The 57671-nt window shown below is 46.9% G+C and carries 47 protein-coding genes, 1 tRNA gene, 1 other RNA gene and 6 pseudogenes; 29 read left to right on the plus strand and 26 right to left on the minus strand.

The features are described from left to right. Positions 1-13: 13 nt before the first annotated feature. Positions 14-154 (minus strand): hypothetical protein, encoded by a 141-nt coding sequence (locus tag MiSe_RS15515; protein WP_226581186.1) that lies wholly within the window; start codon positions 152-154, stop codon positions 14-16. A 34-nt stretch (positions 155-188) separates the two neighbouring features. Between MiSe_RS15515 and MiSe_RS50950 the strand changes: the two genes are divergently transcribed. Continuing rightward, complete coding sequence (locus MiSe_RS50950) at positions 189-323, plus strand: hypothetical protein (protein ID WP_264196505.1); 135 nt, start codon at positions 189-191, stop codon at positions 321-323. On the opposite strand, the gene MiSe_RS15520 is transcribed toward MiSe_RS50950, so the two are convergent. The 4 genes from MiSe_RS15520 to MiSe_RS15535 form a co-directional block, all read right to left on the minus strand. Continuing rightward, complete coding sequence (locus MiSe_RS15520; RefSeq protein ID WP_226581187.1) at positions 312-797, minus strand: glutathione peroxidase; 486 nt, start codon at positions 795-797, stop codon at positions 312-314. The genes MiSe_RS50950 and MiSe_RS15520 overlap by 12 nt on opposite strands. A 105-nt stretch (positions 798-902) precedes the next feature. Beyond that, positions 903-1730, minus strand: coding sequence for a slipin family protein (locus tag MiSe_RS15525; RefSeq protein WP_226581189.1), 828 nt, complete (start codon positions 1728-1730; stop codon positions 903-905). A 149-nt stretch (positions 1731-1879) separates the two neighbouring features. Continuing rightward, positions 1880-2902, minus strand: coding sequence for a hypothetical protein (locus MiSe_RS15530; RefSeq protein ID WP_226581191.1), 1023 nt, complete (start codon positions 2900-2902; stop codon positions 1880-1882). Between the two features lie 99 nt (positions 2903-3001). Beyond that, the gene (locus tag MiSe_RS15535; RefSeq protein ID WP_226581192.1) at positions 3002-6466 is read right to left on the minus strand and encodes an ATP-binding protein; all 3465 of its coding nucleotides are present in this window, start codon (positions 6464-6466) and stop codon (positions 3002-3004) included. Positions 6467-6806: 340 nt separating this feature from the next. Between MiSe_RS15535 and MiSe_RS15540 the strand changes: the two genes are divergently transcribed. The 5 genes from MiSe_RS15540 (at position 6807) to MiSe_RS15560 (ending at position 12560) form a co-directional block, all read left to right on the plus strand. Next, positions 6807-7730, plus strand: a complete 924-nt coding sequence (locus MiSe_RS15540) for a circadian clock protein KaiA (protein ID WP_226581194.1) — start codon at positions 6807-6809, stop codon at positions 7728-7730. 88 nt (positions 7731-7818) lie between these two features. Then, on the plus strand, positions 7819-8139 hold the full coding sequence (kaiB, locus tag MiSe_RS15545) for a circadian clock protein KaiB (protein ID WP_226581197.1): 321 nt from the start codon (positions 7819-7821) through the stop codon (positions 8137-8139). Between the two features lie 101 nt (positions 8140-8240). Beyond that, complete coding sequence (gene kaiC, locus MiSe_RS15550) at positions 8241-9806, plus strand: circadian clock protein KaiC (RefSeq protein ID WP_226581200.1); 1566 nt, start codon at positions 8241-8243, stop codon at positions 9804-9806. A 460-nt stretch (positions 9807-10266) separates the two neighbouring features. Beyond that, positions 10267-10785 (plus strand): hypothetical protein, encoded by a 519-nt coding sequence (locus tag MiSe_RS15555; RefSeq protein WP_226581203.1) that lies wholly within the window; start codon positions 10267-10269, stop codon positions 10783-10785. Positions 10786-11522: 737 nt separating this feature from the next. Continuing rightward, positions 11523-12560, plus strand: a complete 1038-nt coding sequence (locus MiSe_RS15560) for a bis-aminopropyl spermidine synthase family protein (RefSeq protein ID WP_226581206.1) — start codon at positions 11523-11525, stop codon at positions 12558-12560. Positions 12561-12856: 296 nt separating this feature from the next. Here the strand turns inward: MiSe_RS15560 and MiSe_RS15565 are convergent. The 3 genes from MiSe_RS15565 to MiSe_RS15575 all read right to left on the minus strand — a co-directional run bounded on the left by MiSe_RS15565 (position 12857) and on the right by MiSe_RS15575 (position 17186). Next, positions 12857-12927, minus strand: a tRNA-Gly gene (locus MiSe_RS15565). Positions 12928-12991: 64 nt separating this feature from the next. Beyond that, entirely contained in the window at positions 12992-16414 is a 3423-nt protein-coding gene (locus MiSe_RS15570; RefSeq protein WP_226581210.1) for a response regulator, read from the minus strand. A 580-nt stretch (positions 16415-16994) separates the two neighbouring features. Next, a complete protein-coding gene (locus MiSe_RS15575; RefSeq protein WP_226581213.1) occupies positions 16995-17186 on the minus strand; it encodes a hypothetical protein in 192 nt (63 codons plus the stop codon). 527 nt (positions 17187-17713) lie between these two features. Between MiSe_RS15575 and MiSe_RS15580 the strand changes: the two genes are divergently transcribed. Beyond that, positions 17714-18298 (plus strand): GNAT family N-acetyltransferase, encoded by a 585-nt coding sequence (locus MiSe_RS15580; RefSeq protein ID WP_444980506.1) that lies wholly within the window; start codon positions 17714-17716, stop codon positions 18296-18298. A gap of 33 nt (positions 18299-18331) precedes the next feature. On the opposite strand, the pseudogene MiSe_RS53815 reads toward MiSe_RS15580, so the two are convergent. Beyond that, positions 18332-19714 (minus strand): annotated as a pseudogene (locus MiSe_RS53815) (RNA-guided endonuclease InsQ/TnpB family protein); the annotation flags it as partial. Positions 19715-19792: 78 nt separating this feature from the next. Between MiSe_RS53815 and tnpA (MiSe_RS15595) the strand changes: the two are divergent. Beyond that, positions 19793-20198 (plus strand): annotated as a pseudogene (tnpA, locus tag MiSe_RS15595) (IS200/IS605 family transposase); the annotation flags it as partial. Positions 20199-20372: 174 nt separating this feature from the next. After that, on the plus strand, positions 20373-20840 hold the full coding sequence (locus MiSe_RS15600; protein ID WP_226581225.1) for a hypothetical protein: 468 nt from the start codon (positions 20373-20375) through the stop codon (positions 20838-20840). Here the strand turns inward: MiSe_RS15600 and MiSe_RS15605 are convergent. The 7 genes and pseudogenes from MiSe_RS15605 to tnpA (MiSe_RS15635) all read right to left on the minus strand — a co-directional run bounded on the left by MiSe_RS15605 (position 20820) and on the right by tnpA (MiSe_RS15635) (position 26291). Next, on the minus strand, positions 20820-21962 hold the full coding sequence (locus MiSe_RS15605) for a histidinol-phosphate transaminase (protein WP_226581228.1): 1143 nt from the start codon (positions 21960-21962) through the stop codon (positions 20820-20822). The genes MiSe_RS15600 and MiSe_RS15605 overlap by 21 nt on opposite strands. A 5-nt stretch (positions 21963-21967) precedes the next feature. Then, positions 21968-22615: a YqiA/YcfP family alpha/beta fold hydrolase gene (locus MiSe_RS15610; protein WP_226581231.1), complete on the minus strand. Its 648-nt coding sequence runs from the start codon at positions 22613-22615 to the stop codon at positions 21968-21970. Between the two features lie 174 nt (positions 22616-22789). Then, complete coding sequence (locus tag MiSe_RS15615) at positions 22790-23260, minus strand: Spy/CpxP family protein refolding chaperone (RefSeq protein WP_226581233.1); 471 nt, start codon at positions 23258-23260, stop codon at positions 22790-22792. Positions 23261-23282: 22 nt separating this feature from the next. Further along, entirely contained in the window at positions 23283-24521 is a 1239-nt protein-coding gene (locus MiSe_RS15620; RefSeq protein ID WP_226581235.1) for an RNA-guided endonuclease InsQ/TnpB family protein, read from the minus strand. 229 nt (positions 24522-24750) lie between these two features. Beyond that, entirely contained in the window at positions 24751-25137 is a 387-nt protein-coding gene (locus MiSe_RS15625) for a hypothetical protein (protein ID WP_226581237.1), read from the minus strand. After that, positions 25134-25709, minus strand: coding sequence for a sigma-70 family RNA polymerase sigma factor (locus MiSe_RS15630; RefSeq protein ID WP_226581239.1), 576 nt, complete (start codon positions 25707-25709; stop codon positions 25134-25136). Before MiSe_RS15630 ends, MiSe_RS15625 begins: the two co-directional genes overlap by 4 nt. Before the next feature lie 225 nt (positions 25710-25934). Further along, positions 25935-26291: pseudogene (tnpA, locus tag MiSe_RS15635) on the minus strand (IS200/IS605 family transposase). 298 nt (positions 26292-26589) lie between these two features. On the opposite strand from tnpA (MiSe_RS15635), the pseudogene MiSe_RS15640 reads away from it, so the two are divergent. The 16 genes and pseudogenes from MiSe_RS15640 to MiSe_RS15715 form a co-directional block, all read left to right on the plus strand. Then, positions 26590-27086, plus strand: a pseudogene (locus MiSe_RS15640) (RNA-guided endonuclease TnpB family protein); the annotation flags it as partial. A 69-nt stretch (positions 27087-27155) separates the two neighbouring features. Continuing rightward, a pseudogene (locus tag MiSe_RS52680) lies at positions 27156-28025 on the plus strand (RNA-guided endonuclease InsQ/TnpB family protein); the annotation flags it as partial. 605 nt (positions 28026-28630) lie between these two features. Beyond that, on the plus strand, positions 28631-29428 hold the full coding sequence (locus MiSe_RS15660) for a hypothetical protein (protein WP_226581243.1): 798 nt from the start codon (positions 28631-28633) through the stop codon (positions 29426-29428). Between the two features lie 584 nt (positions 29429-30012). Then, positions 30013-30756: a hypothetical protein gene (locus MiSe_RS15665; protein ID WP_226581245.1), complete on the plus strand. Its 744-nt coding sequence runs from the start codon at positions 30013-30015 to the stop codon at positions 30754-30756. 421 nt (positions 30757-31177) lie between these two features. Continuing rightward, a complete protein-coding gene (locus MiSe_RS15670; RefSeq protein ID WP_226581246.1) occupies positions 31178-31519 on the plus strand; it encodes a hypothetical protein in 342 nt (113 codons plus the stop codon). Continuing rightward, positions 31503-31664: a hypothetical protein gene (locus tag MiSe_RS15675; RefSeq protein WP_226581248.1), complete on the plus strand. Its 162-nt coding sequence runs from the start codon at positions 31503-31505 to the stop codon at positions 31662-31664. The genes MiSe_RS15670 and MiSe_RS15675 overlap by 17 nt, the downstream gene beginning before the upstream one ends. An 831-nt stretch (positions 31665-32495) precedes the next feature. After that, complete coding sequence (locus MiSe_RS15680; protein WP_226581250.1) at positions 32496-33131, plus strand: hypothetical protein; 636 nt, start codon at positions 32496-32498, stop codon at positions 33129-33131. A 101-nt stretch (positions 33132-33232) separates the two neighbouring features. Further along, positions 33233-33361 carry a hypothetical protein gene (locus tag MiSe_RS50955; protein WP_264196508.1) on the plus strand — a complete coding sequence of 43 codons (129 nt, stop codon included), beginning with the start codon at positions 33233-33235 and terminating at the stop codon, positions 33359-33361. 1180 nt (positions 33362-34541) lie between these two features. Next, positions 34542-35351 (plus strand): NIDO-like domain-containing protein, encoded by an 810-nt coding sequence (locus MiSe_RS15685; protein ID WP_226581252.1) that lies wholly within the window; start codon positions 34542-34544, stop codon positions 35349-35351. Positions 35352-35377: 26 nt separating this feature from the next. Further along, a complete protein-coding gene (locus MiSe_RS50960; protein WP_264196509.1) occupies positions 35378-35506 on the plus strand; it encodes a hypothetical protein in 129 nt (42 codons plus the stop codon). A gap of 539 nt (positions 35507-36045) precedes the next feature. Next, complete coding sequence (atpD, locus tag MiSe_RS15690; protein ID WP_226581254.1) at positions 36046-37494, plus strand: F0F1 ATP synthase subunit beta; 1449 nt, start codon at positions 36046-36048, stop codon at positions 37492-37494. Between the two features lie 86 nt (positions 37495-37580). Beyond that, a complete protein-coding gene (gene atpC / locus MiSe_RS15695) occupies positions 37581-37997 on the plus strand; it encodes an ATP synthase F1 subunit epsilon (RefSeq protein ID WP_226581258.1) in 417 nt (138 codons plus the stop codon). Between the two features lie 569 nt (positions 37998-38566). Further along, on the plus strand, positions 38567-40675 hold the full coding sequence (locus MiSe_RS15700) for an SPFH domain-containing protein (RefSeq protein ID WP_226581261.1): 2109 nt from the start codon (positions 38567-38569) through the stop codon (positions 40673-40675). A gap of 331 nt (positions 40676-41006) precedes the next feature. Then, positions 41007-41237 (plus strand): type II toxin-antitoxin system Phd/YefM family antitoxin, encoded by a 231-nt coding sequence (locus tag MiSe_RS15705; RefSeq protein WP_226581264.1) that lies wholly within the window; start codon positions 41007-41009, stop codon positions 41235-41237. Continuing rightward, positions 41237-41518, plus strand: coding sequence for a type II toxin-antitoxin system VapC family toxin (locus MiSe_RS15710; RefSeq protein WP_226581267.1), 282 nt, complete (start codon positions 41237-41239; stop codon positions 41516-41518). Before MiSe_RS15705 ends, MiSe_RS15710 begins: the two co-directional genes overlap by 1 nt. Continuing rightward, the gene (locus tag MiSe_RS15715) at positions 41487-43205 is read left to right on the plus strand and encodes a serine/threonine-protein kinase (RefSeq protein ID WP_226581270.1); all 1719 of its coding nucleotides are present in this window, start codon (positions 41487-41489) and stop codon (positions 43203-43205) included. Before MiSe_RS15710 ends, MiSe_RS15715 begins: the two co-directional genes overlap by 32 nt. Here the strand turns inward: MiSe_RS15715 and MiSe_RS15720 are convergent. Beyond that, positions 43202-43519, minus strand: coding sequence for a 30S ribosomal protein PSRP-3 (locus tag MiSe_RS15720; protein WP_226581317.1), 318 nt, complete (start codon positions 43517-43519; stop codon positions 43202-43204). The two genes, MiSe_RS15715 and MiSe_RS15720, sit on opposite strands and share 4 nt — an antisense overlap. A 78-nt stretch (positions 43520-43597) precedes the next feature. Here MiSe_RS15720 and MiSe_RS53820 point away from each other — a divergent pair, with 78 nt between their 5' ends. Beyond that, a complete protein-coding gene (locus tag MiSe_RS53820; RefSeq protein WP_226581278.1) occupies positions 43598-44611 on the plus strand; it encodes a TIGR01548 family HAD-type hydrolase in 1014 nt (337 codons plus the stop codon). Positions 44612-44998: 387 nt separating this feature from the next. After that, a pseudogene (locus tag MiSe_RS15730) lies at positions 44999-45457 on the plus strand (serine/threonine protein kinase); the annotation flags it as partial. A 210-nt stretch (positions 45458-45667) separates the two neighbouring features. Here the strand turns inward: MiSe_RS15730 and MiSe_RS15735 are convergent. From MiSe_RS15735 to groL, 8 genes are all read right to left on the minus strand, one after another. Continuing rightward, entirely contained in the window at positions 45668-46474 is an 807-nt protein-coding gene (locus MiSe_RS15735) for a tetratricopeptide repeat protein (RefSeq protein WP_226581281.1), read from the minus strand. A 247-nt stretch (positions 46475-46721) separates the two neighbouring features. After that, positions 46722-47759, minus strand: coding sequence for a Gfo/Idh/MocA family protein (locus tag MiSe_RS15740; RefSeq protein WP_226581284.1), 1038 nt, complete (start codon positions 47757-47759; stop codon positions 46722-46724). Between the two features lie 147 nt (positions 47760-47906). Continuing rightward, positions 47907-48626, minus strand: a complete 720-nt coding sequence (gene rnc, locus MiSe_RS15745) for a ribonuclease III (protein ID WP_226581299.1) — start codon at positions 48624-48626, stop codon at positions 47907-47909. Beyond that, positions 48559-49896, minus strand: coding sequence for a GAF domain-containing protein (locus MiSe_RS15750; RefSeq protein ID WP_226581301.1), 1338 nt, complete (start codon positions 49894-49896; stop codon positions 48559-48561). The genes rnc and MiSe_RS15750 overlap by 68 nt, the downstream gene beginning before the upstream one ends. Before the next feature lie 530 nt (positions 49897-50426). Beyond that, positions 50427-50883, minus strand: an RNA gene (gene rnpB, locus MiSe_RS15755) — RNase P RNA component class A. A 31-nt stretch (positions 50884-50914) separates the two neighbouring features. Beyond that, complete coding sequence (corA, locus tag MiSe_RS15760; protein ID WP_226581303.1) at positions 50915-52093, minus strand: magnesium/cobalt transporter CorA; 1179 nt, start codon at positions 52091-52093, stop codon at positions 50915-50917. A gap of 47 nt (positions 52094-52140) precedes the next feature. After that, positions 52141-53334: a hypothetical protein gene (locus tag MiSe_RS15765; RefSeq protein ID WP_226581304.1), complete on the minus strand. Its 1194-nt coding sequence runs from the start codon at positions 53332-53334 to the stop codon at positions 52141-52143. 337 nt (positions 53335-53671) lie between these two features. Next, the gene (groL, locus tag MiSe_RS15770) at positions 53672-55327 is read right to left on the minus strand and encodes a chaperonin GroEL (protein ID WP_226581306.1); all 1656 of its coding nucleotides are present in this window, start codon (positions 55325-55327) and stop codon (positions 53672-53674) included. Positions 55328-55973: 646 nt separating this feature from the next. Here groL and MiSe_RS15775 point away from each other — a divergent pair. Beyond that, on the plus strand, positions 55974-56303 hold the full coding sequence (locus MiSe_RS15775) for a hypothetical protein (protein WP_226581308.1): 330 nt from the start codon (positions 55974-55976) through the stop codon (positions 56301-56303). Between the two features lie 65 nt (positions 56304-56368). Here the strand turns inward: MiSe_RS15775 and fabG are convergent, their stop codons facing one another. After that, entirely contained in the window at positions 56369-57133 is a 765-nt protein-coding gene (fabG, locus tag MiSe_RS15780) for a 3-oxoacyl-[acyl-carrier-protein] reductase (protein WP_226581310.1), read from the minus strand. Positions 57134-57277: 144 nt separating this feature from the next. On the opposite strand from fabG, the gene trxA reads away from it, so the two are divergent. Next, on the plus strand, positions 57278-57595 hold the full coding sequence (trxA, locus tag MiSe_RS15785; protein WP_226581312.1) for a thioredoxin: 318 nt from the start codon (positions 57278-57280) through the stop codon (positions 57593-57595). The last annotated feature ends 76 nt before the right edge of the window (positions 57596-57671 follow it).

The raw sequence follows: 57671 nt of genomic DNA on the forward strand, positions 1-57671 counted from the left end.
ATTGATTCCAGATTCATTGATGTCGGGGCACGGCAATACATATACCTCGGTTTAAAGTTGAAGATTGAGCGTGCCGTGCCCCTACCCTGTATTGATTGATTCCAGATTCATTGATGTCGGGGCGATGGGTACAGGTAATGTAGGGGCACGGCAATACAGATAGATCGGTTTAAGATTTAAGATTGAGCGTGCCGTGCCCCTACCTCGTATTGATTGATTCCAGATTCATTGATGTCGGGGCACGGCAATACATATACCTCGGTTTAAAGTTGAAGATTGAGCGTGCCGTGCTACTACCTCGTGGTACAGACTTACTTTGCTAACTCGCGCTCAATTGCAGCAATTAACTCCGGGGAATCTGGAGACACGCTGCTCTTAAAATGAGCTACAATTTCGCCTTGTTTGCTAATCAAAAATTTCTCAAAGTTCCAGGACACCTCGCCTTTTGACTCAGTTGCTTTGGTCAGCGTTGCATAAAGCGGGTGCTGCTGGGGACCCCTGGCATGAACCTTATCAAACAGTTCAAAACTGACACCGTATTTACGAGTGCAAAACTGTTGAATTTCTGCATTGCTTCCCGGTTCTTGTGCGCCGTAGTCGTTGCAGGGAAACGCTAGAATTCGCAACCCTGCATCTTGATACTTTTGGTTTAACTTTTCTAGTCCAGCGTATTGGGGCGTGTAGCCGCATTCAGAAGCCACGTTGACGATCAAGAGTACTTTCCCCCCATACTCGGATAGTTGCTTATCCTCGCCGCCTATGGTCTTGACAGCGATGTCAAAAACTGCACTGCTCATTGGAAATGTTATTTTTAGCTGCTAGGTTCTTGAATCATTTTGCTACAAAACGTCAAGAAATTCAACACTTAGGCAGAAACCCGGTTTCTGAACCCGCGTGGTTATTTATTCTTTAGGATTGTTTTCTGGTTGAAGTGGCTGCACTTGTGAATTATAGACATTCCGCTTGCTGCCATTTTCCAGCGCCTCTGTCCAAGTCTTGGCTAAACTGATAAAATCAGAAGGCATCATAATCAGCGTGGTGGTGTTATTTTCCGCGCCAATTTCCGTCAGCATTTGCAGGCGTCTTAGTTCTAATGCGGCTGGATTTTCGACAATTTTTTGCGAGGCTTCGGCTAATTTAATCGAGGCTTCTTGTTCCGCAGCGGCTTTAATTAAACGGGCGCGTTTTTCCCGAATGGCTTCGGCTTCTTTTGCCATTGCGCGTTGCATACTGGTTGGAATTTCTACATCTTTCATTTCCACCCTTTCGATGATAATCCCCCAAGGTTCAGTAATTTCATCTACGATTTCTTGGACTTTGGTATTAATTTTATCCCGGTTTTGCAGCACGTCATCCAAGATGTTTTGACCGACGACATTGCGTAAACTTGTTAAAGCGGTTTGATAGACAGCCAATTGGTAATTTTCGACTTTATTGATCGCTTTGGATGGATCGAGAATGCGGTAGTAAAGAACTGCGTTGACTTTGATCGTGACGCTATCAGCGGTAACGGTTTCTTGGGGTTCGATGTTGACGGTTTTGGTGCGGATATCGATTTGGGTTTTTTGGTCAATTACGGGTATCGTCCAGTACAAACCAGGTCCCATTACGCCTTTGATCCGACCCAGGCGAAAAATGACGCCGCGCTGATATTCCCGGTCTAGTTTTAAACCCGAAATCACCAATACAATCAAGACACCTAAAACAGTTCCTAGTAGAGAGTTTGGCATATCTAGCTAGTCTTGAACTCAGCTAAGTCTATTTTAGCTATTTCAGCCAGAGGCAGGGGACAATTTTACGGCTACTAAGTATGGCGTTCTGCAACTTCCGTTTAAACTGGTAGCCAAAGTTATAAAATTTATATTTAGTTATTAAATCTTTATTCTCGGTTGTAGAGTTCCATCATATTTGAATTATCCAGATCGATCTGGAGCGGTTTTGTACTTTCTATCTCCACAGGAACCATCCAATAAGCTTTGGCAACTGAAGTTTCATAAGGTGCATAGAGAAAGTAAGAGCCAAAAGGAACATTAGGAATTGTATACTTTCCCTCTATTCCCGTTCTAACGACTTGAAAACAACCTGTATGGGAAGAAACTTTTGCGTTCATGGCTTCGATATTTAAGTGCCAGTAACCGATGGGCGTTTTATTTTTATATATACTTTCACGCCATTTATTATCCCTGACGCGCTTAATTTCTGGTTTAATGCTGGCTTTGCATAAGGCGATTTCCAACCCTCTGAGAATATCTGAGTTTCCTGCTTCTTTGGTTACCCATGCTCCTCCTGAAATAGTCGCAGTGCGCTGGTTAACCAGGCTTAACCAGGAGTTTAAAAGACTGCTCAATTCTGAGGGGTAATTTAGAGGTTTGAAAAATCCCCATCTGTCCCAAAGTATCGTTGTTACCATAAAGGTAATAAATACCAGTAAAGTTCTTTCTAAATTGCGCCAGATATGAGATGAAGATTTTTTAGGTTTTTTGGGCGCTATTTTAGGTGCTGAACCATTGTTTCCCTGAGATGATAATTCATTTTGAACAGAGTCGTGGGAATTACCATTGGAATTAAAATTAGAGTAAGAAACCGTGGGCAATGGGGTTTCAGATTTTTGTTCCAAGTTAAATTCTTGAGTCCAAGCTGCAACTTGATCTTCTAACTGACGCGCGTAAATTTTAACACTTTTGATCGACTCAACCTGCCAAGTCATCATCGCTTGACGGATTGTGGTCACGACAGCTTTTTGATCGGGTACTTGTAATGATTCGACAAAAACGTACAAGCGATCGCCGATCGCTTTGACCGTACAACTGCTGCCCAAAGGTTGTAGCAATTGATTCATCACTTCGGCGATCGCATTGCTATTGCCCAGCTTTGCCAGTTCTAAAATACTCTTTTCTCCCATGCAGTGCTAATTGCTAATTGCTAATTGCTAATTGCCAGTTTTCTCTGGGAATTACCTTTTGTGTCAGTTGATCAACTTGCGAAGTATACTATACCAGAACTAATCCCCAGTCCCCAATCCTTGGCGAATTTGCTCTAACAATTCTTTCATCGACACCGCAGCAGGTATTATTTGCGTCGCCACCTCCTGTACCAGTTCCACTAGCGCCGGAGTCAGAAACTCTGGCGTCGCTTCACTTTGTTTTATGTATTGACAATCCTCGCATTCTGAAGTATAATCCAATCCCTTCGCTCGTCGAACCAGCACCAAGGTTGGAGGTCTGGAGTTAAACTGTCTCAAAGCATGGAAAACCTTGATCGCTGCTGGATGGGGGGCTGACTGTTCCAACTCGATCAGCAGTAAGTCAACGCTGCGGTGTTGAATTTGTCGCAAAACTTCATCCCAAGTGCGAGGGATCGCTGCTTTAAACCCAGCGGTTTGTAGGTACTGAATCAGGGCTTGCAGCCACTCCATCCGCTTTTTACCCTGGTTATTGGGTGCATCCGCAGCAGGGACAAGGGATGGTGCGGGAGCAACAGAGCAGTTTAAGTCAGGCAGCATCGAGATATTGACGACTAAAATATTCGGCTTCCAACTCATTCCGGCGGCGACTTGAATTGCCTGCAATACGGCAGAAGTTTCGCTTGGGGAACCGGGGGGTTCCAAACAAGGAAAGACCGACAAACCCTTGACTTGATTCGCCGCCAGAGCGAGCGATCGATCCAGCGTCACCAAGGGCAGAATTGCTAAAGCTTGGTGCTGACTTAGCCGTTGTAGGTAGTTTAAAGGATCGGCAATTTCTCGCTCGAGCAAAACAACGCGGGGTTGCCAAATTCTCGCTAAAAGTTCCGCTTGCTCTAGGTCATCTGCTTCTAGGACTCGGTAATGATGGCGATGCAAAACCTGACTCAGATGGGTGTCCCCGGCGCCGGTGCCATCGCTCCGGGTTAGGTATAAAATCGTCAGCTTGGTGGCGGGAAGTTGCGGTTGATTTTCTGCCGTCGGGACTGTTGTCAATTGCTCCAAGCAGTTTCGCAGCGCCTCCAATTCTACCGGCAGGCTTAAAAAATCATCGGCTCGGTTGCTCAAAGCATGTTTTTTTTCTACCATTGTTGCCGTCACGATCGCCGGAATGTGACAAGTTTGAGGATCGGATTTTAGTAGGGTTAGCAGATCCCACCCCGACAGCAGCGGCAGCACCGGATTGAGCAATATCGCCAGAGGCTGTAACGCCCTCGCCTTTGCCAACGCTTCGGTGCCAGAGCGAGCGATCGCGACTCTATACCCCAAACTCGTCAGCTTTTGAGTCAAATCTTCGATAAACCGCGAGCTTCCCTCCACAATTAACACCAATCTCGATCTGGTATCGGTCATGGCAAATTGCGTGGTTGTTCTCCCATTCTCCTCTGCTCTCACAGGCGAGACGCCTGTGCTACGCTGCTCTTGAGCTCCCCCTGGCGGGCAAGGAGGTAAAAGCAGAGTAAACTGACTGCCAGCGCCTTCAGAAGAAATAAAGCTGACATCGCCACCGTGCAGGTGCGCCAAGCGCTGGGTTAAAACCAGCCCCAAGCCGGTACCCTGGAACTGACGGGTGAGGGGGCTTTCCAGTTGCTGAAATTTTTGAAAGATTAAGTGCTGCTTCTCTTCTGGGATGCCAATGCCGGTATCCCAGACGCAAAAAGCAAAAAAGCCTTCCCAACGACTCACCCGCAAACCGATCTCGCCTGTGGGGTCTGTAAATTTTAAGGCATTGGACAACAGGTGAACCAACATCTGGCGCAGGCGCAACTCATCGGCGACAAAGCCGTTTAAACCCGGTTCGATTTCTAGAGTAAAGCGAGGTTCTATCGCCTCGCTATCGGTTTGTTCGGAGTCTGAGTTATTTTGCATTGCATACACCTGTCGGGCTTGCTCGTAGGCGCGATCGCATACCGTTGGGATATCCACAGCAGTTAGCATCAGCTCGACTTGCCCGGTTTCGATCCGAGTCAGATCCAAAATATCGTTGACCACCGCCATCAGATGGCGTCCGCTTTGGTGAATCAGTCGAGCATAGCGAATTTGGCGATCGTTTAGTTCTCCCAGCAACCGATCTTTGAGCAAGCTGGATAACCCCAAAACGGCGGTGAGGGGCGTTTTCAGTTCGTGACTGATACAAGCTAAAAATTCATCCTTGAGCCGATTTAGCTGAATTAAATCGGCATTTTTAGCTGCCAGTTCCTTGGCGACTTGCTGCTGTTCGGTCACGTCCTGAGCCAGCACCAGCCACAAATCGCTCCCTGGTAATGCCTGCCCCACATCCAGCAGGACATCCCTCGCGGTGGCACCTTGGGCGCTAGCTTGAATGTTGGCCAGGCGAAACGACGCCGAGTCGAGCAACGGTGACTCTGGGATCGCCGTGACTCGTTTTACCTCCTCGTTCGATAAAATATTGCCCAGAGGAATTTTGACAAATTGCCAGACTCGATCCGCACCATTTGCCATCGGGCAGACACAAACGCAGCTATCTGGATCTGGGCCAATTTGACACAGGTGAGGCAAATTGGCTGCCTCTGTTGTTGGTAAAGTAGGCCAAAGCGAGACGCTCGCATCCCGATGCGGTTGAGCGCCAGCTGCTGGCGCTTGCCCTTTAACGTCTTTCGCTTTACTTTTTCCTTTTTTCTGGCTCAACGGGGTAGGATTGTCCTTGGTCAGGGTTGCCAACCTCAAAACCTGCCCATTCGTATCTTTTGGTGTTGACACCGGGCGCGGATTTGTTCTGCCTTGTAAAGATGGTACGTGGCTTCGTTTTGGGGAACTGGCAGCGCTCAGATGCGCTGCTTGGGTTGGTCTTGCTTCTAGGAGCGTAGCGGCTTCTCGTCTCAGCCAGTCCGGATCTTGCAAGGCGCTGAAGTGTCCCCGCCAAGCCAAATTTTGCTGAAGCACCATGCCGCCACTGGTTTGCAACATTACTGGTATTGGCAGTCGCTCTAAAAGTTGCAGCAGGGGATTGAGCGTAAGAGCAGCATCCAGGGAATTTTCCTCGACAATGGCGGCGCTACCCCGTCGTGGCGTTTCCTCACGGGCTAATTCAGCCTGGGGATGAGCGAGCAAAAATTGCAACAGGCGCCCAGTATCGAGCATTCCCAAAAACTTGCCGCTGTGGTCAACAATCGCCCAGTCAGGGCGCTCTTGGAAGCGAGGCCAAAATTGCTGTAAAGTCAAATCGGCGCTTAAGGTTGCCACTGGCGCAATAATCGATAGACCCAGTGCGGATAGGGGTTGTTGCGAATTAGGATGAGAGAGATTGCTCTGTCGAGCTTCTCCTGCTTGCTTGGAGTCAGCAGTTTCTTGCCCCAGATCTGCCATCATATAAGGCAATAAACTGCTCAGGTGCAGCACCCCCAGCGGATATTCCTGTTCGGTTACCACTACCAAGCTGGCGCACCGATTTTGGTTGAAAATCTTTAACACGGTGGCTAAAGCAGTTTTCCGCAGGCAGGTGGGAACGGTCGTGATAAATTGTTTCAGACAGGGACTAGGCATAAGATTAATCATTCTCCTGGCTGACCAGATTTCTAACCTTGCTCAGGCTACTGGGCGCTCCCAAACCATGCCCCATGCGGCTTTAGAGCCAGCTTGCATGAGTGCGTATAGAGGAGTCAGCCATGCCACCATCGGTAGAAATTTTTTCGCCACCGAGTTACGCGGGAGCAAAATAGTGTCTGGCTTAATTATGAGCCTTGCCAGAGGCTTCGGCACTCTTAGCCATTACAATTAATTACAATTCAACAAATGTTAGCTTAAATGTTAAGCATTGTATTGTGCCTGGGACGGTATCACCCTACCCACCTGGGTATGCTGGTTTGTTTAGCAGATTCTTTTATTGTCTAAAGTTGTGGGATCGCGACTATCTATTTTCACCTACCTACGTTCTGAGCCGCTGGCTCAGTCGCTGTCTCACTTTTTGAGTAGCGATCGCTATGTGCTAACTCAAATCTACTCTCAGGAAGAGTTTTTGCGAAAAGCCGAGCCAGAAAATCAACCGCCCGATTGCCTGATTCTACAAGATGACCCACAGTTATTGCCCTTGCTTACCCAACTACACCAGCAAAGGACTCTCTTACCCCTGGTAATTTTAAACATCGAGCTAGATGCCAAAGACTCTAGTTTGAGTCCCACCCCAAACGCCACCCCTCTAGCAGCTAACTCAATCTCAGAAGATGCCAACTTTTTTTATCAAAATGCTGCTGTTCGCATATCAATTACCCAACTCAGCGAAATTCCTCGCTACATCGACCGCGCCATTACTCTGTTTCTAGAGCTTTCGCCGAGGCTTTCCGATTCCTCTCCATCCTCCATGTCTGACGACACCATAGAAGTTAAAACCCAAACTTTTCTGCAAGAGCAGCAGCACAGGCTGGCTGAAAAACTCCGGGAGCGGTTAGGATACTTAGGCGTGTACTATAAACGAAATCCCCAAAACTTTTTCCGCAATCTTTCATCGGATCAGAAACACGAGTTTCTCGCTCAACTCAAAGCCGAATACCGTGAGATTGTGCTGACTTACTTTTCTAAAGACGACCTGTTGAATCAAAAAATTGATGAGTTTGTGAATCAAGCCTTTTTTGGCGATATCGCAGTCACTCAAATTGTGGAAATTCATATGGAATTGATGGACGATCTCTCCAAACAACTCAAATTAGAAGGACGCAGCGATGAAATCTTATTGGATTACCGACTGACCCTAATCGATGTCATAGCCCACCTCTGCGAAATGTACCGCCGTTCCATCCCCAGAGATTCTTAATAAAAGGTTCATAGTTCCAGGTTCATATTTCATAGCAATTCGCTTACAATAAACTATGAACATTCAATAATAGACCATGAAAAAATTTATGAGTCCACTCAAAAAGACATACGTTCTCAAACTATATGTCGCTGGCAATACGCCCAACTCGGTTAGAGCTTTAAAAACACTCAAAAATATTCTGGAAGAAGAATTTCAAGGCGTCTACGCACTGAAAGTGATTGATGTGCTAAAAAGTCCGCAACTTGCCGAGGAAGATAAAATTCTGGCAACGCCCACCCTGGCTAAAATATTGCCTCCCCCAGTTCGCAAAATCATTGGCGATCTGTCAGACCGGGAGAAAGTATTGATTGGGTTAGATCTGCTTTATGAAGAACTGCGGGAAGAAGATGAAGGATTGGGTTTATAAACCCAAGCAGAACAACCGGGTTGACAAGTTTTGTGTTAGATGTAGTATATAACAGGTTGATTTAGCATCGGGAAGACCGCTTATAACTTTTAGTTCAAAAAATGAATCAAAAGAATCAGATGGGGCAGCAAAATGAATCGGGAAAGGTAGGTGTTGAGAAAATCCGCACCCTGATTGAGGGTTTCGACGATATCTCTCACGGAGGTTTGCCAGTAGGTAGAGCAACCTTGGTCAGCGGTACATCTGGAACCGGCAAAACATTATTAGCCGCGCAGTTCCTCTACAACGGCATTACGTATTTTGATGAACCCGGTGTTTTTGTCACATTTGAAGAATCACCGACAGATATTATCAAAAATGCTCATAGCTTTGGCTGGGATTTACAAAAATTAATCGAAGATGGCAAGCTATTTATTCTGGATGCATCCCCCGATCCGGAAGGACAGGATGTGGTAGGCAATTTTGACCTATCTGCTTTGATCGAGCGCCTGCAATACGCGATTCGTAAATATAAAGCCAGACGAGTTTCCATCGACTCGGTAACGGCGGTGTTCCAGCAGTACGATGCAGCAAGCGTAGTGCGGCGGGAAATCTTTCGCCTGGTAGCACGCCTGAAGCAGGTAGGCGTTACCACGATTATGACCACCGAACGCGAGCAAGAATACGGCGCTGTAGCTCGATTTGGGGTGGAAGAATTTGTGTCGGATAATGTGGTCATTCTCCGCAACGTTTTAGAAGGAGAACGCCGCCGCCGCACGATTGAAATCCTCAAATTGCGCGGGACGACTCACATGAAAGGAGAATATCCTTTCACGATTACCAACGATGGAATTAACATTTTCCCGTTAGGAGCAATGCGATTGACTCAACGCTCTTCCAATGCGCGGGTTTCTTCTGGCGTCAAAACCTTGGACGAAATGTGCGGCGGTGGTTTCTTCAAAGATTCGATTATTTTGGCGACGGGAGCGACGGGAACCGGCAAGACACTTTTGGTGAGCAAATTTATCCAAAATGCCTGCGACAGAAACGAGCGAGCGATTTTATTTGCTTATGAAGAATCCCGCGCTCAACTGTCCCGCAACGCCTATTCTTGGGGGATTGATTTTGAAGATTTTGAACAAAAAGGTTTGCTGAAAATTATCTGCGCCTATCCAGAATCCGCTGGATTAGAAGACCACTTGCAGATAATTAAAACAGAAATTGCGGCGTTTAAACCTTCCCGAATTGCGATTGATTCGCTGTCAGCGTTGGCGCGAGGGGTGAGCAACAATGCCTTCCGTCAGTTCGTGATTGGGGTGACGGGTTTTGCCAAACAAGAAGAAATTACCGGCTTTTTTACCAACACGACCGATCAGTTTATGGGGTCCCATTCGATTACGGATTCCCATATTTCTACAATTACAGACACGATTTTAATGCTGCAATACGTAGAAATTCGCGGCGAAATGTCGCGGGCGATTAACGTGTTTAAAATGCGGGGTTCGTGGCACGATAAAGGGATTAGGGAATATACCATCAGCGAACGCGGGGCAGAAATTAAGGATTCCTTCCGCAACTACGAACGAATTATTAGCGGTTCTCCCTCTCGGATTATAGTGGATGAGAAAACCCAGTTGTCGCGCATTGTTAAGGGAGTGCAGGGTAAGACAGTAGACGACGAAGAATAAGGACTAAAGTCCTGACTACAAACAAACGATCGCGGAGGGATTTGAACCCCCGACACCCAGAACCGGAATCTGGTGCTAACCAGCCAATTGTTCAAGCTTTCAAGTGTTTGGTGACTTCCTTTCACCTCCTTTCGTCAAAATCATTCTTCCCTCTAAGAGGCTTCTAGAGGGTCGTAAGTCCATAAAAAACACAAGCATCTGATAAATGTTTTCAGTTACTCTTTATTGCCTTATATCATGTCCTGAGGTATCGGTAGTGTATGGATGGCTAATTGCTAATTGCTCGCTTGCTAATTGCCAGCTTGTCAATTGCCTCCAGAGCAGCCATGAGCGATGAGCTATTAGCAGTTACACAACCGTTGCCTAAGGACATGATATTATGCCAGAATCCAAAAATATCAGGGAGTTTCTTGGCACAGATGAATAACCCTGGAATGACAATTTAAGTTTTGTCCAAAACATGATTGAATTGTTCAGTAATTTTTTTGTCATTCCTCATGCTCACATTCAAATTCCTATCTTGGCGGCATACGCTACACTTCCTAGTGCTTTATGTACTGTTGCTCCAATACTTTGGTTGGAGGGAGCGGCAGGAAGCGGGAAGTCAAATCTAATGAATGTGTTTGTTGCAATACATCAAGTAAAAGCACAAAATGCATCTTGGATCTTTGCTAGTATTCGCAACGAAATCGAAATGAATTCAGTTGATGAAAGAGGGGAGGAAAGGCACTTTGTTTTGTGTGTTGACAACCTGAATGAGTCCACAATAAAAAATGAAAATCTTTATACACTTTTCTGGTGCGGTTATCACAGAAAAAACTCAATCACGGCTATTGCTGTCCTTGGTGGTGAGAACATGGAGTTTAAAACTTTCATAACTTACGCAAACACCAAAGTTTCTCTGAAAAATCGTCGCTTTGTCACCACAGATCTACGCAGAAACAAAGGTGATAGGTTAGTCGTGCGTAAGTTCTGTTAATAAAACCTGACACAGGTTATTAAGCGGGGCGGATGAGCCGTTCTCTGGCAAACTTGTATCAAGAATGTAACCTGATGCGAATAAGCAGATGACCGATGACATCCAGCGCGGTAGCAGAGGCCCAGCCCCAAGTTAGAATTTAGGGCGAACGAGAACAATAAGAGTACCGATCGCGATCGCCTTACAGCTGATGGAGATTGCCCGTTCGATGGATCGCGGCGAACCGATAGAAGCTAGTGTATTGTTCGCAAGGGAGGAATTGCAGGAGTTATCCAAAAGTCCTCGCTCGGCAGATTGCCCTGGCTAGAGATGAATTAGCAGGGCGAGGACTGTACCTTGGACGGAAAGCTACTTGCTCCCGCATCGGGCAGCTACAGCAGCAGATTGAGGCGTGGGAAGCTTTGCTGCAAAAGTTGGGAGGGAGTGAGTGACCTTACGCATTTGCTCATCTTTCTGGCGATCGCATCCTCATCCTGCTCTAACGCGATCGTATCCAGCAGTTACAGCAGATTGAAGAAGCCTTAATCATTAGGCTTGTCAGGCTTAACGACCAAAATTTTTCGATTGCTATAACTAAGCCTTTATCATAGACAAAGAGTTAGCGGACACAGTGATATCACGCATTCAACTCTACGTTAAGAAAGCTGTCATATGTTTGCTTGATAGCGCACTCTATATAATCACGAGGGTTACGGCTTTGGGAAGCAGGGGTAGTCAGCTTTCAGCAGGAGTACTCTATGGGGGCTTCTATGGATTTTGACCTGCGAAAGGCGATCAATGCAATTTCAGACGTTGTCCAGAACCGACCAATCCCTCTTCGCGAATTCGACCAAATATACATGAAGGTCGCCGACATGGTGATCCAAGCAGAGTACGTGGCTCGTGTTTTTAACAACAAGGATGTCGTATTTGTTGGGGATGGTGATGGAATTGCACTGTCCACGGCTCATTTGAAAGCTCAAAATGTTATCAATTATGCGCCAAATTCGATTACTCTGCTTGATTTTGACGAGCGAATCGTTAATTCCGTGCGGCGATTTGGCGAAAAGCTTCACCCCAAAATTGAGGTTTCAGCATACCTTTACAATGTGGCAGAAGCATTGCCCCCTGAACATTTTGGCGCATACGATGCATTTCACATCAACCCGCCTTGGGGGGCAAGCAACGGTGGAGAAAGTGTCATAGCCTTTTTCGAGCGCGGTAGTCAGGCAACTAAGGAGGAGAAGAGCTTGGGCATCGTCGTTATAGCGGACGATCCTGACCTACAGTGGACACAGGAAGTACTGCGCGATACGCAACGCCGCGCGCTTGAACTCGGATACGTTGTGTCCGAACTGCTGCCACAGTTGCACTCTTATCACCTCGACGACGCGCCCGATCTGCGTTCATGTTCGTGTCTATTCCGTCGTATTGACCCCAGTCGTATGCAGACAGATGAGACCTGTGATGCCAAAAGCTATTCTGTTAGCTTTACTGCCGAACTCCGTCCCCCCTATTATGTACAACTAGCCCAGCCAGTGCTGCTGGATGCACGCGAACTCGTTGAGATTAAAGCAATTTCGGACTCGGGCGACATAGAATCGTGGAGTAATCTGGTGAGACGTCTGCGTTCCCGTATAGTCGATCGGATAGATTGGGTTCAATGCACGCTGGACTTGGGTGAGATGTCTATGCCCCTTGATTGGGAGGACAGAGTAAATTCTTCACCTCTTCAACAATCTGCTCAAAATTCTCCAACAGGAAGTTCATCAAAGCCAGATGGCGCAAGTCATTAGGACTAGGATGGCGACGGTGTAACCTCTTCCAAACTATTCTCTTTTGCCGCCAATACCGCAATTACTCCCTTCCCGGTAGAAGATTATCTACCTCTTCCTTCCTCTTCCTTCGTGTCCTAATTCGCTACCCTTGAATCGCTTCGCTAACGCGTCTTTGCGCTGGCGCGCACGCTTCGCGAACGCGGTTCAATAATACAAATTCTTCAGGCGGGAAAGGAGTAACGACACATAATTTGGCACAACGACATCAATGCGTCACCGATGACCAATAATTAATTACTGTAGAAAAAATTCAAAGCGGGCGGCGGGAATCGAACCCGCGTCTTTAGCTTGGAAGGCTAAGGTATTACCATTATACCACGCCCGCGCGGCAAGGCATTTTGCCTGCAACTTAACTAATATAACACAATTTGCCAGGAACGACAACAGCTTCACGCTTTTATTTCTGGATCTACCCAGAAAGTGAGAACGGTTTCATCGACGCCTTTGAGTTGCAGGGGACTGCCTTTGGTAATTTCATCCTCCTTTAAATAATCTGCTACTGCCGCAGAAACCAGGATGCCATTGGGTTTGGCGGCTTCTTGCAGGCGCGAGGCAATATTCACGGTGGGGCCAATGGCGGTATAGTCGGAGCGCTGGGCGCTGCCGAACATGCCTACTACAGCTGTTCCCTGGTGAATGCCGCAGCGGAACTGGACTTGGGGGATGCCCTGTTCGCTCCAGCGGGCGTTGAGTTTGCTTAGGACTTGTTGCATTTGCCGCGCGGCGGCGATCGCTCGGCGCACCTGCTCGTTGGGGGTCAAGTCTTCCGGCGCGCCAAACAACGCCAACACGGCATCGCCCATGAATTTATCCACCGTGCCGCCGTTATCAAACACCACCTTGGTCATCGCTTCCAGGTATTCATTTAACAACTCGGCGATGCGGCGCGATCGCAAAGTATTCGACAGTTGCGTAAATCCCACAATATCGCTAAATAAAATCGTTACTAATCTCGGTTCCGGGCGCAAATCCAGCATCAGCCGTCCCGACGCTGCCCCCTGCACCATTCCTGGCGGTAAAAAGCGCTTCAGCACCGACTCGGTGAGGTAAGTATTCAACTCGCTCACCCGGCGCTCGTTTTCCTTCAGCGCCAGCAAATTCCGCACCTCTGCCAACAATTCTCGGTCGTTAAACGGCTTTGCTAGGTAGGCATCCGCCCCCATTTCCGCCCCTTCGATGCGGGTATCGTCGTCAACTTTGGCTGTCAGCAGGATAATCGGCGTTCCCGCTAAATTTTCGTCCTCCCGCACCATCCGGATCAAGTCCCATCCCGACACCACGGGCATCATCAAATCCGTCACGATCAGTTGGGGCTGCTTTGTTTTCGCCACGCTGTAACCTTCTGCCCCATCGCGGGCTACGATCGCGTCAAACCCGCTAGAACGTAAAATCCGGGATACATAGGCGCGTAAATCTGGATTGTCATCGACGACCAAGATCCTGCGGGAGATCGAAGACTCCTCGCCTGCACTCGACTCCTCTTTTTTTGACTCCTCTAATATTTCTAAATCTGCCAATTCTACCGCCGCGCGGGAAAGTTCTACTTGCGTTTGCACTTCCAGCACCTGGTCGATGGGTAGGTGCGCCGTTCCGGTTTGCAGCCACACCGTAAAAGTGGTTCCAGCTTCATAAATCGACTCGACGGAAATTTGACCCCCGTGGAGTTCGACCAATTCTTTCACCAAAGCCAGACCTAAACCGCTACCTTCATAAGAACGGTTCACCGAACCTTCTGCTTGACGAAATCGCTGGAACAAGTGGGGGATTTGCTCGGTGCGAATGCCGATCCCCGTGTCTTTGACTTGAATGCGGATGTGATCTCCAGCTGGTTCGACTTTAATGGCAATTATCCCGCCAGAGTTGGTAAATTTCATGGCATTTGACAGCAGGTTGTATAGCACCTTGTCAAATTTTTCCGGGTCTAAATAAACCAGGGGACAGGGATTTAATTCGCTCACCAAACGCAAATTTTTTTTCTCGCAGTAGGGGCGGAATGCTTCCACAATTTGACCGATCATTTCGCTCAAATCGCAAGGTCGAAACCTGGCTTGGACTCGACCGGCATCGATGCGCTGGATATCTAACAGTTGGTTAACGAGTCGCAGCAGGCGGCGACAGCTTCGCAAAGCGATTTCTGCTTGTTCGTAAGGCAAATCTTGTTTTTGCGATACTACCGATTCTAAAGGCCCCATCATTAGGGTTAGAGGGGTGCGAAATTCGTGGGAAATATTTTGGAAGAATTCGGTTTTTTGCCGGTCTAATTCGAGTAAACGTTCTGCTTGCTGTCGGGTTTTTTGGTAGAGGCGCGACTGCTGGACAGCGATCGCAGCTTGGGCGGCGACTGCTTGCGCCAAACCGATGTCCATCTGCTTCCACTGGCGCGGCTGATCAGCTTCCCGCAGGGAGATACTGCCAATAATCTTACCGTCAGACAACAGCGGCACCACCAACAGCGCCCTAGCACTTTGACGCAGCGGCAATTCAAACCCTTTGAGTCTGGGTGTGGCTTCCAGGTCGTTAATTACCACGGGTTGTTGCGTAATCAACAACTGTTGCAGGACGGGATTCCCCGCTATCGGCACTTGCGACTGCGGTAAATGTAAAAGGTGTGGAGATTTTGGCGTCTTTGGAGTTGCCTCTTCCACATCGCAACTCATCACCGAAACTTCAAAATTTTTATCGTACAATCCCACGCACTGCACATACTCATCCGATTCAGTCCACAGGGACAGCGCACAGCCATCCACTTGTAAAGCTTGCCCCAACTCGTAAGTAATCGCGGCAAAGATATCCTGGGGATTAAGGCTGGAACGAATGGCGCGGGTGATGCTGTTGATTAAAGCTTCCCGTTTTGCCATCGCCAGAGAGCGCTCGTAAGCGCGTGCTTGGGAAAGCGCCAGGGCAGCTTGATCTGCGACCATAAACGCGAGTTGGACTTCATCGTCTTGCCACTGGCGGATAGTGCCGCACTGGTGCAGTGCCATCACTGCCATTAATTCCTGTTGGCAGATCAGGGGTACTACCAAGCTAGAGCGAATATTAGCGGTTTGGTAGGCGCGCGATCGCAATTGTAGTTCGATCGTCTCCCCCTGGATGCGTTCGTCCTTCGTCGCATCAACAATCACCTGCACGTCGCCCACTTCCCAAACAGTTTGCGCCAAAACCGGCAATGAGGTTTGTTCTGGTTCGGTTTGCTTGGGTTTGCCTTGGGGCTTTTGGTAGACAAACCATTGGTTAACCATCTGGTCGTCTTGGAACGGACGGATAATACAAGCATCCACCTCGAGCATGTGACCGACGGTGTTAGCGATTGTTTGCAGGATTTCCCGATAGTCGGTGCGCGAGCGGATAGTATTGGTAACTGTATTGAGCAAAGATTCCTGGCGCAGGGTGCGGCACAACTCCCGCGTGCGCGCTTTCAAAACATTGTGGGTATCCAAAGCTTGTTGCACCACTCCCCGAAGTTCTTCCGCTTCCCAGGGTTTGGTCACGTACTTGAACACTTTACCCGAATTGATCGCTTCTACCAAGTCTTCCACATCGGTGTAGCCCGTCAAAATAATCCGGATAATATCTGGATATTGGGTAGCAGTCAGACTCAAAAATTCGGTGCCGCTCATCTGGGGCATCCGCTGATCTGAGATAATGACGGCAATATCCTTGTGATTGGCTAAAATCTCCAGTGCTGCTGCCCCCGAAGTCGCCCGCAACACTTGGTATTCGCGATAGAACGTGCGGTATAGCAGGTCGAGATTATCTGGTTCGTCATCGACAACCAAAATTTTCGGCTTGCTAAAGTTTTGAGATGTCATCCACCGCTCTCCTGCTGCTGTTGACCCTCTGGGTGAAAAACGTCTGGTTCAAACTAAAGGGCAAAAGGTTACATCCACGGATGATAAACTGATAGAGCGATCCCTGCTGTGATTTGATGTTGTATAATCTGCCCATCCCTTGAGAACCATTGTGACAGTTGTTGGTAGTACACCCCGTTTTTTCATTTTGCAGACAGATGCACTCAAAAAGCCTGCTTATAAGGTGCGTTCGCGCCAGCGTGCGGTCGGCATATCGCCAGTGGGTGCCGGCAGATCGCGGCGTCTTCGCTGCCACAGGGTAGCTAAAAAGCCATTGCTATGCTCGCCTCAAGCTGGAGTACTTCCCACGACAGAAAAATGCGCTCGCGTTACTTGTGTGGAGCAAGCCTAACAGACCATTGTCAACCTTGTTTACTTATTAAGCTTACCCAGCACACCAACCTTTCTAACATTTGCAGCGCCACCCTTGTTGACGATAGCGATCGTTCTTTCTGTCAGATCCCCCGTCCTCAGCGAAACAGGGCGGGGAGGTTGCTTCAAACACTTGCCTTTTAATACTTACCTCTGACAATCCCCGTCCCTATAGACGGGCGGGGTAGCTGAAGCTGGGTAGTGCTTGCCGCAACGATTTCGTCGGGTCTTTGCTCACAGCAACTGTGCTAAAATTGCTTGAGTCAGTACAAGACGTTAAATCATACCCCCGGACTGGGGGAAAGTTGACTACCACAAAGAGCTTGACTAAATAGCCAAATACTTTACTCCAGTTACTCATAGTTATTTATGGCGATAATATTGACCTTGTTGTAATTTTATGCTAGATTTAGCATCATGCCGAAAACCAAGGCTTAAAATATTCTGGTTTGTAACCGAGTCACTGCGCTGCAAAACTAGCCAGCCTATAAAAAGGTGGATCGTTTGACCAAGATTCGTTAAATTGGCTGAAAATAATGGTTGAACAATGGCTAAAAGCTGCAAAAACAATTGTTATATCGGCTGGAAAAAATAGGGAGTGGCTCATCCAAATTTACGCCAGGGGACTGTTTTCGCCGACTCCCTTGGTGGAAGCACTAAGCAGACCCAAGAGAAATTACTTCTGGTTGAATGGTGAAGCACAAGATAAGTTTAGCCAAGTTTTGTATAGCACCTTTGCAACATTAGGATAGCAGAGCGCCTAATGTCAGAAGGATGGCGCTAGGGTTTCCTGAGTTGTCAGGATATTAAGACTGTAATGTCTTAAGTATCCCCGCACCTTCAGGTGGCAAAGTGTCAATCAGGCTCTCAAAACAGCACCAGCAAGAAATGCTCCCACAATCGCGCAGTGCCTCCCAGTTCCATATTCGTGCGGCTACCCCCAAGGATTTGACCGCGCTTGCCGAAATCCTTGCCGATAGCTTTCACTCCCGTGCCGGTATCAATGGTTGGATTTATCCAGTGTTGCGCTTGGGTATCTACGAAGATATCCGCAATCGACTCACCAAAGCTTCGCCCCATTACATTTGTTTGGTAGCCGTAGTTGCCGCAACAGTTCGCCCTAACTCCTGGGATTACCTGGCAGGAACGGTGGAAATGGCGCTGCGCTCAAACTATCCCTGGCCTTTTGCCAATTCGTCCCAATACCCCTACCTGTCTAATTTGGCAGTGCATCAAGATTGCCGCCGCCAAGGAGCTGCGAAGCAATTGCTGCTAAAGTGCGAAAGCATTGCGCTGGCATGGGGTTTCCAGGATCTCTACCTCCACGTGTTGGAAAACAACCATCAAGCACGAAGCCTCTATTTTAAATTAGGCTACCGATTGCACCGCAGCGATGGCAGTTGGGGTTCTCTGCTGCTGGGACAACCCCGCCGTCTTCTGCTGCACAAGCACTTGCAGGCTCCCACCCAGTAATATATCAGGAGGTGAACTACCTACACTCCCCTGACGGGCGAGTGTAGGCTTCTGGCACATTTTAATGTTTCGGTGAACTTCCTTCGAGGTACTATTAGTAGTAGAGTCAACCACTACTGGATTCCCTTTACGGCGTTTTATCGTTGGGAACAGTCCCAGCCCAACGCGCTTTATGTTGATAGCGGCATTAACGTCGCGATCAACCCAAAGCGATTCAAAATCATCCCAATACTCGCGGATATCGCAATCAGTGAAGATAAACTCGTCACGGTATGCGAGTAATTGAGATGTGTATGCAGGTTTTACTGCCTGAGTCCTAGCCCCGGCTTTTGCAGCTATGTATTCTAGGATTGTGAAAAACTGCCCAAATGCAGCGTCATTCCAGGATTTATTTAGTCCTGACTTGGCTGACTGACCATTAGGCAAATATCTACCGTCCTCATCTTGCTTGGCTTTATTCCGCTTCGATAAAGCCTTGAGGTTCAAATCTTCGTATACAAAAACTTTTTTGTTAGTGCGGACTAGAGCGTGAGCAGTTTTAAAAGCATGGTCAATTCTAGCTCTGGCAATACGTTGATGTTCCCGCGCTTCTCGTTTCGCCAGTTTACGGCGCGATCAACTACCTTTCCTCTTGGCAGATTTGCGTTTTGAAACTTTAGCCAAACGTTTTTCAGATTTTCTGAAAGATTTTAATGCAGGTAGCTTAGTATTCTCTGAAGTTGCCAAGTAATCATCTTCGTGCAACACCGCGTCCAATCCCAGAGTATTGTCCCAAGTTGGGATGATGTTGTCTGGCGTAAAAACTGGTATGTTAGGGTCTTCTAGGCAAATCGTAATATACCAACCATCCGTTTTCTTGGTGAGTAACGCATTCTTGAGAACAAAGCCATCAGGTAATGCACGATGCCAACGTACCTTCACCCAACCATCAAGCTTAGAAAAAGACAAAAACAACCAATTCTTTTCAATGCGCTCAATAGTTATGGCTTGCCCTTCTATACGGATGGTGCGGTAACGTGCCGCGTTCTTAAAACGAGGCTTCCCACTACGATTACCATTGCTGTCCCCTTTGATGAAACGGGAAAAGCAAGCGTCTACCCGCTTAGAAACATCCTGCAACCTTTGAGATGGAACACGGGTAAAATCCAACAACTCTCCAGAATAACCAACTTTGAGCAAATCTTCCTTGAGAACTGGAAGTTGTTTTTTCTGAGAGTAGAAATCAGGATGCTCCCGCCAGTCCGTCAATGAACAAATTAAAGGACAAGCATTAACACTATTACGGTTATTCTCCCACCAATCAAATCTATCCCTTAGTTGCTTGTTGTACCAGTATTGGCAAATTCTTAACCAAGCATTCAATTCTAGTTTTTGATTGCTGTCTGGAGCAGCACGATACTGATAGTTAAGCAACAAAGGAACTCACCTCCTCAAACCTTAGTCAATGTTAATTAAATAGACTACAGTAATTATAGCAGAGTTCCTGAAAAAGCTGTGAAAAATGATTTTGTTTCACTCATGTCGCTCGGTCAGTGACTTGAAAGCGCATTTGGTTATGACGACAAAATATCGACGCAAAGCCATCACTGGCGAGATGTTGCAGCGATTACATATTATCCTTAAGGATTTATTGATTAAGTGGGATTGCCAGCTTGTGGAGTTTAATGGCGAGTCTGACCACGTACACTTACTGTTTCAATACCATCCAGACTTGCAATTAAGCACATTGGTTGGAAACATCAAGTCAACCACGTCTCGAAGACTTAGGCAAGAATTTGCAGAACACCTGAGTCGTTTTTACACGAAAGACGTTTTCTGGAACGGGTCTTATTTTGTTGCTAGTTGTGGTGGCGTAACCATCTCGACTTTAAAGCAATACATTGAGTCGCAAGACAGCCCAGAGATTGGCGATTCCTCATCGACCCATCGCCCTGTCAAAGAAAGCGGTTTGATTTGGTTATGGGTCAATTCGTCATCGCCCAAAAATTCATCCCACACTGCCCTTCGGGTCAGATGTGGGGCTTCTTTTTGATTTAGCTAAGATAGAAGGCGTATCCGCCGCGCATTTTTTTTGATGAAACAAGAGATTGAGCATCCAAACGGCTCGGATATTTTAACTGAGCTGCAACGTGGCAAACTGATGATAGTCAACGCCCGCAAGCGGAATGGTTTGATCCTCTATAAGGACTTCCACGCCGAGTTTGCTGGACCTGGATCGGCTGTTGGTGGCTCGTTTGACATGGCTTGTCAGCGGGTACTTCCGGTGGGAAATTTTTCTTTGCTCGAACCCGAATCCGATGAAGATCGCCAGAAAGCTTATTTGATTCGGCGACAGTGGATTCGATTTACCAAACAAGTGACGGATGAACCACAGCCAATCCAGCGAGCGCAGAAAATTCTGACTCAGTTTGAAGCGTTTTTTGATTCCCAGACGGTGGCTATGATGCCAGATGAGGCTTTTGCTCGGTTAGTGGGTGTCTTGCCACAAACGGTTCATATGGTGCGTCGTTCTGGTGGGGATTCAGATGGCTCCAGAAGATGAGCGCTGACTGCTGGTCAAAGCTGCTTGCAAGCGAGCGCGCGAGCGCTGATTCTCCTCCCTAGTCCCCACTGTCAGGCGCAATCCTCCACCTGTATGCCGGATTAGGGTTCCTTGCGCTTTCAATCGCTGCGCCAGATCGTTTTCGCCCCCGGCACCAAGTCGCAGGAAAATAAAATTAGCGGCACTAGGCCAAACTTTAATCCCTGGATATTGGGCCAAATTGGCGATTAACTGCTCTCGTTCGGCTAGCATTTGACTCACAGATGCCAGCAACTGTTGTCGCTCACAAAGTGCTACCATTGCAGCCGCTTGGGAAAAGCTGGGCAAGTTATAGGGTAAGCGAATTTTTTCTAAAGCAGCGATCAATTCGGGATGGGCGATCGCATATCCTACTCGATGGGCGGCTAAGCGAAATGCTTTGGAAAATGTCCGCAATACTACCCAATTAGGACGACGAGACAATTCCCCCACAACCGTATTTTGGCTAAATTCAAAATAAGCTTCGTCGATGACTACCAATATGCTTTCCGGTAAACTTTTGAGCCAGTCTAACTCGTTTGCGGTCAAAGCATTGGCGGTAGGGGAATTGGGGTGAACCGCGAAAACAACTCGAATCGGCGGATTCTCAGTTTGTGCAATTGCTTTTTGAGCTGCGGCTAGGTCAATTTCAAAGTTAGCTTCCGAGCGACCTACCGATACTACGGGGATGCCCAAAGTTTGAGCCAAAATTGCGTACATTGAGAAGGTGGGATTGGCAACTAGGATCGACCCTTCTCCCCCCAAGCAGGTAGCAATTAACACAGAGCGAATCAATTCGTCAGAGCCATTACCGACGGAAATCCCATCCGGCGTGACTTGTGCTGGGGAAGCAGACTCGTTGACATAGTCGGCGATCCCTTGCTTGAGAGCAATATAAGCCCCATCTGGATAGCGGTTGCTTTCAATTATTTGCTCAAAAGTCAAACTCAGCTTTTGTTTTAACTCGACGGGCAAATCAAACGGGCTTTCATTAGTATCCAACCGATCCAACATGTCGGATTGGACGGGTTCTCCCGAAATACCACCCGGATGGGGGGTGTAGGCAGTCAGTTGGGCAAGGTCTGAGCGAATATATGGCAGCATGTATTTTATTTTCCAGCAAGTTGGCAAAACGCCACAATAGCTGACCAAATTTCCGGCAGGACATTTCCCAAGGAATGATCGCTATCGAGTTCGATCAATTTGACCCAGGGACGCCCAGAGGCGAAATTGCGGCTGCTTTCGATCGGGATAACTTCATCTTGACTGCCGTGCAGAATTAATGTGGGAATCGGGCGGTTGAGTGGTTCGTTTTGGTAGGTTTGGGCGTCTTGGATGAAGTCGTAACTTAAAGGAAGGGAACGCTTCTCTCCATAGTGATAAACAGACAGAAATCCCTCACTTTGCCACTGGTTTAGGGTTTGTTCTCCCAAGCGGGGCAACCAATGGGAGAGAAATTGCAACGCTGGGGCTAACAGTACCAGACGCTGGCATTGGGGTTGTCGCTGTGCCAGTATGGTTGCAGTCCAACCCCCCAAACTCGAACCGATGATAGTCACTGGCGTGGGTGGGGGTGGAAATTCTGCTTCAACTTGACGCAGCTGTCGGGTGATAGTCAGGTGGGAAAAATCGCCTTGATTGAGGTCGGGAAGTGGCAGGGGAATTTGCAGATCAGAAAAGCGCGAGTGCAGATATTCGGCTTTAGCCGACTGGGGACTGGAAGCAAATCCGTGCAGATAAATGAAAGCTTGGGGCATGGGGGAAGGTGGGCAACTTGTGCAGGTGTGCAGGTGGGCAAGAGGGGCAAGAGGGGCAAGAGGGGCAGAAGGGCAGAGGATGCAGGGGGGCAAGAGAGAAATTTGAACGTACATTCTCCCATGCTCACTTGCTCGCCCGCTCACCTGCACACTTGCTCACCCGCATCAGAAGCCTCATCTCATCCTGCGGTGGCGGAAATTTTGCCGTCCCTGGGTCATGCGTTGGGCCAGTTGACGGCGTTGCTCTGGGGTCAGGACTTCTCGCATTTCCAGCATACTTTCAAATCTTACCTGAGCCAGCTGCTGTCTTAAGGATAGAACTTGATTGTGTTTAGCGCGGATTTGGTTTGAATCGGCGTTACTGGCGATTAAACCAGTCAATTCGGTTTCAGCTTGGCGCAAAGCTTGAGCGCGTTGGGAGATTGGGTTTTGGTAGACTTGGCGAATCGCCTGCATCCGCTGCATTTGATCCGGCGTCAGGTTTAATTGTTCAATCCAGCGAGGCATCCCTCGATCGGGTCGATTTGGTCTTCCTTCGTTCTGGGCGATTGCTAGCGGCAATAAGGGATCTGGTACGGCTAAGGTAGATGCGCCATCTAGAGTAACGCTCAAAACAGTTACAACAAAAGCTAAACGCAGCCACATAGAACTTATCTGCTCCATAAAACTAATACAACACCGGACATGTCCGGACATTGATGTTTACTTCCTGCTTCAACCAGAGGTGACGGCACTTCTGGAGTCCACAGGCTTGAAATCGGGTTGAGCCAACCCTACTGCACTTACTATCAGGAGCATTTGCCAAGTTGATTGCAGCGTGAAGATCCCGATCTTCCCTATGCCCACAATTCCGGCATACAAAAGTCCTGTCATTCAACTTCAATCCTTCGTTTTTATGCCCGCACTGACGACATTGTTTTGAGGAGGGATACCAACGTGAGACAATCTCCAACCCAGAACCAAAACTCGGAGCTTTGTACTCCAATTGGCGACGAAACTCATAGAATCCTAAATCCCCAATTGCATTGGATAGCTTGCGATTGGCAATCATCCCTGACACATTCAAGTCTTCAATGCGAATATGAGCATATTTGCGGCAAATGTCCGTAGTCGTCTTATTCAAAAAGTCAAGGCGCTGATCTGCAACTCGTTTATGCAACCGTGCCAATCGTTGGAAATACTTCTTAGCGTTGTTAGAAGCCCGAATTCGGGCCCTTCTGTTACCGAATTGTTTGTTACGGTTACGGTACTGAAGTTGCTTGAGCTTGGTTATCGCTTTTTTCAGAGGCTTTGGAGCTTCCAACTCGGTTCCATCACTGAGGGTTGCAAACGTCTTCACACCCAAATCAATCCCTACAGGTTCAGTTACTTGATGCTGAATCGGACGAATTTGATCTGCATCGACCGAAAATGAAACATACCATTTGCCAGCTTCACGACTAAGGGTGAAGGTCTGACTCATATAGCTTTCATCCAGGGCTTCTTGCCAACGAAATGTTCCAATTGTGGGGAGTTTGATTGTTTTTCCTGCTTCGACCAAGCATTTGCCATTCCCGTCATAAACGGTGAAAGACTGTTTGTCTTTCTTCCGTTTATAAGTGGGGCATTCTGACAGTCCTTCACGCCATCGGCTCAATGCAGTCTGCAAATGTTGAAACGCTGATTGATATACCTTGGATGAGAGTTGATTCATCCAAGCGTTCTGGGGTTCTTTCTTGACGACATTTGTAAAAATCTTCTTGATGGCTTTAATTCTTTTGCTGTCAGAGGCTTTGATTCCAGCATTAACCGACTGCCAAAACAGGGTTAACCCATAGTTATAAACCAATCTCGAAAATCCTGCATGTTGTGCCATTCGCGTCATCTCTCGTTGATTCAATTTGAGTTGACGTTTGACTGCAAACACAGGACTCACCTTGGCTCCACAAACAATCATTGTAACACAATTATCGTTACAATTATATGGGTAAATACAATCCTTACGTCAGGATTACAGAAGAGGAGCGCCAGATTTTAGACGACTACTGTAAGGCAGTAGATCGAACTGGTTCCGATGTGATTCGTGACTTCATTCGTTCCTTAAGACGAAAAAATAAGAAGAGTCTAGATGGGTCGTAATGACCGGAAATATCCTGTTAATCATGAATTAAATCGCTACTCCTTTGATCGGAATTGCTCCAATTGCTTGGGTCAAACTCATCAAGTTCTGTATCCCTGGCTTCGCTGCTGCCCCCAACATCCTGCCAGGTGTTTTCTAGAAATGCTTCCAGACTAGCTAGTTCCGCAGCCGAAGGTTTTGGCTGCTGATGCAGACTTGTGCTTCCCCAAGCAATCAACAGGGTGGCAGCAATGGCTGACGGTATCAGCCAAAGACGCCGGTGGGGGAAAGTTTTGGCATGGGGCGAAGCTGCTACGGCAGTCATAATCCGTTCCTCCAAATCCGGTGCAGGGGATGGAGGGACTGGGCGATGTTGCCGCAAAAAATCTACCAAGCGATCGCTATCCTTTGGCGGGTGACTCATAATTCGACTCCTTGTGCCTCTAAAAATTGCCGCATGGCTGCACGGGCATGGAACAGGCGAGACTTCACCGTCCCGACTGGAATCCCCAAAATTTGAGCTACCTCTTTTTGAGGTAGTTCCTCTAGGTCGTGCAGTACCAGTACGGCACGATGCTCTAGTTTGATCTGTTGTAGTCCCCGTTGTACCAGGTCAAGATAGTGCAGGTGCATCAAGTCAGGGGCAGGGAATAGCTTGGCGCGATCGCCAATCAGTTTTGCCTCTTGGCAGCGCTGTTGCCCTAACTGCCGCCGCCGATCCGAAGCTACGTTCCAAGTGATGCGATATAGCCAGGTAGAAAATTGAGCCGCCTGCCGCAGATCGGGCAATCCTTTCCAAACTCGCAAAAAAACTTCTTGCACCAGATCGTCGAGCAACGATGCCCCGCACAACCTGTACAGCGAGTACCTGACTCGCTGTTGGTAGCGCTCTTTGAGTTCTCGAAAACAATCCTTGTTGCCCTGCAAGCATTGTTCGACTAGGTAGGAGTCGGACTGCTGTGGGGCTGATGCATCTACCTCTGATATGACTGACACCTGTCGGTTTTCCTCACCCTGAGCGGGATTTCTGATTTTGTTTAGACCGGGTAAGTAGAAAAAAGGTTCACAAATATCGCTCCTATGGCGCAGAAAAAACCCCTAAATTTTTCCCCCTCTCCCTTTTTTTTCTCATAAGAAAACACGGGAAGCGGGAAACAAGCGTCACTTTAGTGCTGATAGGGAAGCGACACGGGCGGTTTTAACTTTGTGGTATTTCCGTATCTATCGATGATGCGGATCTTCAATATAGCGCTTTATCGCCTCGCTGCTAACATTCGCTGCGGTACTCACAAAATAGCTGTTAGTCCAAAGCGACGGCAGCTTTTTTAGTTGCGGGAACTCTTTGCGTAAATAGTAACTATATCGTCGCTTAAACGCCTTAACAACTAAGTCAGGAGTATCGACAGGTTTAACGAGCGCAAACAAATGAATGTGGTCAGGAGCGACCTCTAAAGCGAGGATGTCCCAACCCTTCTCTATCGCTAAATCAAGAAAAATTTTTCTGATTCTTGTTGCTATATCCCCAACTAAAACCTTTTTCCGACGCTATGGAATCCACACCTAGTGATAATTGAACAAAAATTAAACGTGGTTATGAGTTTGGTAGTCTTTTTGCCGAAGCATAGCTTTGTCGATTTGTCACCAATGGTTGACATCGCCATCATAGTTGATTACTATAAGTAACCCAAGTTGCTAGTTATAACTATCGTGGGTTGCACAGCAGAAGCTAATCGCCAGCTTGCTAATTGCTGATGGGAATATTTTTCGGTTCTACCAGCCATTAGCTATTAGCAGCCCTAAAAAGATAACTAGCAACTTGCGTTAAGTAGCTCAACTATTACTGAATGCCATGCCAATGGCTAAAGCCAAAAGCTTTATGGGGGTGCAGCAAGTTTTGCTACACCCTGACGCCGAAACCCAAGCGTTGCTCTTGTACCTTTGTCAACATTCAGGCAGAGCTACTACAACAACGGAGTTTATTTCGCTATAAAATATTCTTTAAAACCGGGAAGTTGTTGACTGGAAAATTCGATTTAGTTTATCAGCCATCGGTGTCTTCGTCAACAATCGCTCAATCTTTGCCTTCAACGCCCATGCAACAAACTTTGATGTCGGTTGCAGAAGCCTTCAAATCTTTTAAGGAATTGAGGGATTTGCACATCAAAGGTAAGTTGCTCTTCAAGCCAAGACCGCCTCACTACCTCACTGGCTCAAAACTGTTCAAAGTAGCCTATCCCAATTCTGGCGGGCAGCAGCCGACATTAATTGATGGTAAGCTGAGATTTTCTTTGGGACTGACAATTTCGTTGGTGGTTTGGGATATCTGAATTCTTCTTGCCCATGCCTTCAAATATTGAATAGTCAAAAGTTAAATAGTTTACCATTTTACCTAAGAATGGTGCTTTTTATCTTGAGGTATCTTATGAGTTTAAGACCAACCCCGTCAAGGGAGACTTAATCAAGCTGCCAGAACTGGGTTGGGTCAAGATGCGGTTGTCTCGCCCAATTCCTGACGGATTCAAGCTTAAGCAGGTTCGTATAGTGAAGAAAGCCTCTGGGTACTTTGCCATGCTGTCATTGCAGTGTGATGTGCAAGTACCTGATGCAACGCCTCATGGTCATCCTGTTGGGATTGACTTAGGGATCCAAAAGTTTTTAGCAACTTCCGATGGTGAGTTAATCGCGCTTACCTCGATTCTTTAATGAGTTGCACCGTAAGCTTAAATTGCTACAACGCAGACTGAGTCACAAGAAAAAAGGGTCTAATAATTGGCGTAAACTCAACTTATATCATGTCCGCGAGAGATCGGTAGTGTATGGATGGCTAATTGCTAATTGCTAATTGCTAATCTAGTATTTTTCCTGATTGAGCCAGCGATTAGCTATTAGCAGTTACACAACCGTTGCTACTGGACATGATATTAAAGATTGCTAGATTGCACCAGAGAGTTCATGACAATCGGAAAGATTTTCACTTTAAGTTGGCTCATCACTTAACCCAAAATGCCGGAATGGTTTTTGTTGAAGACTTGAATCTTAAAGCATGGGCGAAAGGGATGCTTTCAAAGCACACTCTAGATGCTGGCAATGGATGCGTTCATTAATATCCTGCAATGGGTGTGTTGCAAGCAGCAAGTTTACTTTACGAAAGTAGATCCTAACTATACATCTCAACAGTGCCCCCGCTCTGGTCTTCATACGGGCAAAAAGGATTTATATCATGTCCTTAGGTATCGGTTGTATATAGTTGATTGTGCGAAAAGCTGTTTTTTTCCTCCCACCTGCTCAATAGCTCACCTGTTCACCTGCTGACCTGTTAGCCTAACGCTACCGATGCAACCGGACATGATATTACTCCAAAGAATCCACCATTGCCCGGTGTGCGGATATACGACTGACCGAGATGTTGCTGCTGCACAGGTTGTCATGATTCGAGGTGTAGCTGCAGGTCTTGCAGTGCCAGAAATTGCCTGGGGAGACGTACTGTCGGGGGTCATTGACCTAGATAAGTGTCCGAGAACCAGGAAACCTAAGAAGCAATTCCCAGGGTACCCCACCCTCAGCGAAGTAGGGTAGGGAGGATGTCAAATTTGTCTGTGCTTTATCCAATCTTTATAAAACCATTATGCTATAGTATCGTCTAAAACCTATATCCGGTAAAGCTTTTGGCGTTTTTTTTATTTTCTATGAAATTGTCTATGTAATGTTTACGTAAACTTTCGTAGGAATAATGGGCTAGTGCCGTGCCCCATCGGCTAAATTTTTACATATAAATCCCGATTTTTAAGTTCCACCAGATTAAAAACTTCATGAAGATATACTTATGATTGAGCGATATTGACAAGCCGTTATGGCAAGAAATCTCAATTTCAGCGTTTTTACGGCGGTAACATGCGTTTTTTAGGAGAGAAATTTTGATGGCTACTTCTGAGCCTGTCAAGAAATTACTCCCTCAATCCTTGATGGTATTGATCGCAGTTGTGGCCACAACTTGGGGCGCAACTCCCGTCGGGGCTTTGCAAATTTTCTTCGGTCAAGACGCGGGGTTGGGTAAAGATACTCGCTTGGTTAACCGTCCAAATGCGGATGGCGCGAGCGATCGCTTTCTATCTCACCTGGTGGATGTAAAAACCGAAGACTTCGAGAATATCAGATCCGGATGCTATGACGATCTATTTGTCAACATCTCAAAGACAGACAGCGTAACTCTTCAAGGAAAAGGATGCATCAGGAATTTCCCTGAGGGTACTAATGGAGCGGGACGTTACCCGCTCTCCGGCAAAAAGTATTGGGACACTTTTAGTAATTTTTCGATTATTCTGGAACAGCCAGTGGCAGCTTTAGGTTTCTACGCTACCGATATCGGCGATTTTAACAGTCATCTCACCCTGACGCTCAAAAACGATACCACCGTCACGACGCTCACTATTCCCAGCACCCCCAATTGCCCAGATGGCTCGGTTAACTGCCAAGATGGTTCGGTACTTTATTTTGGTGTCATTGCCCAAACTGCGTCTGAATTTTTCACCGAAGTCATCTTTGGTAACGTTGGAAAAACGGGGGATTTTTTCGGTTTCGATAACCTAAGTATTGGCAGTGTTAAGATTGTGCCACCATCACCGCCCAAGGCGATTCCAGAAGGGAATTCTGCGTTAGCTATGTTAGCCTTTGGTGTCCTTGGGGTAGGTTACCATCTTTGGCTGAAACGGAAATAATCGGCTCAGAGTCAGGAACGCTGTGCCAAAACTGACATTGATGGGTGGCGATCGCCTCAGTGTGAGTTCTCAGCCAAACCGCGCTTTCAAACGTAAGACGAGCTATACCCAACTTAGCGCATAATAATGTTATCAAAATTACTTTTTTCTAAAAATTCACAAAAAATTTACAAAACCGAGTGAATTGTGTTTTTTAAATGAAGATGCGATTCAGAAAGGAAACTTTCTAGGGCGGGAGCTTTCGTATAATCCTGTAGCGACGATTTAATTATTGGTGCAAAAATTTTATTTAACCTTCACAAAGGTCAGTTTTATTAAACTTTTTGGTAAAGATGCCCTAAAACTAGGGACAGGACTACAGCAGATGTGCCAAATTGTTTTTAGTGAGAACTCGAAAATGAGCGCAAGATTAACAAACTAAGTAATCTTACGAGTATACAGGTTTTTAGCATCTACGGATCCCAAAATTTTCGCAATCGGTCGTGAGACAGAGCTACAAAACGCCTGCGGCAAGCGAAGTGAGTCGAGCAAGTTTCAATAGCTACGCAAGCCGTAGTAAGTTTTTAGAGGCAGGAATGAGTTTTATGGCAATCTCAACAGTAATGAAAAAGTTATTAATGGCTACTGCTGGAGGTGTATTTATCGCTCTGGGAGTAACCAGCAAGGCAGAGGCATTTGCATTGAACGGCACAGGTTTAGATCTGCCCCAGAGCGGAGAACCAAGTATTTCTTTGGCGCAATTCGCTGCGACACCAGAGCCAGAGCTACTAGCTATTGCTGACGCACCAGGGATGCAAAGCAATATCGTTTTCGGCGGATCTTGGTATGAATTCAGTTTTGGTCAGGTAGGACAGGATGCCCGAGGTTGCAAGCCAGCCGACCTTTTTGGCCCTGAGTGTACCCCAAGTTCAGCGGGAAACTCGGTGTTCGCAGGCGCTTCGCCTTGGGAATTTGAAGTTGGAGCAGCTGGAGCTATTTTAAAAGTAACCGATGCCTTTTCCCGAGGCGATGCGTTCAGTATCTTCAACTTTGGTACTTTAATCGCAGCAACTTCCACCCCCTCTACGGGGGGCTACTGCGGGGACAACCCCGATACCTGCTTCGCAGATCCCTTGGTTAGTAAAGGTGCGTTCAATCTCGCACCGGGACAGTACTCGCTCCGCATCGTTCCCACCAAAAGTCCCTTCGGACGCGGTGCAGCTTACTTTCGCCTAGATGAGGTTGAGGTCAAGCAAGTCCCCGAACCTGTTTCGGTTTTGGGTTTATTGGCGTTTGCCGCCATCGGTGTCGCCAACAGACTCAAGCGCAAACCGCAGCGCCACCAGTAGACTGGGCGTCATGAGGGATTCGCTCACCTACTGGGATTTTCAGTTGTGTACACCACGGGGTAGTAGCACAGCAACACAGATAGGTTGGTTTAAGGTTGAAGATCGTCGGGACCTGGGCACATATTCCGGGTTTCTATGAAAAATCGTTGGTTTGGCAACTAGAGATCTACGTAGAAACTGTGGTGATAGGATCTTCGTGCGTAAGTCCTGATCTTGCTGTATAAACTTGCTAATTGCTAATTGCTAATTGCTAATACAGCATTTTTCCTAACACTAGCCATTAGCTCCAGGTTTGAGATAACTAGCAACTTGAGTTATTACTTTCAATCAAAGAGTAGCGGCTTTCGGCTTCTACGGCATAGACATTGGCGATTTTGGGGGTCAACTCGTCCTCAATCTTATAGGCGACAGCACTCGACAAGTGACTATCCCCAAAACGATTGGTAGCTCTGGGAGTACTGATGGTTCGGTGCTTTACTTTGGGATAATTGCCAACAACCCAGATGAATACTTCACCAGCGTGTTATTTGACATGTCTACTGCAGAAGGCGACTTTTTTGCCTTCGATAACATGACCTTTGGAAGCATTCAGGAGGTTATTCCAAGTGATGTATCGATTGGAGAACCGAAAGTATCGATTCCGGAACCTTCTTCTGCGTTGGGTGCGATCGCATTAGGTGCAATGGGCGCCACTTTGCTGGTTTTACCCAAACAGCAACGCAGTAGGGGCACGGTGGCCGAAAACCTTGGAGTTAGCAGCTAAGCTGATTGATGTTCCCTACTTCCCTGGTTTGACGCCAACAGCAACGCAGATAGTAGGGGCACGGCGGCCGAAAACTTTGGAGTTAGCAGCAAAGCTGATTGATGTTCCCTACTTCCCTGGTTTTACGCCAACAGCAACGCAGTAGGGGCACGGCGGCCGAAAACCTTGGAGTTAGCAGCTAAGCTGATTGATGTTCCCTACTTTTACGCCAACAGCAACGCAGATACGATCGCCGTGTTTTCCTGTGGAGACACGGCTGTTTTTTGCCAGCTGGGATGCTAGGGAAGATTGCCGATCGCATTTTCGTGAGCAGATCGCGAGTGCGTGCCCGCCCTTGCCTATCGCTCCCCAAGCTCCGACTCAGTTATCTTACTTGAATATACGTATAAAAATTTACTCTATTTTCCCCTAATTACTTATTTGTACGGTGTCGGCAAAAACATATGCACGCACAGAATTAAAAAGACCTCAGTAATAACTCTGAAAATAAGGCTTTTTTTGCCAGAGAGATTGCCTAACTGCATCGCCTTATAGGGTTTTCAAAGCGAGAAATATACCAGGGCGAAACCTGGGGTTGCTTTAGTCAATTTACTTAATCAAACCTTCACAAAGTTACCCCTAAATTATATTATTTATATAAAGATTAAAATAAAGGCTTGCGAACGTTCGGTGAATCTGGCAAAGTTATAAGTGTGAAAGATTTGAACAGAGTCAAGAATTAACGAAATTTTTGACGCCTGGGGGGAATTAAATACTGACTTTATGTCGTTACGAACGGTAAATTTTCGTAAGTTTTGTCAGGGAAGATTAACTAAATAATTAATCGGGAAGCGAACAAGTTTTAAGCATCTACATGCGTTGACAAAGCAACCGTAAGAAATACGGATTCGCTTTTCTTCGCGAACTAGATATCGATTTGGGAATGTCAACTAAGCGCGAAGCGATCAACATTTAACTGTTTGAAGGAATGAATTCGATGAAGCTCGTGAAAACTCTAACTCTATTGACAACTTTAGCTGGCGCGGCATTGATGGATCTAGTAACAGGAGAAGTGGCACAAGCCGCAAGAATTACTGCTGAAACAATAGGTGGGGATTCAGGGGTTAATACCGCTATAAACCGCAACACCTTCTTTGGCGTTTCCTTCAATGAGGGGTCTGTTGGTACGTTTATCAAATCGTTTTCCATCGACCTCAGTCCCGATTCCAATGCTTTCTTTGACATTACTCCAGATTTGTTTTCCCCTGGAGGCATTGGCTTTCCGTTTGAGCTAGTTTCATCTAGCGGTGTAGCAGCTAGCGACATTCTTTCTAGCGTTCTGAGCAATTCCAACAAAATGCTGACTGTAACCTTGGCAGACGGGGCGTTCGTTGCGGGTGAATTCTTACGTTTTGGCATAGACACCGATGGGGTAGGGCCGTCGTTTTTTGGCCTTGACCCGTTTGACCCTGGTATAGATTTTGGCCTTGCGGGGGCAAAATTCACAGCGACGCTATCTAACGGGCAGTCTGGAACCTCTGTGTTTCAACCAGTTAGCTTGACTCCGTCCCGGTCTGAGGCAACTGTGGACATACCCGAACCTACTTCTGTTCCAGAACCTGCTTCTGTATAGGGTCTATTGGCAGTTGGTGCGATGGGTGCGGGGTCGGCACTGAAGCGCTTTCAACAACAGAAAGCGAATGGTTAATCGCTGCTAAGGTAAAAGCAAAGACTATGGTCCTAACAGCAATTTCGTCAAGCCAAAAAAATGCGAGCCGTGCCGAGGTAAGCTTTCTCGCTGTGATGCGTTCGCGCAGCGTGCCAAAGGCATATCGCTTACACCGCCAACAACTCGCCCTATGAAAAATAACCTTAGCTGTTAGCATATAGCAGATTGCAGACGGTGATGGTACACCTTCGTTTGTATAGCGGCTGCCATTTTTGCTGCCGCTATACTTGCCTTGCGCCATAAGGCTTTCCCTCACACGAAAAGCAATCCGCTGTAACCAAATTTTTGACTGCCGTGTCTCCCAGGAGACAAGGCAGTGATTTTTTTGGGCGTCTCTACGCAAACACCAAAGTTTCTATGAAAAATCATCGGTGGGAAACTAGAGTAAGCAGCCAGAAACTTTGGTGATACGAACGCCCTTGCCTAAGTCCTGAGTTATTTTTTTGGGCGTCTCCGGATCGCAATAGTTTTCAGCCAAAAGACTTCGCTGTTTCGCGACACATCAGACAAGGTTTGGGCTGTGGCGTTTTTTTGCCGTATAGGATGGTATGCGCCAGAGGGTGTCGCTGATGCGTTCGCGCCAGCTAGGGTATGCATATCCCATTTTCGTCAGCAGAGCGGTCGGGGGACGCGAACGCGAGTGCGTCGGGTGTGCATATCGCGAGTGCGTGCCCGCCCTTGCCTATCGCTCCCCAAGCGCCGACTCAGTTATCTTACGTAAACATACGTATACAACATTACTTTTTTTCTCCTTAACTACTTATTTGTACGGTGTCGGCAAAAGCATATGCACGCACAGAATTAAAAATACCTCAGTAATAACTCTGAAAATTTTGGTTTTTTATAGATAAAAATAGGGAAATTGAATCGTTTTATAGGGGTGCATCGGGGGAAATATCACTTAAGCAAATCAACGGTTGCCTGAGTGAATTTGTTTAACCGAATCTTCACAAAATTGGCGGAATGTATATTGTTTTGATGAAGATTAACTGAAAGGATTGCTTGGGATCGGGTAATCACGGTAATTTTGTATTGTCATAAAATTGAACCGAGTCATAAGTAACCTAAAATTTTGACAACTGGGGAGAATTTAATACTGACAAAAGGTTGGTATTAAAATGAAAATTTCTCAATGCTCAAAAATGAGGGATTAACTAAATAAATAATCTCCTCGATCAAGCGGGTTGTGAGCATCTACAAATATACAAGCGCTCGCTCTGGTGTCGTATTAAATAAAGACTCAACCACGGGACGCTTATCGACTCTAGTTTCACTTTCAATGTCAACATTTAGCTGTTTGAAGGAATGAATTTCATGGCAATTTCAACTGTTCTACAAAAGTTATCGATGGCTACCGTCGGAGCGGCATTTATTGCGCTGGGAACTGTTGGCATCGAAAAAGCAGAAGCAATTACCATTGGGCCAGATAGTTACGGTTACAGGGCAACTGACGAAGTACCATACACCTTTGAAAACATTTCGGGGACAGGTAGTCGAGTTCTATCAGGTGTTGACGACGCTACAAGCTCGGCGAACTTGGGCTTTAACTTCAACTTCTACGGCACAGACTATAACAGCGTGTTCTTTAGCCCAAACGGGCTGATGACGTTCGGAAGCAGCAACTTTGATTGGGTTAACACTAGCTTTACTGGAAGTGTGTTCCCAAACCTGCCAAGTATCGCGCCTTTTTGGGACGACTTGCAAACTTTCCAACCCGGCACAGACGCAGTTTATTATTACCAAACAGTGGGTACGGCGGGTAACCGTCGCTTTATCACCCAATGGAATAACGTCGGGGGATACTTCAACTCGCCCAGCTTTATGACCTTCCAGGCGGTTCTGTTTGAGGGGAGCAACAACATTTTGTTCTCCTACCAGGACGTTGACTCTGGAGATTTCAGATCTTTTGGCGGCGAGGCAACGGTTGGTATTCGCAACACCAATGGCAATTTAAACGGTCAAAATCTGCAATGGTCTTACAATTCACCCAGCCTTCGTAACGGGCAGTCGATCCTGATTAGCCGAGTTCCAGAACCTGCTTCTGTATTGGGTCTATTGGCTTTCGGTGCGATGGGTGCGGGTTCTGCACTGAAGCGCTTTCAACAACAGAAAGCGAATGTTTAATCGCTGCTAAGGTAAAAGCAAAGACTATGGTCCTAACAGCAATTTCGTCAAGCCAAAAAAATGCGAGCCGTGCCGAGGTAAGCTTCCTCGCTGTGATGCGATCGCGCCAGCTAGGGTATGCATATCGCTTACACCGTCAACAACTCGCCCTATGAAAAATAACCTTAGCTGTTAGCATATAGCAGATTGCAGACGGTGATGGTACACCTTCGTTTGTATAGCGGCTGCCATTTTTGCTGCCGCTATACTTGCCTTGCGCCATAAGGCTTTCCCTCACACGAAAAGCCATCCGCTGTAACCAAATTTTTGACTGCCGTGTCTCCCAGGAGACAAGGCAGTGATTTTTTTGGGCGTCTCTACGCAAACACCAAAGTTTCTATGAAAAATCGTCGGTTGGAAACTAGAGATATGCATACCCTAGCTTGCGCGAACGCAGCCAGAAACTTTGGTGATACGAACGCCCTTGCGTCAGCCAAAAGACTTCGCTGTTTCGCGACACATCAGACAAGGTTTGGGCTGTGGCGTTTTTTTGCCGGATAGGATGGTATCCGCCAGAGGGTGTCGCTGATGCGTTCGCGCCAGCTAGGGTATGCATATCGCCCGCAGCCAAACATCGTACCCCTTCAGTGGTACTCTAAAAATTAGCATTGCTAAATGTTAAGACTGTTCCCCGTATCTGACACATAGGCACAGCATGGTAGCCACCACAGACAAGAACATCGGGCGTATTACCCAAATCATCGGCCCCGTGGTAGACGTAGAGTTTGCCACCGGCAAAATGCCCCAAATCTACAACGCTTTGAAGATCGAAGGCAAAAACGAAGCCGGACAAGACGTGTCCGTCACCTGCGAAGTGCAACAACTGCTGGGCGATAACCAAGTCCGCGGCGTTGCTATGAGTACGACGGATGGCTTAGTTCGCGGTATGGAAGTGGTAGACATGGGCGCTCCCATCAGCGTGCCAGTTGGTACTGTTACTCTCGGTCGCATTTTCAACGTGCTGGGCGAACCTGTAGATAACAAGGGTCCAGTAAACGTTACTGAAACCTTCCCCATCCACCGTCCAGCGCCCAAACTGACCGACCTGGAAACCAAGCCTTCCGTTTTTGAAACTGGTATTAAAGTTATCGATTTGCTGACTCCCTACCGGCGCGGTGGCAAAATCGGTCTGTTTGGTGGTGCAGGCGTTGGCAAGACCGTCATTATGATGGAACTGATCAACAACATCGCTACCCAACACGGTGGTGTGTCTGTATTCGGCGGTGTGGGCGAACGCACTCGCGAAGGAAACGACCTCTACAATGAAATGATCGAGTCTGGGGTTATTAATAAAGATGACCTCAATGCCTCGAAAATCGCTCTAGTTTACGGTCAGATGAACGAACCACCAGGAGCTAGAATGCGCGTCGGTCTGTCAGCGCTGACAATGGCAGAATACTTCCGCGATGTCAGTAAGCAAGACGTGCTGTTGTTCATCGATAATATCTTCCGCTTCGTACAAGCAGGTTCGGAAGTATCCGCACTACTCGGTCGGATGCCTTCTGCGGTAGGATATCAGCCAACTTTGGCAACCGATGTGGGTGCATTGCAAGAGCGCATCACCTCCACAACCGAAGGTTCGATTACTTCGATTCAAGCGGTTTACGTACCTGCGGACGACTTGACCGACCCCGCACCGGCAACTACGTTTGCTCACTTAGATGGAACCACGGTGTTGTCTCGCGGTTTGGCAGCTAAAGGAATTTATCCCGCAGTTGACCCGTTAGATTCTACGTCCACGATGTTGCAACCCGATATCGTCGGCGACGACCACTACAGCACCGCGCGCGCCGTCCAAGCAACGCTGCAACGTTATAAGGAACTGCAAGATATTATCGCGATTCTCGGTTTGGATGAATTGTCGGAAGACGACCGTCTAATCGTAGCTCGCGCGCGCAAGATCGAGCGCTTCTTGTCTCAGCCGTTCTTTGTGGCAGAAGTATTTACGGGTTCTCCCGGCAAGTACGTGAAGCTGGACGATACGATTAAAGGCTTTAAGCAGATTCTGTCCGGCGAATTGGACGAACTGCCAGAGCAAGCTTTCTACATGGTCGGCAGCATCGACGAAGCGCTGGCTAAAGCCGAAAAGCTGAAAGCTAAGTAATAGAGGCGTAGCTAATGGCTAATAGCTAATAGCTCTTAAACAATTAGCAATTAGCCATTAGCAATTAGCAAAGGACAATAATTGCAATGACTTTAACAGTTCGCGTAATTGCTCCAGACAAAACTGTCTGGGATTCGAGTGCGGAGGAAATTATTCTGCCCAGTACGACAGGGCAACTCGGTATCCTCAGCGGTCACGCACCTTTGTTGACTGCTTTGGATATCGGTGTGATGCGCGTCCGCACAGGTAAGGATTGGTTTCCTATTGCCTTAATGGGCGGATTTGCAGAAGTGGAAAGTAACGAAGTGACCATTTTGGTCAACGGTGCTGAACGCAGCGATAAGATTAATCTGGATGCGGCTCGTGCTGAATATACTCAAGCACAAGAACGCTATAACCAGATGCAGGCTAGCGGTAACCGTCAAGAGCAAATTCAGGCAACGCAAGCTATGAAACGCGCTCGCGCCCGGTTTCAAGCCGCTGGCGGCATGGTTCAGGTTTAAAACTTATCCAATTTGGATTTGTACGAGTGGAGATGCGGTTAATCGCATCTCTACTTTTTTTTGCATGGGGAAAGCGATCGCTCCGCCCATAATATAAAAACCTCACAGAGGCGTTGCGTAGGGACACGGCATCATAGAGATCTCGGACAAACAGATAACATTTATCGTGCCGTGTCCCGGCTGTTAATTATGGGTAATTGACCGAACATCATATCAGATTATATTATCTCCGATAGCATTGCTAGGGTCAGCCGAGGCGGGTTTATTTAACCCTTGGTTAACCTTCAAACATTTATGGTAAAACCCGCCCCTACAATACACAAACTTTCCGCTCGGAAAAGATATTAGATTAAAGAGCGATCGCATCTGTGCCAAAAATCTGGTTTTTGACCCAATTTCTAGCTTCAAAGCGACAATTTTGACAACAAACTCGGTTGCTGGTGAAAGCGCGCACTACCGACTAATTATTAAAAAATTCTGTAACTCAAAGAAAGTTTACGAACCCGGTCATCTCCAAAGTGAATTGCTAGTGTAGATACACATTGCTCCCTTTGGGGGATGAATTTTTTATGAAAAGTTTCAAAAAAACCCGTAAACTGCTGGGACTGGCAGCTTCGGTATTCGCTTCAATGGCAGTCACTTCGTTCACCCCTGCCAATGCTGCATCCCGCAACGAGTATCAGATACCCGAAAAACAAATCGTCGCCCAGCAGGTACAACCGGCAACACTACCCTTAGTAACAAACAACACTCAAATTCAGACGATGCAAGTGCTGGAACCTTGGGCGCTGATCCCGATTGTTGTAGTCGGCGGTATTGTCATATTTGTGCCGCTATTTTTTGGCGGACTTGTAGTGATTAGCGAACGGGAAGTCGGTATAGTTGTAAAGAAATTTGCCCTTTCCGGTCGCGGACTGCCTCCAGGGCGTTTAATTGCTTTAAATGGGGAAGCTGGCTATCAAGGGGATACCCTGGCACCGGGATGGCATTGGGGCTATTGGCCTTGGCAGTATGCCGTGCGTAAAGAATCGGTAACTGTCATACCCCAAGGGGAAATTGCCTTAATTGTCGCCGCCGATGGTGCTTCGATTCCCCTGGAACGGATTTTAGCCAAAGTAGTAGATTGCGACAATTTTCAAGATGCGCGTAAATTCCTCACCAATGGCGGGGAAAAAGGGCGACAATTGGGTATTATCACCGCTGGAACTTACCGCATCAATACCGCTTTGTTCAAGGTAATTACAGCAGCGAATGCTAACCAGCATGGCATGAGGCCGGAACATCTGCACATTCATAGCATCTCACCAGATAGAGTGGGAATTGTCACCACTTTAGACGGCATTCCGATTGATGAAGGCGAAATTGCAGGGCCAATTATTCCCGGACACGATAACTTCCAAAACGGTCAAAAATTCATCAACGGCGGCGGACGCCGAGGTTTGCAAGAGCAGGTATTATTATCTGGTTCTTGGAACTTAAATCCTTGGTTTGTCCAAGTTGAACAAGTCGCGATGACGGAAATTCCCATCGGCTACGTTGGCGTGGTAATTTCTTTCGTGGGCATGGCATCGGAAGATATCAGCGGTGCGGCTTTCACCCACGGTCATTTAGTCGAAACCGGACACAAAGGTGTGTGGGTGGAACCGCTTTATCCAGGCAAACATCCGCTGAATACGCGAGTGATGAAAGTCGAATTGGTGCCGACGACTAATATTGTGTTGAACTTCACGGCGCGAATTAGTGGCGGACACGGTTACGATACTAATCTAGTGGCGTTGAAATTACTGTCATTTGATGGATTTACCTTTGATTTGGAAGTATTTCAAATCATCCACATCGGTTCGATGGATGCGCCAAAGGTGATTTCCCGCTTGGGTTCGATGCAAAATGTTGTAGATCAAGTTTTGCGTCCAATTGTGGGGAATTATTTCCGCAATTCTGCACAGGAATATACTATCCTGGATTTCTTAACTGCCCGCAGCGAACGACAAGCAGAAGCGGCAGAATATGTAAAATCGGCGTTGCGTTCTTATGATGTACAAGCGGTGGATACTTTGATTGGTTTAATTATACCGCCGCCGGAATTAATGCACACGCTAACGGAACGCAAACTAGCAGAAGAACAGCGCAAAACTTACGAAGTGCAGCAGATGGCGCAACAGCAACGCCAGCTACTGGTGCGGGAAACGGCGCTGGCGGATATTCAGCAAGAAATGGTCAAAGCTGAGCAAAATGTGAGTATCGCCGAACAGAAAGCGAATGCCAACATTAAGCAAGCGACGGGTGAGGCGGAGTCTACCAAACTTAAAGCTGTTGCGGAAGCGGATGCTATTCGCGCTACGGGTAATGCGAAGGCGGAAGCTTATCGCGCTGGTGTAGAAGCGTTGGGGGCGCAAGGTTACACTTCGATGCAGTTGATGCAAATTGTAGGCGATCGCCAGGTGCGTCTCATCCCGGATGTGTTGGTTAACGGTAGCAATGGCGGTCAAGGTTTGGTGGATGGTTTGTTAACTATGCTGTTGTGGAATCAATCTGAAAAATCCCATAATGGGACGCCGCCGGAAGTGCCAAAAGTATCGGGTAGTGACTCAACAGTTCCTTCCCTGGATAAACCTCCGGTAATTCCGGTTGAGATTCGACCTAAACCAAATGGTCAACCTCCATCAAGTCGTCAATAATAGTGACAGAAACTGGGTTTGTTTGAACAATACCTTCGCTAATGTTCTGCAACGCCCACATGCTAAAGCATGTGGCTACAGACACAAAGCCCGCCTGCGCGGGCTAAAATTTTTACAGGCTGCCTCCGCAGCCTTAGTTTGTATAGCGACACCCTTAAGGGTGTCCGATTTTGCTTTTGTTTGTATAAACCTGGTTTCTTTGCTTCTAAGATCTATGTGTAGGTTGGGTTGAGCGAAAGCGAAACCCAACGACTCAAGACCTATTGGTTGGGTTTCGTTCCTCAACCCAACCTACAAGCGTTATATTATAAGAAATGATGAGGTAGAAACGATGACCCAAATCGATATTTCTGAAGCCCTCATGCACATGCCTCAATTAATAGACGAGGCAAGTCGTGGTGAAGAAGTTATCATTACTAAAGATAATCAGCCCATTGTTAAACTCGTCCCGATGTTGTCGCCTGAACGAGGACGTTCATCTCTCTTTGGTATCGATAAAGGTTTGATTGCAATATCTGACGACTTTGACGAACCTTTAGAGGACTTTAAGGATTATATGTAATGAGACTAATGCTAGACACCCATACTTTGATTTGGTTTTTTGCCGGCGATGCAAAACTTAGTAATATTGTTCGGAATTTAATTGAAGATGAGAATAACGAGAAGCTGATCAGTACGGCTAGTGTTTGGGAAATGGCGATAAAGCAAAGTAGAGGTAAACTAACTTTAAATTTAGCTTTGAAGGATTACATCGAACAAAAACTCGTTTTTAATGACTTTAAGTTGCTGGCTATTGATTTAGCTCATCTCAATGTTATTACTACATCGTTACCGCATCATTGAATTAATTGCTCAAGGGGGATTTAGCAAAACTTTCCTGGCTGTGGATGAATTTCAATCCCCGGCTTTAAGTTGTGTGGTTAAAGAGTTTTGGATTCAAAATCAAGAAAAAACTATAACAATATTGGAACGGGAAGCAGGGAAACTGAAAGAATTGGGGAAGCATCCGCAAATCCCGGCGCTGTTAGATTTTTTTGAGTCAGATGGATTTTTTTATTGGGTGCAAGAGTTAATTGATGGGATGAATTTGGCTAAGGTAATCGAGTTAGAAGGCGTTTTTAATGAGTCGCAAGTTTGGGATTTGTTGAATAATCTGTTACCTGTTTTGAAGTTTATTCACGAGCGTGATGTTATTCATGGGGATATTAAACCAGCAAATATTATTCGAGTTGAAAACAAGGCTCCGCCTTGGGGAATTCGTTCTCCGGGCTTACCGCCTGGGAACGATAAGGTGGGGCTGTTTGTATTGGTCGGTTTTGGAAACAGTATGGGGAGTGCGGAATATGTTGCGCCAGAACAATTGGGGGGGAAGGCGGTTTTTGCCAGCGATCTTTATAGTTTGGGTGTGAGTTGTGTTTATCTGTTGACTGGGGTTTCTCCATTTAATTTATCTCCTGGGATATGGAGAGAGTACTTGCAGGAAAAAATAAGCGATCGCTTCTCCCACCTCCTAGATAAACTCCTGCAAAATGACCCCAAGCAACGCTTTCAATCGGCAGATGAAGTCATGAGAATAATGGGAAAAAAATCCCAAATCTTAAATCTCAAGTCTCACATCTCAAATTCCCCATGTCTGCAAACTCTCACCGGACATGGGGGTTTATTTTCGGGGGTGAATTCTGTTGCTATCAGTCCCGATAACCAAATTTTAGCCAGCGGTAGCGATGATAAAACAGTTCGCTTGTGGAATGTTGAGACGGGGGAAGCAATAGCAACTCTGTTCGGACATACAAATTTCGTTCAATCTGTTGCTTTTAGTCCGGATGGAACTATTCTCGCTTCGGGTAGCGACGATAAAATGATTAAACTCTGGGACTTACAAACTTATGAAGAAATTTGTACTTTATCCGAACATTCCCGCCCTGTTAAATCGGTTAAATTCAGCCCTCGGGGCGAGGGGAGGATCTTAGCTAGCGGTAGTTGGGATAAAACGATTAAATTATGGGATTTGGAGGCAAAAAAGGCCATCTGCACTATAACTGGACATCAATTGCAGGTGACTTGCGTAACTTTTAGCCCTGATGGACGCTATCTAGCTAGTGCTAGTTTTGACAGAACTGTACGGTTGTGGGATTGGCAAAACTGGGAATTATTAACGCATCAAATTTTATCGGGGCATTCTTGGCCTGTATTTTCGGTGGCTTTTAGTCCCAAGGGGGATATTCTCGCCACGGGTAGCGGTGATAACACAATCAAATTGTGGGACTTAAAAACCGGGCAAGAAATCCGCACGATTTTGGGTCACTCTTGGTCTGTAGTGGCGGTTGCTTTTTCTCCCGATGGGGAGACTTTGATTAGCGGCAGTTGGGATAAAACTGTCAAACTTTGGCAGGTTAGTACTGGCAAAGAAATTGATACCCTTGCTGGGCATTTAGACGCGGTTTCCACTGTTGCCGTTAGCCCTAACGGACAAATTATTGCCAGTGGCAGCAAGGATAAAACTATCAAATTGTGGCGGCGCGATGCTTAGTTGCTGCCGGTAAATGCCACTTCTGGGAATTTAGATTGCGCTTCTGACATGGGACGGCGCTTGCCTTCCTCTTGCCAGTAGTCAATCACTTCGGTCGCTTTATTGAGCATTTCGACGCGGTCGATATCGGAAATCCAGTGCTTGGACTCCAGCTCATTTTTTAACTCTTCCCAAGCATCATTTCGAGGCCAGAAAAAGTATTTAGTCAAAGGACTGGTACCTTTCCCTACTACTTGGTCAACCGCGATCGCAACATCCTTCTCTAGCCAGAGAACCTTTAAAATGAACTTCGACAAGCACACCTCCGGGTTTATCCCAGACTTCTTTGCAACTCTACAACCTTATTATTATATCGTATCTATTGCCCGTTGATTAAAACAGGGAAGTCAACCATGACCCAAACATCCAACTCAGTCCCCCCTATTGTGGTTTTTGATATTGATGGCGTCGTGCGCGATGTGGGAGGGTCTTATCGGAGAGCGATCGCAGATACGGTAGAACATTTTACCAATAACGCTTATCGTCCTACGGTGGAAGACCTCGACCGCCTCAAGTCGGAAGGCATCTGGAATAATGATTGGGAAGCGTCGCAAGAGCTAGTTTATCGCTATTTTGAGGCGCAGGGACGGCAAAGAACGGATATTTCGCTCAATTACGACACTATGGTCGATTTTTTCCAATCCCGGTATCGCGGTGCAAATTGGGATGGTTATATCTGTTCCGAACCGTTACTGTTGCAACCAAGTTATTTAGAACATCTCACGAATGCGGGAATTCCCTGGGGTTTTTTTAGCGGCGCACCCCGCGACGAAGCGATGTACGTTCTATCACGACTCGGTTTAAACTCGCCAGTGTTAGTTGCAATGGAAGATGCACCGGGAAAACCCGATCCCACAGGTTTGTTTGCTACTGTGCGTCAACTTGCGGAAGGGTCAGCGGTGATTGGGGTTGCACAGTCAAGGGATGATTCTTGTGGGGTGGGCATCTTGCCCGCCCCGGTAATTCAAGGGACGGGCGAGACGCCCATCCCACCACACCCAGGGACGGGCGAGACGCCCATCCCACCACACCCAGGGACGGGGGAGACGCCCATCCCACCACACCCAGGGACGGGCGAGACGCCCATCCCACAAAAAGATCAAAATCATCCCGTCAGTATGCAACGCCCGGTGATTTACGTAGGAGACACGGTGGCGGATATGTACGTGGTGGAAAAGGCGCGTCACTTGCAAGACAACCGCACCTGGATTGCTGTAGGAATTTTACCGCCCCACGTTCTGGAAACACCACTACGCCTGGATGCCTATACTGCCACTCTCCAGCAAGCGGGTGCTGCTATAGTTTTGGGCAATGTGGAGGAATTGACGCCAGCGAGAATTTACGGATTGCTCAATTTAGATTTATAGGCAGCGATGGCTCAAAAACCTGTGGAAAATACGGATAATTTTCTCGTTACCCCGTGTTTTTCCCTGGTAATAGACAGTACATCTGTTCTCGCATCCGGATTTTCCGCAGTTAAAAAGCTCGCTAGATAAAACTTTGTTGATTTCGCGAGATAATTATACATATAATAAAACAGCAACATCAAAATCTCTATTTTGAGATATTGGTATAAATTTAAGATATTTTAGCGCGTTTTTTATTTGCTACGGGTGCAGGCTAAGCGACAAAACAATATCGCTCCTAGAAAACTATTGCCCTGAAAGTGGTGTAGGTAAGGAAACATGACAGACAATATTGCAATTGTGGCTGGATATGGCATCCTGAAGAAAATTGATTAAGGAACAAGAACATTAGTTTATCGAGGGATGCGCGATCGCGACCAAAAACCCGTCATCCTGAAACTGCTTAAAAACGAGTATCCCACATTCAACGAACTGGTACAATTTCCCAATCAGTATGCAATTGCCAAAAACCTGGACATACCAGGAATTGTGAAACCTTTAGCCTTGGAAAAATATGGCAATGGTTGCTTGCTAGTGATGGAAGACTCTGGGGATGTTTCATTATCAGATTATCTGGCTAATTTAGGGGCAAAACAGTCAGAGAATAGCTTATCGGTTGATGAATTTCTGCCTATAGCGCTCCAGATTGCTAAAATTTTGTCAGGACTTTATGCAGAGCGAATCATTCACAAAGATATTAAACCCAGTAATATTCTGATTAACCCAGAAACGAAGCAGGTAAAACTGATTGACTTTGGCATCGCCTCGTTATATCATGTCCGCGAGAGATCAGTTGTGTATAGTTGATTGTGCGAAAAAGCGTTTTTTCTCCCCCATCCCCTTTGCTCCCCCATCCCCTTTGCTCTCCAAACGCAACCGATGCAACCGGACACGATATGATAACGAATCCACCGGACATGATATAACTAAAAGGGATAGCGATCGCTGGTTAGTTCAATGAATCATAATTCATAACTGCCATTACCAATTACCCATTCCCAATTACCCATTACCAAACTATTGCAATTTCAGAAATTTCTCCAATGCTGCGACCATATTAGGAGGCCAACGGCGGATGTTTTTTACCCAATCTAGGTCTTTATAACGCGAGTCGAGTCCGACAGCAGCAACCCAGTTACTTTCTGCTTCTCCTTGCTTTCCTTCTACCCAAAGTGCAGCCGTGAGAGCAGCACGCACATCGGGGAACATGCTATATTTGCGGGCAATATTTTTCAACGTGCGAATCGCCTCTTGCGTTTGACCCGTTTGATACAATGCCAGGGCATAATTGGCTCTAGCAAAGGCGAAATTGGGGGCGATTTCTGTTGCTTTTTGGTAATCGGCTATCGCCTCCTCCCACTTCCCTAACCCCCCGCTTGCATTCCCCCGGTTATTATATGCCATTGCATCGTTGGGATTGATTTCCAAAACGCGATTATAGTCGGCAATTGCTTCTGAAAATTGTCCCAATCCTTCCAACGCCGCACCGCGATTCAGATAAGGATCTGGGGCGTTGGGGGCGAGTTCTATCGATTGATTGAAGTCTGCGATCGCCTCTGACAATTTATTCTGACTAATTCTTGAATTTCCCCTGTTACTCCAAACCGCCGGATTCGTGGGAAATTTTTCTATTAACTGCGTCCAGTATGTTTCTGCTGTGGCAAAATCGCCTTTCTCCGTTGCATCGAAGGCTTTCTGTGCCAAGGCATCCCCTGCTTGCAACTCTGCTTCTGTAATTGTGGGGGGTGTTTGAGGTTGGGCGATCGCAGGCATTCCCCATACCAGCAGAATGCTGATTACTAAACTCAGAATTAAGCGAATCATTTATCAACTGCTGACTGTCAACTGCTTTGTTCTTATTTTCCCATATATTGTGGATTCGGTCAATCGATTTTAAATTTTATATTTGGGATTAAATAATTTATTTTTCCTCGCTCTTTGCCAAAGTTTAATTTTATCTATAACAGTGGTTGCGGTGCCGTACTCCGCCGCTAACGCCCCCTACATTTGCTGCAAAAACTCTTGTGGGGTGGGCATTCTGCCTGCCCTTGAATTGATTTTATTGATAAGTTTATTGTATGTTATTGACTTTAACCGGGATGCCTTCTTGATTGAGGGATGCGGTTAAAGCGGTGAGAATTTGAACGAGTTGAGTACCGATCCAACCAGAGGAAATCGAGTCAGGTTTGTTGTGAATCACACTCGAGAGGAAGCGAGCGCAAACTTGTTTGAGGGGTTCTGTTGGTTCGAGGTTTAACACTTCGCTGCGTTGATTAATTGGCATAAATTGGTCGCCTCTAATTTCAAAATTTCCGTGCTGAATTGTTAAAGGCGCATCGCCAGACATTTCGTCAAAAATTAAAGTGCCGTTGCTCCCTACCACTGCGAGACGCCGCTGTTTATCGGGGTTGAGCCAACATAGGTGAATCGTAGCTTGAAAGCCGCTTTTGTAAGTGAGGGTGACCCAGACTAAATCGTGTAAATTTTGCATGGGAGGATTGTTTTTATTTTCTTGCAGCCAAACTCTACCTGTAGCTTGCACTTGCATCGGAATTTCACCCAGCCAAGTGTTGAAAATGGCGATATCGTGAATCGCTAAATCCCACAAAGCGTCAACATCGTAACGCACGGGACCTAAGTTAGTCCGGGTGGCGTAGCCATAGCGCAAGTCTCCTAATATACCCGTTTCCAGAACAGTTTTGCCTCGCTCTACAGCTGGATTGAATAAATAGGTGTGGTCAACGAAGAGTTGACGCTGCTGTTTTTCGGCTAATCGACACAGTTCGATGCATTCGGCGGGGTCGAGGGTTAAAGGTTTTTCGGTGAAAACGTGGTAACCTTGCCCCAGGGCGTCGGCGATTAAACCGTAGTGGGTGGAAGCTGGAGTGGCGATCGCTACCGCATCGAGTCCGGGTAATTGTCGCACCGTTCCCCAGTCGGTTGTCAGAACTACGGTATCGTTTAACTCAAAGCGCCCACGCAAATCTGCTAACCGATTCTCGTTTGAGTCTACCACGGCTACTAAAGTTGCTTGGGGATGTGCCAAAAAGTTTCGCACTAAGTGTACTCCCCAACGTCCAGCCCCCAATACAGCGATTTTTATGGTCATTGCTAATTGCTAATTGCTAATTGCTAATTGCTAATTGTTAATTGCTAATTGTAATAGCTAATTGCTCATTGTTAATGGCTAATTGCTAATTGTAACGGCTAGCCATTAGCCATTAGCCATTACCCATTAGCCATTAGCCATTAGCTATTAGCCATTAGCCATTAGCTTTACTTGTTCAAAAGCTTGTTTAGCGGCGGCTTGTTCGGCAGCTTTTTTCGATCCTCCTGTTCCTTCTCCCCAGGGTTTTCCCAAGATTTTAACAACGGCTGCGAACATGATGGAACTCCCCCGCATCGGCTTTAATTCTGTCACTTCATATTCTGGCAAAACTTTGTAAGCGCTTTGGGTAAATTCCTGAAGCGCGGCTTTATAGTTCTGCAAAGCTGGATCGGTGCGAATTTGTGCGGCTAATTGCTGGAAGTGAGTATCTAACCAGGGACGGACTAATTCTAAGGTGTGGGTGCTGAGGAAAAACGCCCCCAAGACGGCTTCTAAGGCGTCTGCTAAGCGCGATTCCCGTCCGGCGGTGTCAAAGGCGGCACTTTTATCCATTAGTAGGTATCGCTCTAAGCCGTAACTTTCTGCAATTTGTGACAGCGTGCGATCGCTGACCAAATTCGCCCTGATTTCGGAAAACTCCCCTACCGAAGAGTTAGGATAAGTTTCCCATAAAAATTGTGAAGCAGCCAACCGCACGACTGCATCTCCCACAAATTCCAGTTGTTCGTAGTTTGCTTCGGGGGAGAATGTAGGATGAGTCAGCGCCAAGTCCAAAAGTTGCCACTTTACTTTTGCTGTTTCAGGAAGTCCGAGTTTTTGAACTAAGACTTCCAGTTGGTTTTGGCGGCGGGGATATCGGAGATTCATTGAAGTCAGGCGGATCTTTGGGTTCCCAAATTGTTTTGGTTACTTCAGTGTACAGCCCCTCGACCTCTGCCATCAGTTCTTGTTGCATCGGTAACATATGGGTTTGGTCGTGTAATTTTTGCTGCAAGTACAGCAACCTTGCCATTGGCTGGCGTAACTTGGTTAGCATTTGTTCCAGTTGTCTGGCGCGACGCATTTGCAAAACTATGTCGCCGCTGACTTGAGCCTTTTGCTCGATGATAACTGCTAGCCCAGTTGCAATCGCCATCACTGTTTTACCGTCTTCAGAATTCCATGCGTCAGGCGTTTTGCTACCTACGGTGACGACGCCATAAACGCGGCGACGCCCTTGAATCGGTGCTGATACAAGGCTCACCGCTTCCGGCATCAGGACTTCTTTTTGACCAGTTTGCACCACATTGGCAATTGAGATTAATTTACTTTGATTGAGAGCTTGACCGCTAGCTCCAACTCCCAAAGATGATAGGCGCTGCTTGCCGGTACTGAGCTTACCATCCAAGCAAAAAATCATGAACTTATCGCCTTGCAGATTGAGAGCAATCGCGGCGTTACTGGCGCCGAATATCGTCGATAAAATCCGCACCGCGTCTTGCAATATACAAGGCAACGGCTGATGCTGTAACAGGATGGCAGAAAATTCGTGCAACGTTGAAAGCTGCATCAAACGTCGGTGGCTTTCTATTTCTGCTGCTTCCAATTGCTCTAACAGGCGTTTGTTCAATTCCGCAATATGTGCGTTTTGCTGCATGTAGTTCCGCGTTTGTACTGGCTGATACTCCCGACCTGCGATTTGCGAAACCAACAGCGAGACTCGCTCGACCATTTGTCGATTGTAGAACCACCCGCCGTCAAAGTTCTGTTCCCTAGGCAATCCGTTGCTGGTTTCGACGGAAGTTGCTACCATCCCTGCCCAAAAATCGGGTGAATTTACTACTACAAATCGTTCTCTTTCTAGCACCGACCCCGGTTCTATTGGTATAAAATTTATCCCTTTAATTAAGGGTGCCCCAATGTCGGGGACGCCAAATGCTAAAACTTGCTTGCACGTTGCCCCTAAGCGGGTATATTTTTCTTTTTGAGCGACAAACTCGGAGAACCGCTCTAAGCCAACAAAAAGATCGACGGCGAGTTGGTGGTTGAGTACTTGCTCAATCAGCAAATTACTCATCGCGTTCGCAGTGGTGATGGTGCGAACGCTGCGCCAATTTTCATACTGGCTAGCAATTGAACCAAACAAAGATATTTCCACAATTATGTCACCCTGATTAATTTTATCCTTGAGGTTTCTGCCAAGCTAGAACCGAGGCTTGCACGTCTAGCTTTAGGGTAGCAGGTCTTAGGTATTTTCTCGTTTTAACAACCAAGCCGGTACGAGTGGTGAAACCCTTCGCCTGGATTGAGCTTGTGCTTTTTCGCTTGGTTGCTAAATTTTGAGTTGATTGCGAGCGCCAAGGTTGGGATTAGCCAACCCGTTTGATTTCACCCCTAGCGCTTTCAGTTGAGCTTGAAGATTTATTCCCCTCGATCGCTGTAATTTTTTTGACAAATTATAGATTTATTTCCTGAAAAATACGGACACAAGATTGTTATAACAAGTTAATTTGTGCAAAGAATAATAACAATAATTAATTTGGACAAAATTAAACTCCTAGAAACCGGGTTTCTGCCTAGATCTCCGATTTTGCCAAGAAACCCGGTTTCTTTGCGAGAAACCGAGTTTCTGCCTAGCTCTGGGATTTGGCGCAGAAACCCGGTTTCTTTGCGTAATTCCTCTAAAAAAAAGAGAGTAGGACATAAGCCGGGTTCTGTTCTCTTTGGTTGCGGTGCAGCCAAAAAGGGCGGTTATCTATCTGGGACGCCTGTTACCAGACGCCTCTTGCGGTTCTTAGGGGCAAGCCCCTACAACGGAACTGGGAAAAGACCAACCATTGTTCCTCCGACCTTGCTCCCAACCGGGGTTTACCGAGCCAGCGCCTCTCGACGCTGCTGGTGCGCTCTTACCGCACCTTTGCACCCTTACCGGGAATGGGTAATTGATAATTGGTAATTGGTAATTGGTGTTTTTTGCCGATTCTCTATTACCCATTAGCCATTAGCTATTCCCGGCGGTATGTTTCTGTGGCACTATCCTCGCGATCGCTCGCACTGGGCGTTACCCAGCAAGTTTGGTCTTTCGGGAGCCCGGACTTTCCTCAGACTGGCTAAGAGCCAGTCCGCAACCACCTGCGCCTGCTCTCTGGGATCTAGTTTAGTCGTTATCGAAGCGGTTAATCGTCCTTGAGCGTAGAATAATTCTCAAACCAGCCGCGTCGCCAGAAAAAGACAACTAAACCAGCAGCCGTCGCTATCATCGTTGCCCAACAAAGGGGATATCCCCAATACCAGTTTAGTTCTGGCATATTCCAGGGAGATTTTTCCGTATTAAAGTTCATTCCGTACACCCCGGCAATAAACGTCAGCGGGATAAAAATAGACGAAATCACGGTTAGCAACTTCATAATTTCGTTCATTTTGTTGCTAATCGAGGATAAGTAGACATCCATCAAACCCGAACTGAGTTCCCGATAAGTCTCGACAATATCCATCACTTGAACGGCGTGATCGTAGCAGTCTCGCAGGTAAATTCGCACATCAGGACTGATTAAATCGCTGCCATCGCGGATCAAGGAATTGAGCGCATCTCGCTGGGGCCAAATAGCGCGGCGCAGCGCTAGCAATTCTCGGCGAATTTGATAAATTTTTTCTAAAGTGCGCCGCGTGGGTTGGGTGACCACTTCATCTTCTAGCTGATCAATTTGTTCGCCGTAGGCTTCCAGGACGGGGAAATAACCATCGATGATAGAATCTATCAAGCTGTAGGCTAGATAATCTGCACCTCGCTTGCGGATAATGCCTTTGTCGTGACGAATGCGATCGCGCACGGGTTGAAAGCAATCTTGCTCTGGTTCTTCCTGCACCGTGAGCAAATAATGTTTCCCCAATACAAAACTAACTTGCTCGCTGTGGAAGCCAATTCCCTTCTCTTTGGGGATGACCATCCGCGCAATAATCACCAGTTGATCTTCATGATCTTCTACTTTAGGTCGCTGAGGTACGTTGACCACATCTTCCAAAACCAGGGGATGTAAATCAAACACTTTCTCCATTCGCCGCCAAGTGCTTTCGTTTCCTAACCCCATGACATCCACCCAAGAAACCGACTCGCTGTCTAGGTAGGGGGCGCAAGCTGCTGGCGAATCAAGTACAACTCGGCTGGCTTTGGTTTCGTTGTAGTCAATTAACACAATTGTCGGAGGTAAGGCATCTTCCTCAAGGTCTAGCGTCCCCGGTATCGTCCCCGGTTCGTCGTAGTACTCAACAAAGTCCTCAGCGGCTGACTCTTCTTCCTCTTCTACTTGTTCGGGTTCTAGAGCTAACTCGGAAGCTGCCAATCTTCTTTCCATCATGCTAATCTACCTCGTTTTGTCGTTTTTACTACATCTTTAACTAATTTCTAATCCAAATATTTATTTTTGAGCAATTCTATTTCTTGCTTAAGTTGCTCGGCATCCATCCAACCTACATATGCTACATATTTACAAACACCTTTGCTGTCAAAAACATAAACGTGATATATTTTAAGGGGGTTTACGCAGAAGCGTAGCATACCGCTTCCATCTTTTAACTTTAATTCAACCAAAGTTTCATCCATCAAAGTACGGCGACTTAATTGCATCGCATCTTTTGTTATACCGCGAACCTTTTGCAAGCGAGTAATTACCAGATCTAAAAGACTGCTGTTGGCTGATGATTGATGAGAGTTTCCCAAAATATTAGATGCAATTAATTCGGCAGTTTTAGGACAGTTCCAGTAACCTATATGAGCATCACCCGCTCCGGCAATAATTGGCGTCTGAGATATTGCCGCTGGTATTGCTGCATTTAATTGACCAACAGCCTGGATAAATTTTTCTGTATATTTAGTAAAGTTTCGCACAGTTTTTTCCGCTTTATTAGCATCATTTTCAAGATAAATGTCTTTAAAAAAGAAGTTACACGATGAATCAATATTAAAGCTTGAGCGCAGAGGATAAGCAATGATATCGGAAGCGTGGATGATATTAATCCATCTGAGGGGTTGCTGTTGATATTTATTGAAAAAGGTTTTAAGCATTTCAGGAGTAACGCCTAACATAGTATTAAAAAATAAGATGGGAGAACCTATGGTAGTAATACTCCTCAATACTACTTTTCTTGTTTCGCTGGAATGGCTCAAGCCTTTGATGATTTGCCGGATTTTATAAGCCGGATCGTTAGAGTTAAACCTTTCAGAAAACAAAATATCCCACAAGATAACGCTACCCAGTGAATGAGCCACAATATGGATATCGGATGCTTCAGGGTTCAGCCTGATGAAATCATAGAGGTGATCGGCGATAAGTTCTCGGATTTTGGCTCCCCGTTCCGGGTTAAGATAGGTAAAAGCATCTCCAACAAATTCAGAGAGCAAACCTTGTCTGAATTGTTGATCCCGAAAAATTTCTTCAATGTCAACGCTTGGATCTTCAGTCTTGAGTGTCTGTAAATCTTGATTAATCCCGTTCCATATTTTGCCTACATCGCTTAAAACATCACCCCAAAAGCTTGAGTGAAACTGCGGGATGGGTTCGCCTCTAGTGGTAAATTCTTCTCTGAGTAATACTTTCAAATCATCGGCATATTGGACAGTCCGCGTCGCTACGCCGTGAATAAAAAATACAAGCATTGTTAGACCTCAAAGTTGAATTTTTAGATAGCAAGATATGTGTTAATAAAAAAGCAGCTTGTCTAGATAGACAAGCTACTTTCATTATTATTCCCAAAAATGTCTCGATTAAGCTATTTCGTCGAGGGGGAGGCGGGAGCCTCTTTTTAGGGGGAGGCGGGAGCCTCCCTGACTGCATTCCCAGGTAGAACCTGGGAACGAGAGCGAGAAACTCCCCGCGTCGCCGCGTCGCCGCGTCGCCGCGTCAGTCCTAACTCTGGGTACTCAAACGGACACGATATTACATCATGCCGCCCATGCCGCCCATGCCGCCCATGCCGCCCATGCCGCCCATGTCGGGGGCGCCGCCAGCGGGTTTCTTCTGGGGTTTTTCCACGACTAGCGCTTCGGTGGTTAATACCATCGAGGCGATGGATGCAGCGTTTTGCAATGCGAATCGCACGACTTTGGCGGGGTCGATGATACCGGCGACAATCATGTCTTCAAATGTGCCTGTGAGGGCGTTGTAGCCTACGTTGAACTCGGTTTCCCGCACTCGTTCGACGACCACGGAACCTTCGGCACCGGCATTATCGGCAATTTGGCGCAGGGGTGCGTCGAGACTGCGCGCGACGATATCGGCACCGAGTTTTTCTTCGTCGTCCAGGGTATTCTTAATCTCGTCGATTTTCTTGGTCAGGTGAATCAAGGTGACGCCGCCGCCGGGAACAATGCCTTCATCTACCGCTGCTTTGGTAGCGTTGAGGGCGTCTTCAATTCGCAATTTGCGGTCTTTGAGTTCGGTTTCCGTCGCCGCACCGACTTTAATTACGGCAACGCCGCCTGCGAGTTTGGCAATTCGTTCGGCGAGCTTTTCTTTATCGTATTCCGAGTCGGTTTCTGCTAGTTGCTTGCGAATTTGAGCGATCCGCTTTTGCACGTCTTCTTTTGCACCCTCATCGGCGACGATGATCGTGCTTTCTTTATCTATCGTGACTTTGCGAGCAACTCCCAGCATTTCCAGGGTGGCGGTATCCAAGCTTAACCCGACTTCTTCCGAAATTAGCTGTCCGCCTGTGAGGACGGCGATATCTTGCAACATCGCTTTGCGGCGATCGCCAAAACTGGGTGCTTTAATCGCCGCGACGCTTAAAACGCCTCTGGCTTTATTTACTACCAGCGTCGCTAGGGCTTCCCCATCGATATCTTCGGCAATAATGAACAAAGGTTTGCCGTATCGGGCGACTTTTTCCAGAACCGGGATTAAATCCTGGATGGCGCTAATTTTTTTATCTGTAATTAGCAGGCGGACATCTTCGTATTCCACCGTCATGCGATCGTTGTTGGTGACGAAGTAGGGGGAAAGATAGCCGCGATCTATTTGCATCCCCTCGACGACTTCGAGTTCGGTGGTGAGGGACTTGGACTCTTCAACGGTAATCACGCCGTCTTTGGTGACTTTGTCCATTGCTGCGGCAATCATCGCACCGACTTCTTCGTCGTTACCAGAAGAAACCGTGGCTACTTGCGCGATCGCTCCCCCTTCCACTGGTTTCGCTACCGCTTCGATTTCTTTAACCAACGCTGCAACGGTTTTATCAATCCCGTGGCGCAGCGCCACCGGGTTCGCACCCGCCGCTACGTTCTTCAATCCTTCGCGAATCATCGCTTGCGCCAGGATCGTCGCCGTCGTCGTGCCATCCCCAGCATTGTCTTTCGTCTTGGATGCCACTTCCCGCACTAGCTGCGCACCCGTATTTTCTAAAGGATCTTCTAATTCAATTTGTCTGGCAATGGTGATACCATCGTTGACGATTTGGGGGGCGCCATATTTCATCTCCAGCACCACATTCCGACCTTTTGGCCCCAAAGTAATGCGGACGGCGTCTGCCAGGGCGTTGATGCCCCTCTCCAATGCCCGCCGCGATTCTTCATCAAACGCAACAATTTTTGCCATACGTGACTTCTAACTTGCTTCCATTAGTTAATTTAGCACTCTCGCTGCCTGAGTGCTAATCTTTGGGGAAAGGGGGAAGAGGACGCGGTGACGCGGTGACGCTCGCTCCGCGGGGAGGAGGAAATTTGCCGCACGAGAAGGAAAACGGGATGATTAAGCCAGGGAGAACCAGGGCAGGGTGCTGCCTTTTGCAACTGGCTAGCAGTTTTAAATTTGATTTAGCCAGGACTTACGCAAACAAACCGGGTTTCTCTGAAAAATCGTCGGTTTGGAAATTCAATATCGCAGCAAGAAACCCGGTTTCTAAGAGCGTCGCGCGTAAGTCCTGTTTTTAATCCAATTACCAATTACCAATTACCTATTACCTATTACCTATTTACTATGTAGCTCAAATAAGCTACCACATTTAAGTGTCACTCTAATCAGCGACTGTACGTAATTGTAATTATTAGTTATAACTAAATTACCAAGAAATTTAGCTGGTGTTAGCTCGATAAGTTGAACCAGAAAATATTTCGACATATCCAGCATTAAACAACCAGAAAATGCCAGCAAAAATCTACCCCTTGGCTGATGTAAAACCAACGGATTTACCTCCAATCAGCTAAATTTTGACTAACTCGTTCCTCAAAGGAATAGGTATATTATGCAAACTCAAGAAACAGCGCCCGAATTAACAACTATCACCGTACCGGAAACAGCAGCAGCCGCGCCGAAGTACATCAACCCTAATAATATGTACGTCTACCGCGCCTACTTTGGTAAGTTTAAAGGCACGCAAGTTCGTCGATTGAATTGGAGCATCATCAAAAAGACTTCCCATGTTTTTGTAGAAGCAACCGAAGGCCATATGGGCGCTGCACCTTACACCGTCCAGAATGTAGATCCGCAAGATGGCTTTGTCGATGTTCGGTTGACGGTAGATTGGGGTTCTCCGATTGATGTCTACATCGATTATTTGGTAATTAATGGGTAATGGGTAATGGATAATTGGTAATTGGTTTTGTTTTCCATTACCTATTACCGATTACCAAAAGATTTTCAAGCCATTACCATGCCGCCATCGACGTTGAATACTTGCCCGGTAATATAAGCAGCAGCTGCATCGGCGGCGAGAAACCTTACCATCCCGGCAATTTCCTCTGGTTGACCGAAGCGTCCCAGAGGAATAAATTTAAGGATTTCTTCGGCTTTGACCCCGCTGGTCATGTCGGTGACGATAAAACCTGGGGCGACAGCATTGGCGGTGATACCCCTGGTGGCGAGTTCTTTGGCGACGCTTTTGGTAAATCCGATTACGCCTGCTTTGGCGGCGCTGTAGTTAGCTTGACCGGGGTTACCCATCAATCCGGAAACCGAAGTAATGTTGATTATGCGCCCGGATTTTTGCTTGAGCATGATTTTGCTGGCGGCGCGAGTGCATAAAAAGACACCCGTGAGGTTGAGGTCAATCACCGCTTGCCAATCTTCTGGCTTCATACGCAGCAATAGGTTGTCGCGGGTGATACCTGCGTTGTTCACCAGGATGTCAAGGCGGTTGAATTTTTCCATTGTGGCGTTGATCAGGGTGTCTACCTGGTCGGCTTTGGAGACATCGGCTTGTAGCGCGTACGCATTCCCTCCAGCCTCTGTAATTTCCGCTACTACAGCATCAGCGGCGGTACTGGAACTGGCGTAGTTGACGACGACGGCTGCGCCTTCGGAAGCGAGGGAGAAGGCGATCGCGCGACCAATTCCCCGCGAAGCCCCTGTAACCAAAGCTACCTGTCCCCGCAACCGCTGTTGACTTTCTGGCAATAATTCCATGCAAAAATCCTCTGGAAAAGTCTGGGAGAAAAAGCGAGTAGAATAACCGCGCTAAATATCTTAGTGCGATCCGTACCCAGAGGAACAGAAATAAATTTTTCCAACAATTAGAATCGAGCTATAGTCGAGAATCAATTTTGTGTTATGGCAACTAAACAAGAGTTCAACAGCTTTGAAGAAATGCTCGCTAGCTCTGACTTGCCTGTCTTGGTAGACTTTTATGCAACCTGGTGCGGCCCTTGTCAGATGATGGCTAAGATTCTAGAACAAGTCAGTGCCCAAATGTCAGGAAAGTTAAAAATTGTGAAAATAGACACCGATAAATACGAACAGCTAGCCGTCGATCATCGCATCTATGCTTTGCCAACGCTGGTACTGTTTAAAAACGGTGAAGCCGTGGATAGGATTGAAGGTGTGATGCAAACAGCGGATCTAATTCAGCGCTTACAATCTTTGCTTTAAAAGCGCAAGTTGCTATTGATAAAACCGATCCCCCCAAACCCCCCTTGATCAGGGGGGCTTTTGATGTTTTTATAAG

Origin of the sequence: Microseira wollei NIES-4236 (genome assembly GCF_020521235.1) — a bacterium.
GTDB classification, from domain to species: domain Bacteria; phylum Cyanobacteriota; class Cyanobacteriia; order Cyanobacteriales; family Aerosakkonemataceae; genus Microseira; species Microseira wollei.

What these genes read in the sequence shown, in the direction of transcription:
- MiSe_RS50955 (WP_264196508.1), top strand. Translation starts at nt 33,233, where the DNA reads ATGGTCCTAACAGCAATTTCGTCAAGCCAAAAAAATGCGAGCCGTGCC.
- kaiC (WP_226581200.1), top strand. Translation starts at nt 8,241, where the DNA reads ATGAATCAAAAGAATCAGATGGGGCAGCAAAATGAATCGGGAAAGGTA.
- trxA (WP_226581312.1), top strand. Translation starts at nt 57,278, where the DNA reads ATGGCAACTAAACAAGAGTTCAACAGCTTTGAAGAAATGCTCGCTAGC.
- MiSe_RS15705 (WP_226581264.1), top strand. Translation starts at nt 41,007, where the DNA reads ATGACCCAAATCGATATTTCTGAAGCCCTCATGCACATGCCTCAATTA.
- MiSe_RS15580 (WP_444980506.1), top strand. Translation starts at nt 17,714, where the DNA reads ATGCTCCCACAATCGCGCAGTGCCTCCCAGTTCCATATTCGTGCGGCT.
- atpC (WP_226581258.1), top strand. Translation starts at nt 37,581, where the DNA reads ATGACTTTAACAGTTCGCGTAATTGCTCCAGACAAAACTGTCTGGGAT.
- MiSe_RS15605 (WP_226581228.1), bottom strand. Translation starts at nt 21,962, where the DNA reads ATGCTGCCATATATTCGCTCAGACCTTGCCCAACTGACTGCCTACACC.
- MiSe_RS15710 (WP_226581267.1), top strand. Translation starts at nt 41,237, where the DNA reads ATGAGACTAATGCTAGACACCCATACTTTGATTTGGTTTTTTGCCGGC.
- MiSe_RS15735 (WP_226581281.1), bottom strand. Translation starts at nt 46,474, where the DNA reads ATGATTCGCTTAATTCTGAGTTTAGTAATCAGCATTCTGCTGGTATGG.
- MiSe_RS15660 (WP_226581243.1), top strand. Translation starts at nt 28,631, where the DNA reads ATGGCTACTTCTGAGCCTGTCAAGAAATTACTCCCTCAATCCTTGATG.
- corA (WP_226581303.1), bottom strand. Translation starts at nt 52,093, where the DNA reads ATGATGGAAAGAAGATTGGCAGCTTCCGAGTTAGCTCTAGAACCCGAA.
- kaiB (WP_226581197.1), top strand. Translation starts at nt 7,819, where the DNA reads ATGAGTCCACTCAAAAAGACATACGTTCTCAAACTATATGTCGCTGGC.
- MiSe_RS15700 (WP_226581261.1), top strand. Translation starts at nt 38,567, where the DNA reads ATGAAAAGTTTCAAAAAAACCCGTAAACTGCTGGGACTGGCAGCTTCG.
- MiSe_RS15560 (WP_226581206.1), top strand. Translation starts at nt 11,523, where the DNA reads ATGGGGGCTTCTATGGATTTTGACCTGCGAAAGGCGATCAATGCAATT.
- MiSe_RS15525 (WP_226581189.1), bottom strand. Translation starts at nt 1,730, where the DNA reads ATGCCAAACTCTCTACTAGGAACTGTTTTAGGTGTCTTGATTGTATTG.
- atpD (WP_226581254.1), top strand. Translation starts at nt 36,046, where the DNA reads ATGGTAGCCACCACAGACAAGAACATCGGGCGTATTACCCAAATCATC.
- MiSe_RS15555 (WP_226581203.1), top strand. Translation starts at nt 10,267, where the DNA reads ATGATTGAATTGTTCAGTAATTTTTTTGTCATTCCTCATGCTCACATT.
- MiSe_RS15575 (WP_226581213.1), bottom strand. Translation starts at nt 17,186, where the DNA reads ATGAGTAACTGGAGTAAAGTATTTGGCTATTTAGTCAAGCTCTTTGTG.
- MiSe_RS53820 (WP_226581278.1), top strand. Translation starts at nt 43,598, where the DNA reads ATGACCCAAACATCCAACTCAGTCCCCCCTATTGTGGTTTTTGATATT.
- MiSe_RS15680 (WP_226581250.1), top strand. Translation starts at nt 32,496, where the DNA reads ATGAAGCTCGTGAAAACTCTAACTCTATTGACAACTTTAGCTGGCGCG.
- MiSe_RS50960 (WP_264196509.1), top strand. Translation starts at nt 35,378, where the DNA reads ATGGTCCTAACAGCAATTTCGTCAAGCCAAAAAAATGCGAGCCGTGCC.
- MiSe_RS15610 (WP_226581231.1), bottom strand. Translation starts at nt 22,615, where the DNA reads ATGCCCCAAGCTTTCATTTATCTGCACGGATTTGCTTCCAGTCCCCAG.
- MiSe_RS15715 (WP_226581270.1), top strand. Translation starts at nt 41,487, where the DNA reads ATGTTATTACTACATCGTTACCGCATCATTGAATTAATTGCTCAAGGG.
- MiSe_RS15615 (WP_226581233.1), bottom strand. Translation starts at nt 23,260, where the DNA reads ATGTGGCTGCGTTTAGCTTTTGTTGTAACTGTTTTGAGCGTTACTCTA.
- MiSe_RS15685 (WP_226581252.1), top strand. Translation starts at nt 34,542, where the DNA reads ATGGCAATTTCAACTGTTCTACAAAAGTTATCGATGGCTACCGTCGGA.
- groL (WP_226581306.1), bottom strand. Translation starts at nt 55,327, where the DNA reads ATGGCAAAAATTGTTGCGTTTGATGAAGAATCGCGGCGGGCATTGGAG.
- rnc (WP_226581299.1), bottom strand. Translation starts at nt 48,626, where the DNA reads ATGAATCTCCGATATCCCCGCCGCCAAAACCAACTGGAAGTCTTAGTT.
- MiSe_RS15775 (WP_226581308.1), top strand. Translation starts at nt 55,974, where the DNA reads ATGCAAACTCAAGAAACAGCGCCCGAATTAACAACTATCACCGTACCG.
- MiSe_RS15520 (WP_226581187.1), bottom strand. Translation starts at nt 797, where the DNA reads ATGAGCAGTGCAGTTTTTGACATCGCTGTCAAGACCATAGGCGGCGAG.
- MiSe_RS15530 (WP_226581191.1), bottom strand. Translation starts at nt 2,902, where the DNA reads ATGGGAGAAAAGAGTATTTTAGAACTGGCAAAGCTGGGCAATAGCAAT.
- MiSe_RS15570 (WP_226581210.1), bottom strand. Translation starts at nt 16,414, where the DNA reads ATGACATCTCAAAACTTTAGCAAGCCGAAAATTTTGGTTGTCGATGAC.
- fabG (WP_226581310.1), bottom strand. Translation starts at nt 57,133, where the DNA reads ATGGAATTATTGCCAGAAAGTCAACAGCGGTTGCGGGGACAGGTAGCT.
- MiSe_RS15665 (WP_226581245.1), top strand. Translation starts at nt 30,013, where the DNA reads ATGGCAATCTCAACAGTAATGAAAAAGTTATTAATGGCTACTGCTGGA.
- MiSe_RS15740 (WP_226581284.1), bottom strand. Translation starts at nt 47,759, where the DNA reads ATGACCATAAAAATCGCTGTATTGGGGGCTGGACGTTGGGGAGTACAC.
- MiSe_RS15625 (WP_226581237.1), bottom strand. Translation starts at nt 25,137, where the DNA reads ATGAGTCACCCGCCAAAGGATAGCGATCGCTTGGTAGATTTTTTGCGG.
- MiSe_RS15535 (WP_226581192.1), bottom strand. Translation starts at nt 6,466, where the DNA reads ATGCCTAGTCCCTGTCTGAAACAATTTATCACGACCGTTCCCACCTGC.
- MiSe_RS15600 (WP_226581225.1), top strand. Translation starts at nt 20,373, where the DNA reads ATGAAACAAGAGATTGAGCATCCAAACGGCTCGGATATTTTAACTGAG.